The following is a 57,671-nucleotide window of genomic DNA, read 5'->3' on the forward strand; positions in this document are numbered from 1 at the left end:
TTCCTGGTCGCCGCGGGACTGCTCGCCGCGGCGACCCTCGCGGCGGCCCTGCTGCTCAAGGCGCCGGTGCGCGGCACTGGCGGCGTGGGCCGTACCGGCGGCCGGGCCGTCCAGGAAGGCCACGAAGGCCAGGACGCTCCGGAGGGCCAGGACCGGGTCAGTGACCAGGACCGGGTCAGTGCCAGCCGGGGAAGCCGCCGGGCACCGGAGCCGACGGATCGTACGGCTCACGTGTGAAGACGAAGGACCCGAGGTCGAGATGGCTGACGGAACCGTCCGCCGCCCGGACCACCCGCAGAGTCTCGCCCGCGAAGTAGCCCTCGCGGCCGGTCCAGGTGCCGTTTTGTTCCACGTGGAACCTCGTGGCGCGGCCCTGGCCGGTCAGCGGCCCGAGCCTGGGCAGGCCCTCGGCGTCGATCCGCAGCGCATAGGCGTTCGTCCCCCAGAACCACGGACCCGCCAGCTCCAGCAGGTCGGCGCCGAGCGTGTCAGCGGGGCGCCAGGCCGCCGGCAGCCCCGGCTCGGCGTCAGCGGTGATCGCCAGCAGGTCAGCGGCGATGGCGCCGACCTGCGGCCCCGAGGTCGCGTTGGCCAGCGCGATCGCACCGACACCGTCCTGCGGGCTCACCCATACTGTCGCCAGGAAGCCGGGCATCGAACCGGTGTGGCCCGCGAGCAGCCGGCCGCCGCGGCGGCTGAGCTGGAGGCCGAGGCCGTAACCGGCGTCCATGTCCGAGGCCTCCGGCGGGGCGGCGGGCTGCCGCATCTCCTCCAGCGTCGCCGCGCCCAGCACCCCGTCCCGACCTGCCATCAGGAAGGCCGCCCAGCGCGCCAGATCACCGGCCGTCGACCACAACTGCCCGGCCGGCGCCATCCGCCCGGTGTCCTGTACGGCCTCGGGCCGCATCACATCGGCCCACGGGTGGACGGCGAAGCCCCCGGCCGCGGGGGCCTGCGGAAGCAACGTCGTCCGCGCCATGCCCAGGGGTTCGAGGACCTCGGTGCGCAGCGCCTCACCCCACGGCACCCCGCGCAGCTGCTCGACCAGCGCGCCGAGCAGCGCGAAACCGGGGTTGGAGTAGTGGTAGCGGCGGCCCGCCGGGTGCTTGACCGGGTCGATGCCGAGCACATCGGCCAACTCGGGGCGCAGGTCACCCGGGGTGCGTTCCCACCAGGGTCCCGGCGTCTCGGAGGCCAGGCCCGAGGTGTGGCTGAGGAGCTGGCCCACCGTCAGCCGCCCGGCCGCCCGCAGCCCCGCCGCGTCGAGCGCCGCGGCATCCGCCCCGGCCGTGCCGATCGCCGTCCCGGCCTCGGCAAGCGCCGTCTCCGGGAGGTGGCGGCTCAACGGGTCGGCCAGGTCCAGCAGCCCTTCGTCGCGCAGCCGCATCACCAGCACCGCGACGAAGGACTTGGTGATCGAACCGATGCGGTACTGCGTGTCGGCGTCGGGCGCATGGCCCTCGATCATGCTGCGCGAGCCGCACCAGACCAGCGCGCCGTCCCGTACCACCGCGCCGACCAGCGAGGGGGTGCGCCCGTCGCGCTGGCCCACGGCCACCCGGTGCAGCAGCGAGCGCCGGGTGGCGGGCAGCAGTCCGCCGCCGCCCGCACCGCCTTCCGGTCCGCCACCCGTTCCGGTCTCCGACCCGGTCTGCACGGTCACCCGCCCTCACGCCCTTCCGCCGTCGCCCGCCGGCACGGGCGTCAGGCCCGCGCGTCGTTACGGTAGTCGGCGGGGCCGAAGCGCACCGCCACGATCGACATCCGCATCGACCGCACGCCGGGCAGCCGGTGCGAGATCGGGGCGATGGTGTAGAGGCCGCGGCCGCGCGGCAGCGGCAGGCTGCGCACCTCGGCGATCCGCGGTGAGGCGGTGGCCACCTTCGGGTACTCCTTGATGTCCATGCCCCACTGCCAGCGCGGGGCGCGGTAGCCGCCCGCGGTGTCCATGGCGCCGGCCTGGTTGCGGGCCACCATCCCGCGCGGCAGCGCGTCGAAGAGGAAGGACCCCCCGGGGAAGCGTTCCGCGCAGGCCGCGATCAGCCGCCTGACCTCGCGCGGCGGCAGGTACATCAGCAGGCCCTGCGCGGTCACCAGCACGTCCTGCGGCGGCGTACCGGCGTCGAGTTCGTCCATCCACCGCAGGTCGAGCGCCGAGCAGGCCACGGTACGGCGCCGCGGCGGGTCCTCGGGCAGCAGCCTGTCGCGCAGCGCGACCGTCTCGGGCAGGTCGACGGTCAGCCAGTGCACCAGGCCGTCGTCCACCCGCCAGAACTGGGTCTCCAGGCCCTCGCCGAGCGCCACCACGGTGCCGCCGGGGTGCGCGGCCAGGAAGCGCCGCACCTCGCCGTCGAGGCAGGCGACCCGCAGGGCGTGCCACTGCGACATGCCGTCGCCGCCGAAGCGCTCGAAGGGGTAGTCGATCCGCTCGACCAGTTCGATTGCCCGCGGGTCGTCCAGCACCCTGCGGCCGGGGCGGGCGGCCTCCACCGAGCGCTGGTAGAGATTCCACAGCAGCGTCTCGGGGACGCCCTCCAACTCGACCAGGACCTTGTCCCGCGCCCCGCCGCCCTTGTCCTCGCCCGTGGCCTCGCTCATGTCCTCGTCCATGCCCTCGTTCATGTCCTCGTCCATCCCCTCAGGCTGCCACCCGAGCGGGCCGAAGTGCGGGACGGGAGCGCTCCCAGGTCAACTGCCCGTCATGGCAGGCGGTTTCGCGGGCTGCTCCGTGTCAGAAAGGTTGACACCCCCCAGGGGCTGCCGTAGATATCACCACTGCCAGAGAGCGCTCTCAGCCCGCTGGCGGTTCCTCCTACCACGACCCCCCACACCCGCGAGTTGCATCCGACACGTAGGAGCAGACACATGAGGGTCACCCCACAAGGGCTCTCCCTGTCCCGTAAACGTTTCCGACAGTCACCGCAGACCGTCGTCCTGCTCGCCTTGGTCATGATCGCGTCGGCCTGCCTGTCGATCATGGCGACCTCGTCCCGCGCGGCCACGCCCGTCCTGCTCTCCCAGGGCAAACCCGCCACCGCCTCGTCCGTGCAGGACGCCTTCACCGCCAACGCGGCCGTCGACGGCGACACCGGCACCCGCTGGTCCAGCGCCGCGTCCGACCCGCAGTGGCTCCAGGTCGACCTCGGCTCCAGCCAGCCGATCAGCCAGGTGGTGCTCAACTGGGAGACCGCCTACGGCAAGGCCTTCCAGATCCAGGTCTCGGACAACGGCTCCACGTGGAACAGCATCTACTCCACGACCACCGGCACCGGCGGCGTCCAGACGCTGAACGTCACCGGCACCGGCCGCTATGTGCGGATGTACGGCACCGCCCGCGGCACCCAGTGGGGCTACTCGCTGTGGGAGTTCCAGATCTACGGCGGCTCCGGCGGCGGCACCCCGCCTGCCGGCTGCGCCACGACCACGGCCGCTCTCGGCAAGCCGGCGACCGCGTCCTCGACGGAGAACGCCGGCACCCCCGCCTCCGCGGCCTTCGACGGCAACGCGGGCACCCGCTGGTCCAGCGCCGCGTCCGACCCGCAGTGGGTGCAGGTCGACCTCGGCTCCTCGCAGACGCTGTGCGGTGCCCAGTTGAGCTGGGAGACCGCCTACGCGAAGGCGTACCAGATCCAGGTCTCGGACAACGGTTCCACGTGGAACACCGTCTACTCCACGGCCAGCGGCCCCGGCGGGGTGGAGAACCTCTCCTTCGACGCCACCGGCCGCTACGTGCGGATGTACGGCACGGTCCGTGCGACCCAGTACGGCTACTCGCTGTGGGAGTTCACCCTGCTGACCGCCGACGGCGGCAGCACCACCCCGCCGCCCGGCGGCGGTGACGGCAGCTGCCCGTGGGTCGGGTCCACCACCCCGGTCGCCACCCGGGTCGCCCAGGTCATGGCGCAGATGACCACGGCGCAGAAGGTCTCGATCCTGCACGGCAACAACAACTCCTCGCCGTACATCGGCAACATCACCGGCATCCCCTCGCTGTGCATCCCGGACATCGGCCTGCAGGACGGCCCGCACGGCGTCGGCGACGGGCTCGGCGGCGTCACCCAGATGCCGTCCGCCAACTCCGCGGCCGCGACCTTCGACAACGCGCTGGAGCAGCAGTACGGCGCCGCGATCGGTGCGGAGTTCGCGGGTAAGGGTGTGCAGGTGGCCCTCGGCCCGACGCTGAACATCGTCCGCGACCCGCGCTGGGGCCGCTCGTTCGAGACCTTCAGCGAGGACCCGTACCTCAACGGGCAGATGGCCGCGGCCGACATCAAGGGCATCCAGAGCCAGGGTGTGATGGCCGAGATGAAGCACGTGGCCGTCTACAACATCGAGAACCCGGCCGGCACGGTCGTCGTCGACAAGCGGACCATGCAGGAGCTGTATCTGCCGGCCTTCCAGGCGGCGGTGCAGCAGGGGTCGCCGGCTGCGGCGATGTGCGCGTACAGCATCGTCAACAGCGTGCCGGCCTGCCAGAACCCGGATCTGATGAACACCGGGCTCTACAACCAGGCGAACTTCGGCGGCTTCATCACCAGTGACTGGGGCGGCACCCACTCGACGGTGGAGTCGGCCAACGCGGGCCTGACGGTGGAGATGCCCAACGGCTACTTCTTCGCCGACTTCCTCGCCCAGGCCGTCGCCAACGGAACCGTCAGCCAGGCCACGCTGGACACCATGGTCAGCCGGCTGCTGACGCAGTTCTTCGCCTTCGGGCTGTTCGACAAGGCGCCCAGCGGTTCCCGGGACGCCACGGTGACCACGCCCGCGCATGTGCAGGTCGCGCTCCAGGGCGCGGAGGAGGGCACCGTCCTGCTGAAGAACAACGGCATCCTGCCGCTGTCCACCGCCACCACCCACTCGATCGCCGTGATCGGCTGGGACGGCGGGGCTGGGGTGCAGTCGATCGGCGGCGGCAGCGCCACCGTGACCAGCTCGGGCACGGTCTGGCCGATCACCGGCATCCAGAACCGGGTCGCCGGCACCGGGACCACCGTGCAGTACAACGACGCGACGAACCTCGACGCGGCGGTCAGCCTCGCCCGCAGCTCCGATGTCGCGATCGTCTTCGCCAGTGACAACTACGGCAACGAGGAGCACGACACCACCACGTTGGACCTGCCGAACAACGGCGGCAGCCAGGTCAAGCAGAACGACATGATCGCCCAGGTGGCGGCGGCGAACCCGCACACCATCGTGGTGCTCAACAACAACTCGGCCGTCAACATGCCGTGGCTGAACCAGGTCGCGGGCGTCTTCGAGGGCTTCTACCCGGGCCAGCAGATCGGCACGGCGATGGCGGCGCTGATCTTCGGCGACGTCAACCCGTCGGGCAAACTGCCGGTGACCTTCCCGAAGTCGCTGGCCGACGTGCCCGCCGACACCGCGGCCCAGTGGCCCGGCACCAACGGGCAGGTGCAGTACAGCGAGGGCCTCGACGTCGGCTACCGGTGGTACGACGCGAGGAACATCGAACCGCTCTTCCCGTTCGGTTTCGGCCTGTCCTACACCACCTTCGGCTACAGCAACCTGCAGGTCGGGGCGCTCAGCGGCGGCAGTGCCACGGTCCACGTCACGGTGACCAACACCGGGTCCCGGGCGGGCACCGACGTCGCACAGCTCTACGTCGGCGACCCGGCGTCCACCGGTGAGCCGGTGCACCAACTGCGCGGCTACCAGCGCGTCACCCTCAACCCGGGCCAGTCGCAGACGCTGACCTTCACGGTCAGCACCCATGACCTGGCCTACTGGAACACCGGCAGCAACAACTGGACGACGGCAGCGGGCACGTACCAGATCCTGGTCGGCGACTCCTCGCGCAGCCTGCCGCAGACCGGCACGCTCAGCGTGCCGACCACGGTCAGCGGCGCGATCGCCGCCGCTCTCGCCCCGCAGGCCACGTCCGCGGACTCCGCGCCCGCCGCCACCGCGGCCGCGCTGTCCGTGCCCAACCCGCACGGCATGAGCAGCCCGGTGCGCTCCGCCGTCGACTGGGTCCTCGACCCGGCCGGCGTCGCCGCGCACCACAGCTACAGCGCGCAGGGGCTGCCGCCCGGCGTCCGGCTCGACGCGAGCGGGCGGTTCACCGGCGCGGCCACCGCACGGGGCAGCTACACCGTCACGGTCACCGCCGAGGACCAGGCCGGGGCCACCGGCTCGGCGACCTTCGTGTGGACCACCACCTGACCCTTCCCCTCCCCGGGAAGGACGCCCCCGGAGCCGCATCCCGCGGCTCCGGGGGTGTTGCCGTCTGCGCGCGGCCCACCGGTACGGTGACCCCATGACGGAGCAGACCGCAGGATTCCCGCCGCCCGAGATCACCGCGCTGCTGGACTGCCTGACCGCCCAGCGCAGGCATGTGCTGGGAATACTCGACGGCCTCGACGAGGCGGACCTGCGCCGCCCGGTCCTGCCGTCGGGCTGGAGCTGCCTCGGGCTGGTCCGCCATCTCGCCCTCGACGTCGAGCGCTTCTGGTTCGGCGCGGTCCTGGCCGGCGACCCGGCCGTCATCGCCGCGCTGGACGAGGAGGCCGACGCCTGGCAGGTGGACCCCGCCGCCCCGGCCGCCGAGGTGCTCGACCGCTACCGCCGGGAGATCGCGCTCGCCGACGCGATCATCACCGCGACGCCCGCGGACACCGCACCGGCCTGGTGGCCGACCGACCTCTTCGGCGAGCAGGACGTGCACAGCCACCGCGAGGTCCTGCTGCACGTCATCGCGGAGACCGCCTGCCACAGCGGCCACCTGGACGCGGTCCGCGAACTCATCGACGGCCACCGCTGGCTGGTCCTGACCGACTGACCCGGCCGGGCACCGTTTCAGCCCGGCCAGGCGGCGAGTGCGACGTCGGCCGTCCGGTCCAGCTCCGCCCGGCCGACCCCGTCGCAGGCCTGCGTGCACATGCCCTGCACGACAGCCGAGTAGAAGGTGGCCAGCGCCCCGGCGTCGGTCCCCGGCGGCAGCAGGCCCGCCGCCACGTCCGCCGCGATCTTCCCCTCCAGCCCGCGCTTGGTCCCCTCGCGCCACTCCCGCAGCTCCGCCTTGACGTCCTGCGAGGCGTCCGTGCCGTTGGTCGCCCCGTTGACCACCAGGCAGCCGGGCGGCCTGCCCGGCTCTGTGTACGCCGCCGCCGCGAGCCGCAGCAGCCGTTCGACGGCTCCGCGTGCCGTGGGCTCGGCGAGGGCGCGGGCGCCGTAACTGCCGTGGGTGCGGGCGTACCGGTCGACCGCCTCGCTGAAGAGCTTCCGCTTGTTGCCGAACGCCGCGTAGAGGCTCGGCGGGTTGATGCCCATCGCCTGGGTGAGCGCGGCGATCGACGTGGCCTCGTAGCCGTGCCGCCAGAACTCGGTCATCGCGGTCTCCAGCGCCTCGTCACGGTCGAAGGCGCGGCGCGGCGCTCGTGCGGTGCTCATGCCGAACATCTTATAGCGATCGCTAAAGCTGTGCTACGGTCCCCGCTGTAGCGATCGCTAAAGGTCACCGCCGGCCTTGTCGGCACCTGTCACGCAGAGGAGAACCGCCATGCGCGCCATCACCCAGAAGTCCTTCGGCGACCCACACGTCCTCGACGTCACCGACCTGCCGCGCCCCGAGCCGCTTCCCTCGGAAGTGCTGGTCAGGGTCCATGCCGCGGGCGTCAACCCGATCGACGCCGCGGTCCGTTCCGGCGCCTTCCCGCTGATCGGGCAGCCGCCCTTCGTGCTGGGCTGGGACATATCCGGTGTGGTCGAGGAGGTCGTCCCCGGTGTCAACCGCTTCCGCCCCGGCGACGAGGTCTTCGGCATGCCCTTCTTCCCGCGGGCCGGCAGCGGGTACGCCGAGTACGTCGCGGTCCCCTCCCGCCAGCTGGCCCGCAAGCCCGCCGCGCTCGACCACCTGCAGGCCGCCGCCCTGCCGCTGGCAGGCCTGACCGCCTGGCAGAGCCTGGTCGACACCGCCCGCATCGAGCCGGGCCGGCGGGTGCTGATCCACGGGGGCGGAGGTGGCGTCGGCCACCTGGCCGTCCAGATCGCCAAGGCCCACGGCGCCCATGTCATCACGACCGCCCGGGCGGACAAGCACGACTTCGTCCGGGGCCTCGGCGCCGACGAGGCCGTCGACTACCGCAGCACCGACTTCTCCGAGGCCGTCAGGGACGTCGACGTCGTCCTCGACACCGTCGGCGGCGACTACGGGCGCCGGTCCATCCCCGTCCTGCGTCCGGGCGGCCAGCTGGTCACCGCGGTCGACCGCACCGACACCGCGCTGCGGGCGGCCGTCGAGTCAGCCGGACGCCGCTTCGCCGGCATCACCGTGGAGCCGGACCACGTCGGCCTCGAAGCCCTCGCCGACCTGGCCGCCGCGGCCCGGCTCACCCCGCACGTCGGCCACGCCCTCCCGCTCGCCGACGCCGCCGAGGCCCACGTCCTCGTCGAGTCCGGCAGGACCCGGGGCAAGATCGTCCTCACCCTGTGACGGGCGCCGCTCAGTCCAGGCAGAACTCGTTGCCCTCGACGTCCTGCATCACGATGGTCGACTCCTCGAACCCGTCGGCCACCAGCACCCGCTGGCGCACCGCGCCGAGTGCGACCAGCCGGGCGCACTCGGCCTCCAGGACGGCGAGGCGCTCCTCCCCGACCAGTCCCGTGCCGACCCGCACATCCAGGTGTACCCGGTTCTTGACGACCTTCCCCTCGGGCACCCGCTGGAAGAACAGCCGCGGCCCCTCCCCCGTGGGGTCGACGCAGGCGAAGGCCGTCCCCTGCCGGTCAGCGGGCAGCGACCGGTCGAAGTCGCCCCACGTGGCAAACCCCTCCGGCGCCGGAGGAACCACATAGCCCAGCACCTCGCACCAGAAGCGGGCCACCCGCTCGGGCTCGGCGCAGTCGAAGGTGACCTGGACTTTCCTGATCGCTCCCATCGCCCCACCGTAGCGGCGCCGCCACCCGGCTGTAGGTTCTCGCTGCTTGTGTCCTACGGCGATGCCGTGACCTGCGGCTTCTCCCGGCATCTCATACCGTGTCCAGCCGCTGATTCTCACGAGTGGTGTCCACTTCCTCAGGAACGGCACACGCCGAGTAGCGCGAAAGCCATTGCCGAGTCCGCTCATGCCTCGCCGGTGGCTCCCCTATTGCTCGGGGATGGGCCAGGGCTGATTCAAAGTGCTGGTGATCTTGCAGGGTCGCTGGTCGTGCGCACGAAGGGGGTGCGGCGGGCCGTTATGAAGACAGCGAGGCTCCGGTTGACGGGGTGACCTACCAAGTCGCCCTGCACCACCGGGCCTCGATGTGCCGCCGGTCTGCCACCGTCTGTATGACCAAGTCGCCTTCGCCGCATCAGCGTGAAATGCCGGTTTTCGCTGAGCGGTTGGCGACGTTGCCGGACCCGCGCGACCGTCGTGGTCGACAGCACTCGCTGGTGTCGGTGCTGCTGATTGCGGCCTGCGCGGTGCTGTCCGGAGCCCGCTCCTGCCTGGCCATCGGCCAGTGGGCCCACAGTGCTCCGCGACGGGATGTCGGCACGCCCCGGACGTGCCGCCACGGGGAGGTGGCGGCACATCCGGCAGGCGGGCCGCCGGCTCAGGCCGGTGTCAGCTGCCATTGCTGGTTGGTGCCGTTGTTGGCGGTCCACTGCACGACGGCGGCTCCGTCGCTGGTCGACTGGCCGGACACATCGGCAACCAGGCCGCTGTCATGGCTGACGATGGTGAAGTACCCGTCGCTGGTGGGCCGCACGAACCACTGCTGGTTGGTGCCGCCGTTGGCGGTCCACTGCTGGAGCTGGAGCCCGGCGGTGGTGGAACCGCCGTTGACGTCGAGCACTTTGCCGGTGGGGTTGTAGCGCAGGGTGTAGGCGCTGCCGGAGGCGCTGAGGGTCCAGGTTCCGCCGCCGGTCTGCTGGACGGCCTTGGCGCCGTCGGCGGTGGAGTTGCCGGCGATGGCCAGCGGCTTGCCGCTGTTGCGGTTGACGATGCGGTAGGTGCCCGGCGCGGGACCGGTGCTCCCGTTGCCCAGGGTGAAGTACTCGACCGCGTCGTTGAACACGGTCGTCCCGGCTTTGCTGGTGGACAGGACGAGGTAGACCCGTGAGCCGCTGGAGGGCGCGGTGAACGACACGTTCTGCGTCGTCTTGGAGCCGAGCGGGATGGTGAGGGTCTTGCTGCCGGAGGCGATCACCGGGCCACTGGCGCTGTCGAGGTGGGCGCTCCAGGCGAAGTCCACGGCGGTGTTGGCGAAGTCGTCGTTGAAGACGGTGATGGTGCGGTTCACAGTGCTGTTGGCGGCGTAGCCGGGGACCGCCTGCGTGAGCGGGAAGGTGCCGTTGGAGTCGGACACACCGGAGGCCGACCAGTAGGGCAGGTCGATCGCGGCGACCGGGTTGAACGCGGCCTGGACGCGCTGGAACTGCGGGTTGCTCCACGGGTCGGAGAGGTTGTCGGCGCCGTAGACGGGGTGGCCGCCCTCTTCGGGGGTGAAGTCGGTGGTGCGCACGCCCGGTATGACGCTCGCCCAGGCGGACAGCAGGGTGTAGGGGCGCAGGTCGCTGGCGTCCTTGGCGCGCTTGGCCACCATCGTGGTGGCGAACCACTCGAAGCCCTGTTTGGTGTTGCACTTGGGCCAGATGTACTCGCCCTCGCCGTCGGGCCGGCCGGCAACCGACACGACCTTCTCGCCGTATTGGCCGAATCCGTCCAAGTAGTGCGCGAAGACGTCGAAGTTGGCGTACGTCATGGTGGGGTAGGGGTTGGCCGGGGCGCCGACCCACGCGTCGACGCTGACCGGCCGGGTGCCGTCGTTGCCGTTCATCGCTGCGTACAGGTCCTTCTCGAACTGCTCCGAGTCCATACCGCTGCTGCCGGGCTCGTTGCTCTGGCTCCAGCGGATCACGGCCGGGTGGTTGCGGTCGCGCAGGGTCAGCGCGCGGGCGTGGTTGACCATGTTGTCGTGCCCGGCGATGAAGTCCTGGAGGCTGTTGGAGCCGCGGATGCCGGTCTCGTCGATGATCATCAGGCCCATCTCGTCGGCCACGTCGAGCATGTAGGGGCTGGCCGGCTCCTGATGAATGCGGACCACGTTGTAGTTCAGCCGCTGGTAGTTGTCGACCGCCTGCGGCCAGCCGCCGTTGCCCTGCGACGGCGGCAGGAACCCGGGCAGGGTGTCGTAGGCGTCACTCTTCCCGCCGTAGTTGACCCGGTCGTAGTCGGCGCCCTGGAGGTTGTCGCCGCGGAAGTTCACCCGCACGCCGTTGAGGTAGTAGTACTCGCCGTTCTGGCTGCTCTCCCGGAATCCGAAGCGGTAGGTCGCGTCGCTGGTGTGTCCGTCGTCGGTCGCCGCGTGGACGGTCAGGCGGTGCAGTTGGGCGCGATACCCCTGCTTGTAGGGGACGTTGGGCCACCAGTACGAGGAGGAGCCCAGGTTCCACGCCACCGGCCCGACTGTCACCTTGACGGTCGAGTGGGCGGCCACGGTCACCGTGCTGCTCGGCAGCGCCGGGTAGGTGAACGACGTGCCGTTGTCCGAGGCGAGCGAGCCGGTCAGGGTCACCGACCGGGCGCTGGCGGAGGTGTTGGTCACCGACGCGTCATAGGTGAGGGTCTGATTGGCCACGGACGTGCGGACGAACGTGTCGCTGACGTACACCGCCGGATACACGCGCAGGAACGCCGAACGGAAGATCCCCTGCGGTACGGCCTCGGCCCAGTCGGCCGCGTCGGGCACCAGATACCTGCCGTTCGCGGGGTTCTTCAGGGCGCCCCTGCCCTTCACGTCGACCGTGACGGTGTGCGTGCTACCCGGTGCCGCGTACGCGCTGATGTCGAAGTTCGACGGCGTGAAGGCGGTGGTCTGCGTGGCGACCACGTGCCCGTCCACCGACAGCGTCGCCTGGTGGTTCACCGCCCCGAACTCGATCCACGTCGACTGCGGCTGCCCGGAGTCCGGCACGGTGATCGTGCGGGAGTACACCGCCTCGTTCACATCGGTGAAGCCCTGCTTGTACCAGCCGCCGCCCGGCACCGTGATCGATGTCGCCGACCGGCCCACCGGGGTGAACCCCCACGTGCCGGCCAGGTCGACCGAGGCGATCGCGGCGTTGCCCGCGGTGACGCCATCGGGGGCGGAGGCCGGCGCGGTGGCAGCGGCCGGCGTGGCCCGAGGGGCGGTCGCCGTGGCCGGCTGTGTCCCCACAGCCCCGGTCAGCAGCGCCACGACGGCCACGGTCCAAAGGGTCAGGCGTCGACGGCGCGGCGGCTGTACGTGTTGTCGCTTCACACGATCCTCCTTGTAAACGGACCAGCCACGGGCTGGTGGTGAACCGGTCGGGGTGGCGCTGAAGCCGTACAGCGGTGAGCGACCCGCCGGGTTGGCCTTGTCCCACCACAACTCGCCGACAACCAGTGGGAAGGGGGCCGCCCGGACCGCCCGACCCCTCGGCGTGCCTGACAGACACCCACCATGTTAGCGCTCACATATACGGATCGGTCGGAGATATGGCGTCACTGGAGGGACAGATGTTTCGGATACAAGAACGTGCACCTGCGCCCCTCACGGTGTCAAGCCTCACGACACGAACCGATTCACCCGGTCATCGGTGAGACCTCCCGTCCCACCCCTTGCCCTGGGCACCCCTGTGCTCGCATCGGCACCAGAAGCCGAGGTCCCCGCGTGGACGGCTGGCGCGCGGGGCCGGCGCCGGAACAGGCTCGTGCCGCACACCCCTTGAGGTGGCAGCGAAGGATGTGTCAGTCTCATTTCGAGCCTCCTACCGGGGCGGTGCCCCCACTGGCCGACTGCGCACACCTGGACCTTTCCCACTGAATGTGAGCGCTCACCCATCCTGGGCGACGCGCGCTCTGGAGTTGCAGCGCCACACGCCGCTCGGCACCTTGTGCGCTTGTCTTTCCAGGAGCCGGCTGTAACCCGCGCCGCTATCTGCTGGTGAGGACGCGAAACCTGCTCGGTGCGTGTGCTGAACGTCACCGGTCTCGGCCTGGACTTCCCGCATGTCACGTCGGACCACCAATCCCACGGTTTCGAGGCGGCCCCACTGGCCACCGAATCGCTGTGGTCCTGCCCCGGCCACGCACTCAGACGACGGCCCGGGCGATCCCGTGGACGAAGAGGGGAATCACTCGATCAAGAGGCATGATTCTCACCTCCATGTCCTATTGGACATGCGGTGGACATCGCCGATGAGAAAAGGACACGGAATCTGAGAACCTACACCGCCCGAGGTCAGGTCTGGGCCATGTCCACGAAGCGGGAGTAGTGGCCCTGGAAGGCCACGGTGATCGTGGCCGTCGGGCCGTTGCGGTGCTTGGCGACGATCAGGTCGGCCTCGCCCGCGCGGGGGGACTCCTTCTCGTAGGCGTCCTCGCGGTGCAGCAGGATCACCATGTCGGCGTCCTGCTCGATCGAGCCGGACTCGCGCAGGTCGGAGACCATCGGCTTCTTGTCGGTGCGCTGCTCCGGGCCTCGGTTGAGCTGGGAGAGGGCGATGACCGGGACCTCCAGCTCCTTGGCCAGGAGCTTGAGGTTGCGGGACATGTCCGAGACCTCCTGCTGGCGGCTCTCGGGGCGGCGCGAGCCGCCGGACTGCATCAGCTGGAGGTAGTCGATGACGACCAGGCGCAGGTCGTTGCGCTGCTTGAGACGGCGGCACTTGGCGCGGATCTCCATCATCGACAGGTTGGGCGAGTCGTCGATGTACAGCGGCGCCTCGGTGACGTCGGACATCCGCCGCGCCACCTTGGTCCAGTCGTCGTCGGTCATGGTGCCTGACCGCATGTGGTGCAGCGCGACCCGGGCCTCGGCGGACAGCAGCCGCATGGCGATCTCGTTGCGGCCCATCTCCAGCGAGAAGATCACGCTGGGCATCTTGTTGGCGATGGAGCAGGTCCGGGCGAAGTCCAGTGCGAGCGTCGACTTGCCCATCGCCGGGCGGGCGGCGATGACGATCATCTGGCCGGGGTGCAGCCCGTTGGTGAGCGAGTCCAGGTCGGTGAAGCCGGTGGGGACGCCGGACATCTGGCCGCTGCGGGAGCCGATCGCCTCGATCTCGTCGAGGGCGCCCTCCATGATGTCGCCGAGCGGCAGGTAGTCCTCGGAGGTGCGCTGCTCGGTGACGGCGTAGATCTCGGCCTGGGCGTTGTTGACGATCTCGTCGACGTCGCCGTCGGCGGCGTATCCCATCTGGGTGATCCGGGTGCCGGCCTCGACCAGCCGGCGCAGCACTGCCCGTTCGTGGACGATCTCGGCGTAGTACTCGGCGTTGGCCGCGGTGGGTACGGCGTTGACCAGGGTGTGGAGGTAGGGGGCACCGCCGACCCGGGCGATCTCGCCGCGCTTGGTCAGCTCGGCGGCGGTGGTGATGGGGTCGGCGGGCTCACCGCGGGCGTAGAGGTCGAGGATCGCGGTGTAGATGGTCTCGTGGGCGGGCCGGTAGAAGTCGGCGCCCTTGAGGACCTCCACGACGTCGGCGATGGCGTCCTTGGACAGCAGCATGCCGCCCAGCACGGACTGCTCGGCGTCCAGGTCCTGCGGGGGTACGCGCTCGAAGCCGCCGCCGCCCTCGGAGTAGCGGTTGTCGTCCTGGGCGGACTTCTTGCGGAAGGGGCTGACGCCCTGCGGGGGGCCCGGGCGGTCGTCCGGCGGGAGGTCGGGCCAGTGGTCGTCGGCGGGTTCGGGCTGGGTCACCCCCGCCACCTCCTCCCGTCCGACCGGTCCGGCCGGACCCCGCGTGCGTGCCACTCTTTCACGGCACCGCTCCGATCCTCGACCCACCCGGCTGCGCCTCAGCACGACGGACGGAGGGTCCACGGTAGGGCCAGCGGCGGCCTGGACCAAGACGGTTATCCACAGGGGGTGTGGACGACGGCGGCATACCTGTGGAGAACTGCCCCCAACCTGTGTACAGCCCTTGGGACAGTGCTGTGGACAACCTCGAAGGTCATCCGAAACACCCCATCTGACCTGCGATTTCTTCATCCATAGCCTGTGCAGGAGAAAAACTTCTGCCACCGGACCAAGATCGCCACAAACGACGCGGAGGAGATCACTCTACGCAGTCAGCGGTAAGACCCCACTGAGCACTTCACCTCTTACTTGTGGACGATTAAGCTGTGCTTGTGAATCACGTGGCCGAGCCGCCGGAAATGCAGGAGCCCCAAGCCCACGGCACACGGCCCGGCCGTGACCGCCGCCCGGCCGGGCGGCGGCGCCACGACCGCGAGATCGTCGCCCTCGCCCTCCCCGCATTCGGCGCGCTCGTCGCCGAACCGCTCTTCGTGATGGTGGACAGCGCCATCGTCGGCCACCTCGGCACCGCGCAGCTCGCCGGGCTCGGCGTGGCCGCCGCACTGCTGACCACCGCCGTCAACATCTTCGTCTTCCTCGCCTACGCCACCACCGCCGCGGTCGCCCGCAGGGTCGGCGCGGGCGACCTTCCCGCCGCGCTGCGGCAGGGCGTGGACGGGATCTGGCTGGCCCTGCTGCTCGGCGGCCTGGTGATCGCGGCGGTGCTGCCCGCTGCGCCCGCGCTCGTGGACCTCTTCGGCGCCTCGCCCACCGCGGCCCCTTACGCCACCAGCTATCTGCGGATCAGCTCGCTGGGCATCCCGGCCATGCTGGTGGTGCTGGCCGCCACCGGTGTGCTGCGCGGCCTGCAGGACACCCGCACCCCGCTGGCCGTCGCGGTCGGCGGCTTCACCGCCAACGCGGGGCTGAACGCCGCCCTCGTCTACGGCGCCGGGCTCGGCATCGCCGGCTCCGCATGGGGCACCGCCATCGCGCAGAACGGCATGGCCGCGGTCTACCTGTGGGTCGTGGTCCGCGGCATCCGCCGGCAGACCGGCGGCGTCTGGCGGACGGCGCTGCGCCCCGAGGCCGCCGGGATACGCGCCTGCGCCCGCGCCGGGCTGCCGCTGCTGGTCCGTACGCTCAGCCTGCGGGCCGTCCTGCTGATCGCCACCGCGGTGGCCGCCAGGCTCGGCGACACCGACATCGCGGCGCACCAGATCACCCTCACCGTCTGGTCGCTGCTGGCCTTCGCGCTGGACGCCATCGCGATCGCCGGCCAGGCGATCATCGGCCGCTACCTGGGCGCCGACGACCCCGAGGCGGCCAGGGCCGCCTGCCGGCGGATGATCGAGTGGGGCGTGGCCTGCGGGGTCGTCCTGGGGCTGCTGGTGGCGCTGGCCCGGCCGCTGGTCGGCCCGATGTTCAGTTCCGACCCGGCCGTCCAGGACGCGCTGGCCTCCGCGCTGCTGGTGGTCGCGGTCTCGCAGCCGGTCTCCGGGGTGGTCTTCGTACTCGACGGGGTGCTGATGGGCGCCGGGGACGGACCGTATCTGGCCTGGTCGATGCTGGTGACGCTGGTGGTCTTCGCCCCGGCCGCCTTCGCGGTGCCGGCGGTGGGGGCGGGCCTGACGGCCCTGTGGTGGGCGATGACGCTGATGATGCTCACCCGGCTCGCCGCCCTGTGGCTGCGCGCCCGCTCCGGCCGCTGGATCGTCACCGGCGCCGCCCGCTGAGCCCGCCCGCCGAGCCGGGTCCGTACGCAACCCGGCCGACGGCAAGGGCCGGGCACCCCCGCGAGGGGGCACCCGGCCCTGTGTTCCACGTGGAACATGCCGAGCAAAAGGGGCCTTACGCCGCCACGACCTCCAGGTCGAGGACGGCCTCGACCTCGGCGTGCAGGCGCACGGACACCTTGTGCGCACCGAGCGTCTTGATCGGCGCACCGACCTCGACCCGGCGCTTGTCGACGACCGGACCACCGGCGGCCTTGATCGCCGCGGCGATGTCGGCCGGGGTGATGGAGCCGAAGAGGCGGCCGGTGTCACCGGCGCGGGTGCTCAGCTTGACCTTGACGGCCTGCAGCTGGGCCTTGACCACGTTCGCGTCCTCCAGCGAGTGGATCTCGCGGATGCGACGGGCGCGGCGGATCTGCTCGACGTCCTTCTCGCCACCCTTGGTCCACGCGATGGCGAAGCCCCGCGGGATCAGGTAGTTGCGGGCGTAGCCCGGCTTGACGTCGACGATGTCGCCGGCGGCACCCAGGCCGCTGACCTCGTTGGTAAGGATGATCTTGGACATTATCTGGTCACCCTTTCCTTATCGAGCGGTCGACGTGTACGGCAGCAGCGCCATCTCACGGCTGTTCTTGACGGCCGTGGCGACGTCACGCTGGTGCTGCGTGCAGTTGCCGGTGACGCGGCGGGCACGGATCTTGCCGCGGTCGGAAATGAACTTCCGCAGCATGTTCGTGTCCTTGTAGTCCACGTACACGGTCTTGTCCTTGCAGAACGCGCAGACCTTCTTCTTCGGCTTGCGCGGGGGCGGCTTCGCCATGGTGATTCTCCTATGCGATCAAGAAGTGAGTGAGGTCCGCCCTAGAAGGGCGGCTCGTCCGAGTAGCCGCCGCCGGACGAGCCGGAGCTTCCGCCCCAGCCGCCACCCTGCCCGCCGCCTGCGCCCGACTGGCCGCCGCCGGCCGGTGCGCTGGTCGCCCAGGGGTCGTCGGCGGGAGCACCGCCGCCGCCCTGCTGGCCGCCGGGACCGCCGCCCCAGCCGCCGCCACCCTGGCCGCCGCCCGAGCCGTAGCCGCCTTGCTGGCCGCCACGACCGCCACCGCCGCTGGTCTTGGTGACCTTGGCCGTGGCGCTGCGGAGGCTGGCGCCGACTTCCTCGACGTCCAGCTCGTAGACCGTGCGCTTGACGCCCTCGCGGTCTTCGTAGGACCGCTGCTTGAGCCGGCCCTGCACGATGACGCGCATGCCGCGCTGAAGCGACTCGGCGACGTTCTCCGCCGCCTGCCGCCAGACCGAGCAGGTCAGGAACAGGCTCTCGCCGTCCTTCCACTCGTTGGTCTGCCGGTCGAAGGTGCGGGGAGTGGACGCGACGCGGAACTTCGCGACCGCCGCACCGGACGGGGTGAAGCGCAGCTCGGGGTCGTCGACAAGATTGCCGACGACCGTGATGACGGTCTCGCCTGCCATGGGGTGACCTCTCGACTGACTTTGGGCAGTGCTGGCTGACTGCTACTCGAAGTCCGGAACTAGTGGAGTTCCGGACGGAGGACCTTGGTCCGCAGCACCGACTCGTTCAGGTTGAGCTGACGGTCCAGCTCCTTGACGACCTCAGGCGTGGCCTTGAGGTCGACGACCGAGTAGATGCCCTCGGGCTTCTTGTTGATCTCGTAGGCGAGACGACGGCGGCCCCAGGTGTCGACCTTCTCCACGCTGCCGCCGCCGTTGCGGACGACGGACAGGAAGGACTCGATCAGCGGGGAGACAGCGCGCTCCTCAAGATCGGGGTCGAGAATGAGCATGAGCTCGTAGTGACGCATAGTGGAACCCACCTCCTTTGGACTCAGCGGCCACGGCATTTCCGTGGCAGGAGGGTTTGTATCTGCGTCGCAACGGTAACGCGGGCCACTGACAGTCGAGGGAGATCCCGTGGACTGCCCGGTTGGGCCCAGCGCAGACACCGGTGCAGACCGTACAGACTACCCGGCTCGGTCCCCCGGGTTGAAATCCGCCCCCTTATGCCCGCAATCTGTACACATCGGGTGTGCGGGCGCTACAGCCCGCCACTTCTCCGTCACGGAGGTGCCCCATGGCACAGCACGCGGAACGCACCCACCACCTCACATTCAACACCGACGGCCGGCCGCATCCCCTCGTCAACAGCCTCGCGGTCATCACCTTCGTCCTCGGCGCGATCGCGATCATCTCGTCGGCCTTCAACAGCCTGCACCTGCTCAGCTCCTGGACGGGCCTGGTGGGCATCTTCACCGGCGGCTACGGCCAGTTCATCTCGGCCACCACCGCCGAGCGCTTCGTCCTGATCATCGGCCTCGGCATGTCCGCGGTCGGCTTCTACATCGGGGTGGCCCACGGCGGCCTGACCGGCGGGCTCTGGTAGCGGAGCAGCGCCTTCACCCCGTTTCCCCGCCGCCCTGTGGAAAGCCGCGCCGTTGTCCACAGGGCTGGTGGGACGGCTCGCCCTGCACAGTAGGCTTCGGGCCAGATAAGCCCGCAGTCGTGAGCATGGGGAGCGCCCCGCATGAGCCTGACCCTGAGGACCATCAGCCGAGAGCAGCACCTGGCCTACATCCAGAGCCTGCCCGCGGCGAGCCACTGCCAGGTCCCGGCATGGGCCGACGTGAAGTCCGAGTGGCGGTCGGAGAGCCTGGGCTGGTTCGACGAGCAGCCGGGACAGCTGACCAAGGGCGGGCAGCTGGTCGGCGTCGGCCTGGTCCTCTACCGGCAGCTGCCCAAGGTGAAGCGGTATCTGGCGTACCTGCCGGAGGGGCCGGTCATCAACTGGTACGCGCCGAACCTGGACGAGTGGCTGCAGCCGATGCTGCGGCACCTCAAGCAGCAGGGCGCCTTCACCGTCAAGATGGGTCCGCCGGTGATAATCCGCCGGTGGGACGCCAACACGATCAAGGCGGGCATCGCCGACCCCGACATCAAGCGGCTGCGGGACGTCGAGGCGAACTTCATCGAGCCGCGCGCCTTCGAGGTGGCCGAGCGGCTGCGCCGGATGGGCTGGCAGCAGGGCGAGGACGGCGGCGCCGGCTTCGGTGACGTGCAGCCGCGCTACGTCTACCAGGTGCCGCTGGAGAACCGCTCGCTCGACGACATCCTGAAGAACTTCAACCAGCTGTGGCGCCGCAACATCAAGAAGGCCGAGAAGGCCGGCGTCCAGGTCGTCCAGGGCGGCTACGACGACCTGCCCGCCTGGCAGCAGCTGTACGAGATCACCGCGGTGCGCGACCAGTTCCGCCCGCGCCCGCTGTCGTACTTCCAGCGCATGTGGACCAAGCTCAACGCCGAGGACGCCAACCGCATGCGGCTGTACCTGGCGGTGCACGAGGGCGAGCCGGTCGCCGCGGCCACCATGCTCACCGTCGGCCGGCACGTCTGGTACTCGTACGGCGCCTCCGCGAACCACAAGCGCGAGGTCCGGCCGTCGAACGCCATGCAGTGGCGGATGCTGCGCGACGCGTACGCCATGGGCGCCAGCGTCTACGATCTGCGCGGCATCAGCGACTCGCTCGACGAGACCGACCACCTGTTCGGTCTCATTCAGTTCAAGGTAGGCACGGGCGGGCAGGCTGCCGAATACTTGGGCGAGTGGGATTTCCCGCTCAACAAGCTGCTCCACAAGGCACTCGACATCTACATGTCGCGCCGCTGACCGGCCGACGCTCACCAGGAAGGTCCCCCAGGCCATGGCGCTCACCCTGTATGTCGACACCGCACGCTGGCGTGCCCACCAGCAGCAGGTGGCCGACCAGTTCCCCGGACTCGTACCGGTCTGCAAGGGGAACGGCTACGGCTTCGGCCATGAGCGGCTGGCCGACGAGGCCACCCGGCTGCGCTCCGACATGCTCGCCGTGGGCACCACGTACGAAGCCGCCAGGATCAAGGACTTCTTCGGCGGCGACATCCTCGTGCTGACCCCCTACCGGCTCGGTGAGGAGCCGGTGCCGCTGCCGGACCGGGCGATCCGCTCGGTGTCCTCGGTGGAGGGGGTGCGCGGGCTGGTCGGCGCCCGGGTCGTCATCGAGGTGATGAGCTCGATGCGGCGGCACGGCGTGGCCGAGGAGGACCTGGGCAAGCTGCACACCGCGATCGACGACGTACGCCTGGAGGGCTTCGCGATCCACCTGCCGCTGGACCGCACCGACGGCAGCGACGCGGTGGAGGAGGTCTTCGCCTGGATGGAGCGGCTGCGCGCGGCCAGGCTGCCGCTGCACACGATGTTCGTCAGCCATCTGAAGGCCACCGAGCAGGCGGCGCTCCAGCAGCAGTTCCCGCAGACCAGGTTCCGGGCCAGGATCGGCACCCGGATGTGGCTCGGCGACCACGACGCGACCGAGTACCGCGGCGCCGTCCTGGACGTGACGCGGATCGCGAAGGGCGAGCGGTACGGCTACCGGCAGGAGAAGGCCGCCGACAACGGCCACCTGGTGGTGGTGGCCGGCGGCACCTCGCACGGCGTGGGCCTGGAGGCCCCCAAGGCGCTGCACGGCCTGATGCCGCGCGCCAAGGGCGTTGCCAGGGCGGGCCTGGCGACCGTCAACCGCAACCTGTCGCCGTTCGTGTGGGCGGGCAAGCAGCGGTGGTTCGCCGAGCCGCCGCACATGCAGGTCTCGATCCTCTTCCTGCCCGGCGACGTGGCGCCGCCGGCGGTCGGTGACGAGCTGGTGGCGCACCTGCGGCACACCACCACCCAGTTCGACCGGATCGTGGACCGTCAGGCCTCGTAGGGCGGCTCGGGCTCCGCGGGAGCCGCGTCGGCCGCAGGTCCGGCCGGGTACGGCTGCCCGGCCGGGTAGGGCTGCTCCGCCGGATAGGGCTGCCCCGGCTCCTCCTCGGCCAGGAAGCCGAGGACGAAGGCGTCCTCCGCCCCGTCCAGCACACCGCCCGCCGGGTCGTCCTCGCCGCCCTGCCGCAGCACGTCGTGCTCGGGGCGCAGCACGTCCCTGACCACCACCGCGCACAGGTAGAGCACACCGGCCAGGTGCAGCGCGATCGCCAGGTGGTAGCCGTCGGCGGACAGGCCGTGGTGCTTGGTGCCGCCGTTGACGTAGGCCAGCTGCATCCAGATCGCGATGAAGTAGAGCACCTCGGCGCCCTGCCAGACCAGCAGGTCGCGCCAGCGGGGCCGGGCCAGCACGGCAAGCGGCAGCAGCCACAGGACGTACTGCGGCGAGTAGACCTTGTTGCTGACGATGAGCGCGGCGACCACCAGGAAGGCGATCTGGCCCAGCCGCGGCCGGCGGGGCGCGTAGAAGGTCAGGGCGGCGATGCCCGCGCACAGCAGGATCAGCAGGGCGGCGGCGTACGCGCTGACACCGGTGAGCGGGTTGCCGGTGCGCTGCATGATGATCAGCCACACCGAGCCGTAGTCGACGCCCCGGGTGCGGCTGTAGGTGTAGAACTCCTCCCAGCCGGACCTGGCCAGCAGGATCACCGGCAGGTTGACCACCAGCCAGGCGCCGACCGCCGCGGCCAGCGTCGTACCGAAGGCCCGCATCCTGCCCGCCCGCAGGCACAGCAGGCCCAGCGCCAGCAGCAGCAGAACGGGGTAGAGCTTGGCGGCAGCGGCCAGGCCGATCAGCGCACCGGCGGCCGCCGGCCGGCTGCGGGACCACATCAGCAGGCCCGCGGCGGCCAGCGCGACGGCGAAGAGGTCCCAGTTGACCGTCGCGGACAGCGCGAGCGCGGGGGACAGGGCGATGAACAGCCCGTCCCAGGGCCGCCGCCGGTTGGTGCGCGAGACGAGCACCACCAGGGCGATCGCGCAGAGCAGCAGCATGCCCGAGTTCACGACCCAGTAGATCTGCGACCGGTGCTGCATGCTGCCGCCGTGCGGGGTCAGCCAGGAGGCGACCTCCATGAAGAGCCCGGTGAGGACCGGGTACTCCAGGTGGTGGAAGCCGCTGCCGGACAGCGATCCGGGGATGCTGTCGAAGTACGGCACCACGTCCGAGGCGAAACCGCGGTCGTGGTAGAGGTGCGGGATGTCGGAGTAGCAGGCGTGGATGTACTGCGGGTCGCCGCCCTGGAACCAGGCGCCGTTGTAGCAGGGCACCTTCTGCACCATGCCGAGCGCGAACATCCCGATGACGACGAGAACCATCACCCGCAGGGCGTTCCACCAGCGGTGTCCGCCGGCCTCGGCGTGTTTGCCGGCCGGGCCGCCGATGAGTTCGCTGGCCGTGGCGGCCATGGGGTCCTCGTCGGTGGGGCGCACCGGCCGCGCCGGAAGCTCCGGGAGCTCCTGCCTGCCGTCCTCTTCGCGATCGCGCACGCTCGTCATGCCGACATCCTGCCGTACGGGACTGTGGGTGCAGCAGACCCCGTGGCGGTCGTATGTGTCCCGACCGCCACGGGGTCCTGTGCGGCTCAGCCGCCGCTGCCCGGTCCTCCGTTGCCTCCGCCGTTGGTACGGCCCGGTGGGCCGGTGGTCGGGGTCGACGTCGGAGTCGTCGGCGGGGTCGTGTTGTTGCAGTTCGGGTTGAGCCACCCGCACTGCGGTGGTGTGGGTGTGTCGGTCGGAGCCGTGGGCGGCTCGGTCGTCGGGGTGTTCGTCGGCGGGGTGAAGGTGGGCGTGTCGGTGGGCGTCGGTGCCCCCGTGGTCGGCGGCGGCGCGGTCATCGACGGCGTCGGCGTGGGTGCGCCGGCCTCGTTGATCGGCTTGCCGTCGCCGATCTTGCCCGGGGTCGGGAAGCCGGGGTCGGGCAGGTTGCCCAGGGCCAGCTTCATGTAGTCGGTCCACATGGTCGCCGGGATGTCACCACCGTGGGTGGTCGACGAGGGACCGCCGGTACCGGCCATCGGCAGCAGCTTGGACGCCTTGCTGTCCTGCCGGAACATCACGACCGAGGTCGACAGCTGCTGGGTGTAGCCGACGAACCACGCCGACCGCGTACCGCCCGGGGTGTCGGTGGTGCCGGTCTTGCCCGCCGCGGTGCGGCCCAGCTCCAGCGCCTTGGTACCCGTACCCTTCTTGACCACGTTCTCCAGCACCTTGGTGACGGTGTTCGCCACGTCGGGGTCCATCGCCCGGGCCTTGGTGCGCTTGGGCTTCTGGAAGTGCGAGTCGTCGTCGCCGTCGTGGACGACCTTGGTCACCGAGTAGGGCTCCACCGCCTCGCCGGAGTCGGCGAAGGTGCCGTAGGCGTTCGCCATCCGGATCGCGCTGGGTGTCGCGGTGCCGATGGAGTACGAGGCGACCAGGTCGCCCATGTGGGCGTAGTCGGGAAGCAGCCCGGCATTGGTGGCCATCTTCTTGACGTTCTGCAGGCCGACGTCCTCGCCGAGCTGGACGAAGGGGGAGTTGATGGACTGCTCCATCGCCTTGTTCAGCGTGACGTAGCCCCACTTGGTGCCGGACTCGTTCTTCTGCTTGAAGATGCTGTGGTCCTTGGTCTCGACCCAGTTGCCGTTGTGGTCCTTGATCGGGATCAGGTCGTTGGCGTTGTACTTGCTGTCCGGTGTCAGCGGTTTGCCGTCGCTGTAGTTGGTGCCGTAGGTCATGGCCGCGGCGAGCACGAACGGCTTGAAGGTAGAGCCGACCGGGACACCCTGGGTGTCGGCGTTGTTGTTGAACTCGCCCTTGTCCATGCCCGCGCCACCGTAGATCGCGACGATCTTGCCGTCGCCGGGGACGACGGAGGCGGCACCGAACTGGACGTTGGTGTCGGCGTCGCCGCCGAACTCCTTCTTCTGGTCACCGGTGTACATGTGACCCTTGCCCGGCTGGATGCGCTGCGCCCGGACCTTCTCCACCGAGGTCTTCAGATAGTTGACCTTGTCCTTCTCGAAGGTCGTGTAGATCTGGTAGCCGCCGCGCTCCAGGTCCTCCTTGGTGATCTTGGGATTGGAGTGCTGCTCGACGTAGAGGTTCGCGGTGTCGACCAGGTAGCCGATCTGGCCGCTCATCCCGGCCTGCGCCTTGAGGCCCTGGGGCATGGGGAACTTCTTGTACGTCGCCCGCTCGGCGGCCGACATGTGGCCGAACCTGACCTCGTTGTCCAGGATCGAGGCCCAGCGGGACGTGGCCCGCGCGGTGTTGGCCTCGGGTGTCGCGGACGAGTCGATGCTCTTGTTGCCGTTGGGGTCGTAGTACGTCGGCCCCTTGAGCAGAGCGGCGAGGAAGGCGCACTGGCTGGGGTTCAGCTTCTCCGCGTCGACGCCGTAGTACGTCTGCGCGGCCGCCTGGATGCCGTAGGCGCTGCGGCCGAAGTATGAGGTGTTGAGGTAGCCGGTGATGATGTCGTTCTTGCTGACCTTGGCACCGACCTTTATGGAGATGAACAGCTCCTTGAACTTGCGGCTGATCGTCTGCGACTGGTCGAGCATGGTGTTCTTGACGTACTGCTGGGTGATCGTCGAGCCGCCCTGCGTCTCGCCGCCCTTGGCCATGTTGAACAGCGCCCGGGCGATACCCATCGGGTCGACGCCCGAGTCGGTCTCGAAGGTCTTGTTCTCCGCGGAGATCACCGCGTAGCGCATGGCCTTGGGGATCTTCTCGTACGGGATGTTCTGCCGGTTGACACTGCCGCCGCCGGTGACCATGCGGGTGCCGTCGGCCCAGTAGTAGACGTTGTTCTGGGCTATGGCCGCCTTGTTCTCGTCCGGGATGTCGACCATCGCGTAGGCGATGCCGACGATGCCGACGAGCGTGCCCACGAAGCCCACGAAGATCGCGGTGACCTGCCGCCAGGAGGGCATCCAGTGGCGCCAGCCCTCCTTGCCGTAGCGCGGGTAGTCGATGAAGCGCTTCTTGGCCGGTCGCCGCCCGGGACCGCGGCCGCTACGGCCCGCGGGGCCGTCGCCACCGGGACCGCCGGGACCACCGCCGCCTCTGCGCCTGCCGCCGCCGCCCCGCCCCTGGGCCGCGCGGCGGGCCGCCGCTCTGCCCTGGTACGGCTCGCCGCCGCCGGAACTGCCGGCCGCGGAGGACGAGCCGCCGTGGCCCCCGCTGGGGGAGCCGGTCGGTGTATCGCGTCCGCTACGTGCGCCGGCAGGGGGGCCGCCTGCGGCCCGGCGGCCGCCGGACGGCGGGGGCGTCGGCTGCTGTCCCCCGCGCCGGGCGGCAGCACGGCCGCCGGCAGGCGACTGCGGCGGCGGCTTGCGACGGTGCTCGCTCATGAACAGCTACTCCTCGACAGGCGGGATCGCCTGAAGGCATCGGTGACAATCCGGTCGGTCCCCCTGCATGCGGCTGTGTCAGGCCGCACCGCACCCAGGATCAAGACGCGCGCCGACGGCGCGGGGTTCCCGGTGCTCTGCATGGCGAACAGAGTACGCACGGCCAAAAGACACATGATGCGAACGTTCATCACATAACGGACGGTTGACGGCTCACAGGTTTGAGGATGTGACGCCGGTCACCACCAGTCGTCTTGCATGATGTCTCAGGCCGTTCTATCGTCGCGATGTATCGACTCGATACATCGGATCGAAAGAAGCGTGAACGAGGGGACGAGGGGACGAGGGATTGAGCAAGCGCTCCGGAATCCTCGAATTCGCGGTTCTCGGTCTGCTGCGCGAGTCACCTATGCACGGGTACGAGCTGCGCAAGCGGCTCAACACCTCGCTCGGGGTCTTCCGCGCCTTCAGCTACGGGAGTCTGTATCCCTGCCTGAAGACGCTGGTCGGCCTCGGGTGGCTGGTCGAGGAACCGGCGGTGGACCTCGGTCCGCCGGCCGCGCCCCTGGCCGGCCGCCGGGCGAAGATCGTCTACCGGCTGACTGCCGCGGGCAAGGAGCACTTTGAGGAGCTGCTGGCGCACTCGGGTCCCGACGCCTGGGAGGACGAGCACTTCGCCGCCCGCTTCGCCTTCTTCGGCCAGACGTCCAAGGACGTCAGGATGCGGGTGCTCGAGGGGCGGCGCAGCCGCCTGGAAGAGCGCCTGGAGAAGATGCGCGCCTCACTGGCCCGCACCCGCGAGCGCCTCGACGACTACACGCTGGAGCTGCAACGGCACGGCATGGAGTCGGTCGAGCGTGAGGTCCGATGGCTCAACGAGCTGATCGAGACCGAGCGGGCCGGACGGGCGGAGCGCCCGGCCGACGGGCCGGACGACAACGACAACACCAACCAAGAGAACGGCGGCCGACCCGAAGCCCGGGGAACCGCGTGACGATTACACAGGGAGCAACGGGTATGGGTTCGGTTCGCGTAGCCATCGTGGGCGTGGGCAACTGCGCCACGTCGCTGGTGCAGGGTGTCGAGTACTACAAGGACGCCGACCCGGACAGCAAGGTGCCTGGTCTCATGCACGTGCAGTTCGGCGACTACCACGTGCGTGACGTCGAGTTCGTGGCAGCCTTCGATGTCGACGCGAAGAAGGTCGGCCTCGACATCGCGGACGCCATCGGCGCCAGCGAGAACAACACCATCAAGATCTGCGACGTCCCGCAGACCGGCGTGACCGTGCAGCGCGGCCACACCCTCGACGGCCTCGGCAAGTACTACCGGGAGACCATCGAGGAGTCCGACGAGGCCCCGGTCGACGTCGTCCAGGTGCTCAAGGACCGCAAGGTCGACGTGCTGGTCTGCTACCTGCCCGTCGGCTCCGAGGACGCGGCGAAGTTCTACGCCCAGTGCGCAATCGACGCCAAGGTCGCCTTCGTCAACGCCCTCCCGGTCTTCATCGCCGGCACCAAGGAGTGGGCGGACAAGTTCACCGAGGCCGGTGTGCCGATCGTCGGTGACGACATCAAGTCCCAGGTGGGCGCCACCATCACGCACCGCGTGATGGCCAAGCTCTTCGAGGACCGCGGTGTCGTCCTCGAGCGCACCATGCAGCTGAACGTCGGCGGCAACATGGACTTCAAGAACATGCTGGAGCGCGAGCGCCTGGAGTCCAAGAAGATCTCCAAGACGCAGGCCGTCACCTCGCAGATCCCGGACCGCGACCTGGGCTCGAAGAACGTCCACATCGGCCCGTCCGACTACGTCCAGTGGCTCGACGACCGCAAGTGGGCCTACGTCCGCCTCGAGGGCCGCGCCTTCGGTGACGTCCCGCTGAACCTGGAGTACAAGCTGGAGGTCTGGGACTCCCCGAACTCCGCCGGCGTCATCATCGACGCGGTGCGTGCCGCGAAGATCGCCAAGGACCGCGGCATCGGCGGCCCGATCCTGTCGGCGTCCTCGTACTTCATGAAGTCCCCGCCGGTGCAGTACTTCGACGACGAGGCCCGCGAGAACGTGGAGAAGTTCATCCGCGGCGAGGTCGAGCGCTGAAGCGCCGACCGGCTGAGCGGTACTGAGGCGCGAAGGCGCCGGTGGACGGAATAACGCGGAAGGCCCCGGGTCGCATGCCCGGGGCCTTCCGCGTCGTGTGAGGCTGTGCGCATGGGCCTTCCGCGCGATCTTCGCGTCCTGTTGCGGCTGCCGGACTTCCGGCGGCTGCTGGGCGTACGCCTGCTCTCCCAACTGTCCGACGGCGTCTTCCAGGTCGCGCTGGCCGCCTATGTCGTCTTCTCACCCGAGAAGCAGGCCTCGCCGGAAGCGGTGGCGTCCGCCATGGCCGTGCTGCTGCTGCCCTATTCACTGGTCGGCCCCTTCACCGGGGTGCTGCTCGACCGCTGGCGGCGCCGCCAGGTGCTGCTCTACTGCAACCTGCTGCGTGCCGTGCTGTCCTGCGGCACCGCGGCACTGATCCTGCTGCGGGTGCCGGACTGGCTGTTCTATCTGTCCGCCCTGTCGGTGACCGCCGTCAACCGCTTCGTGCTGGCCGGGCTGTCCGCCGCGCTGCCGCGGGTGGTCGACCAGGACCGGCTGGTGACCGCCAACGCCCTCTCGCCGACCGCGGGCACCCTGGCCGCGACCGTGGGCGGCGGAGCCGCCTTCGTGGTGCACCTCTTCGCCGCCGAGGGGGACGCGGCCAACGCCGCCACCGTGCTGCTCGGCGCCCTGCTCTATCTGTGCGCGGGACTGGCCGCGCTGACGCTGGGCCGCGACCTGCTCGGCCCCGACCCCGCCCGGGTACGCCCGCGCTTCGCCGCCGCACTGGCCGGCACCGCCCAGGGGCTGCACGCCGGACTGCGGCACCTGCGCCGCCGGCCCGCCGCCGCCCGGGCGATGACCGCGATGACGGCGATGCGCTTCTGCTTCGGCGCCCTGACGGTGACGCTGCTGATGCTGTGCCGCTATGCGTGGTCCGACCCGGCCGACGCCGATGCCGGGCTCGGGCTGCTGGGTCTCGCGGTGGGCCTGTCGGCGGGCGGCTTCTTCGTGGCGGCGCTCGTCACGCCCTGGGCCACCGCCCGGGTCGGCACCGCCGGCTGGATCACGGTGTGCTCGGCCGCCTCGGCGGTGCTGCTGCCGCCGCTGGCCCTGACCTTCAGCGTCGGCCCGATGATGTTCGCCGCCTTCGCACTGGGGATCACCACCCAGGGCGCCAAGATCGCCACCGACACGGTCGTGCAGTCCCACGTGGACGACGCCTACCGGGGGCGGGTCTTCTCGCTCTACGACGTCGTCTTCAACGTGGCCTTCGTCGGCGCCGCGGCCGTCGCGGCACTGGTCCTGCCTGCCGACGGGCGCTCGGCCGGGCTGGTCGTGGCGCTGGCCCTGATCTACGCGGCCACCGCGGTCGGGATACTGCGGGAGCGCGATGTTTCACGTGGAACATCGCACGCCGGCACCCCGACCGGGTGACGTCGGCAGGCGCGCCCCGGGTGATGTTCCACGTGAAACATCACCCGGCGGACTGCGCCGCCCACCACTGCGTCAGGGCCTCGGTCGCGGCCTCCTCGCCCAGCGGGCCGTTCTCCAGCCGCAGCTCCAGCAGGTGCTGGTAGGCCTTGCCCACCACCGGCCCCGGCCCGATCCCCAGCACCGTCATGATCTGGTTGCCGTCCAGGTCGGGCCGGATCGCGTCCAGCTCCTCCTGCTCCTGCAGCTCGGCGATCCGCCGCTCCAGGCCGTCGTAGGTCCGCGACAGCGCCGCCGCCTTGCGCTTGTTGCGGGTCGTGCAGTCCGACCGGGTCAGCTTGTGCAGCCGCTCCAGCAGCGGGCCGGCGTCCCGCACGTAGCGGCGCACCGCCGAGTCGGTCCACTCGCCGCTGCCGTAGCCGTGGAAGCGCAGATGCAGCTCGACCAGCCGGGAGACGTCCTTGACCAGCTCGCCCGGGTACTTCAGCTGCAGCATCCGCGCCTTGGTCTGCTTGGCGCCGACGATCTCGTGGTGGTGGAAGGAGACCCGGCCGTCCGCCTCGAAGCGCCGGGTCCTGGGCTTGCCGATGTCGTGCAGCAGCGCGGCCAGCCGCAGCACCAGGTCGGGACCCTCGGTCTCCAGGTCGATGGCCTGCTCCAGCACCGTCAGGGTGTGCTCGTAGACGTCCTTGTGCCGGAAGTGCTCGTCACGCTCCAGCCGCAGCGCCGACAGCTCGGGCAGTACCCGGTCGGCGAGCCCGGTCTCGACCAGCAGCCGCAGCCCCTTGCGCGGGTGGTCGGACAGGACCAGCTTGTTCAGCTCGTCCCGCACCCGCTCGGCCGAGACGATGTCGATCCGGTCGGCCATCGCAGTCATCGCCTGGACCACCTCGGGGGCGACCTCGAAGTCCAGCTGCGCGGCAAAGCGGGCCGCCCGCAGCATCCGCAGCGGGTCGTCGGAGAAGGACGACTCGGGGGAGCCGGGGGTACGCAGCAGCCGGGCCGCGAGGTCGTCCAGGCCGCCGTAGGGGTCGATGAAGTCGTTGCCCGGCAGGCCCACCGCCATCGAGTTCACCGTGAAGTCCCGGCGGACCAGGTCCTCCTCGATGGTGTCGCCGTAGGACACCTCCGGCTTGCGCGAGGTCCGGTCGTAGGCCTCACTGCGGTAGGTGGTCACCTCGATCTGGAAGCTGCGCACCCGGCCCTCGGTGTCCTGGGCCTTCTTCATGCCGCCGACGGTGCCGAAGGCGATACCGACCTCCCACACCGAGTCCGCCCACGGCCGCAGGATCTTCAGGACCTGCTCGGGGTGCGCGTCGGTGGTGAAGTCCAGATCATTGCCGAGCCGGCCCAGCAGGGTGTCGCGGACGGACCCGCCGACCAGGGCGAGGGCGAACCCCGCAGACCGGAAGCGGTGGCCCAGCTCCTCGGCGACGGGCTCGACCCGGTGATGGGCCGCCCCTCCGGCTGGCGAGGGCTGCGGGGTCTGAGCGGCATCGTTGGCATTCGGCACAACGTAAAAGGGTACGGGTCCGCGGCCACCGCCCGCGCACGCGTTTCACGGCCTTGTACCAAGGAGCAGTCCGCAGCACTCCGACACAGCGCCGATCGTTAACATGCGAGCACGCACATCCGATGGACCACCGGCGACAGACGATCAGCTACACACACGACGAGGACGGGCGAACGCGTGGGCGAGGCGGCACAGTCACCCGGGAAACCCCCGTCCCCGGCCCGACGCCGGGCTGTACGGGCCGTCGCACTGGTGACGGGGGCCACGCTGCTCACCGGACTCCTGCAGGCGACGGGGGCGGCACCCTCCCAGGCCGCGGCCGGCAGCGGCTCGCGTACGGCCGCGGTCTCGGTGAATTCGCTCACCCCGCGCATCCCCGCCAAGGGCGACACCCTCACGATCTCCGGCCAGGTGGAGAACGACGGCAAGTCCGCCATCACCGGGGCCCACGTGGGCCTGCGGATGCCCTGGGGCGGCGCGATGAGCACCCGCAGCTCCATCAAGAGCGCCGCCTCGCGCACCGGCTACACCAACGCCGACGACGGCGACGAGATCCCCGGCCACACCGCCGCGGTCGCCGACATCCCGGCCGGCGGGCACGTGTCGTACACCCTCACCGTCCCGGTGTCCGCGCTGGACCTGACCGACGACGGCGTCTACCAGCTGGGCGTGACGCTGGACGGCAGGACGAAGGCCGACCCGACCACGCATGTGCTCGGCATCAAGCGGACCTTCCTGCCCTGGTACGGCGACGCGGTCACCAGCAGCACCAAGCCGACCAGGATCAACTACCTGTGGCCGCTCACCGACCGGTCGCACATCGCCCCGCGCGGCGACACCGACTCCCAGGTCAGCCCGATCTTCATGGACGACGAGCTGGCCACGGAGCTGGCTCCCGGCGGCCGGCTGCGGCAGATGATCGACCTGGCCAGGAATCTGCCGGTGACCTGGGTCATCGACCCCGACCTGCTTGCCACCGTGGAGTTCATGACCAAGGGCTACCGGGTCGCGGGACCGGGCGGCGACGTCTCCAAGACCACACCGGGCACCGGCGGCGCCGTGGCCAAGCAGTGGCTGAACGACCTCAAGACCGCCGTGGCCGGCGAGCAGATCATCGCGCTGCCCTTCGGCGACACCGACATCGCCTCCCTCGCGCACCACGGCAAGAGCGTCCCCGGTGCCCTCAGCCACCTCAAGACCGGTGTCGCCCTCGGGCTGACCACCACCCAGACCATCTTCGGCGGCACCCAGACCGGCGACGTGGCCTGGCCGGTCGACGGCGCCATCGACCCGTCCGTCGTCTCTGTGGCGCGCTCCGGCGGCGCCAAGCGGATCATCGCCCGCAGCGACACCTTCCGCGAGGGCGACGGCCTCAACTACACCCCGAACGCGGCCCGGCCGATCGGCGGCGGCACCACCGCCGTGGTCGCCGACGCGACGCTGTCCACCGCCTTCAGCGGCACCCTGGGCAACCAGGAGCAGACCAATCTCGCCGTGCAGAGCTTCATCGCGCAGACCCTCATGATCACCATGGAGGCGCCGGAGAAGCAGCGCACCGTGGTGGTCGCCCCGCAGCGGATGCCCACCGCCGCACAGGCACAGGCGATGGCAGAGGCCATCCACGACACCACGGACGCCACCAAGGCGCCCTGGATCACCCCGGTGACCTTCGACGAGGCCGCCAAGACCCACCCCGACCCGCGCGCCAACCGCAAGGTGCCGTCGGCCAAGAGCTATCCCAACAGCCTGCGCAAGCAGGAGCTGCCCGCCGACGCCTTCGAGCAGATCGAGCAGACCCAGAACGGCCTGAACAAGTTCGTGGTGATCCTCACCCAGCAGAACCGGGTGACCGTTCCGTTCAGGAACGCGGTGCTGCGCTCGATGTCCAACGGCTGGCGCGGCAACCCCGGCGGCCAGAAGGTCTACCGGGACGCGATCGGGCTCTATCTGACCGACCTGATCGACTCGGTGTACATCATCCAGAAGAGCGCGCTGACCCTGTCCGGGCGCAGCGGCACGATTCCGGTCACCGTGAAGAACGAGCTGGGCCAGCCGGTGAAGGGCCTGGTGCTGCACCTGGAGTCGGGCGCGAACATCCGGCTGGAGATCAAGGACGCCGACCAGCCGATCGCGATCGAGGGCGGCCACACCCGTACCCTGAAGTTCCAGACCACCGCCAGCGCCAACGGCACGGTCCAGGTGACCGCCCAGCTCTACACCGAGAACAAGGGGCCGTACGGCGGCGCCCAGGTCTTCGACGTCCACATCAACAAGGTCACCGACCTGGTGATGCTCATCATCGGGGCCGGCCTGCTGCTGCTGGTGCTGGCGGGCGTGCGGATCTACCGGCAGCGCAAGCGGCGGGGCAGCGGGGGCGACGGCGGGGACGAGGGGGACGACGAGACGGACGGTACGGACTCCGGGCAGCCGGGTGACCCTGCCGCTGACACCGGGCAGGAAAGCCAGGAGCAGTCCCCGACAGGTGAGAAAGTGGACGGGTAGCCGGCAAACAATAAGGTGGGGCACTGATGAACGCGCCGTATGACGGTGATCGCGACTCTGCGGGCCAGATGCCTCCCTCGCCCGAGCAGCGTCCGGCTCCCGACCCCTATCTGCAGAACACCTATGCCTACGATCCTTACCAGCAGCAGGATCCGGCACAGGCCCAGTGGCAGCAGCAACAGCAGCAGTCGCCGCAGCCCGGCTACCAGGAACAGCAGGGCCAGGAGTACGACGCCTTCGACCACCTCTTCCGCGACCAGCAGCCGCAGGGCGGCTACCAGCAGCCCTACCAGCAGCCGCAGCAGCCGGGCGGCTACGACCCGCGGCAGGGCTACCAGCAGCCCTATCAGCAGCAGGGCTACCCGCAGCAAGGTCATCCGCAGCAGGGCGGCTACCAGCAGCAGTACCAGCAACCGCAGCAGCCCTACCAGCAGCCCCAGCAGCACGGCGGCTACCCGGCGCAGAGCGGCTACCCGGCGGCATATCCGCACATGCCGTCGGCGAACGAGACGACCGGCTTCTCGATCCCGATATACCAGGACCCCGGCTACGGCCAGGACTTCTACCAGGGCGAGCCGTACGCGGACCCGCAGTACGCCGACTCGACGTACGTGGACCCGCGCTATGCGGACCCGCGCTACGGCTATCCGTACCAGCAGCCCTACCAGGAGCCGTACCAGCAACCGCAGCAGCAGCCCTACCAGGAGCCGTACCCGGCCCAGGGCTACCAGCAGCCGGGGCAGCCGCCGCAGGGCGCCCAGCGGCCCGGTACGCCCGTCGCGGGGCCGCCAAGGGGGGCGGGCGCCGCCACCGGCACCACCGCCGCAGTACCGGCCGCGGCAGGTGCCGCGGCGGCCGCCAAGTCCGGCGGCATCCTGAAGTCCAGCGCACTGATGGCGGCCGGCACCCTGGTGTCCCGCGTCACCGGCTTCGTCCGCACCCTGGTGATCGCCGCGGCGATCGGCGTCGCCACCCTCGGCGACTCCTACCAGGTCGCGAACGTGCTGCCGACGATGATCTACATCCTCACCATCGGCGGCGGCCTCAACTCGGTGTTCGTGCCGCAGCTGGTCCGGGCGATGAAGGACGACGACGACGGCGGCAGCGCGTACGCCAACCGGCTGCTGACCGTGGTGATGGTGGCGCTCGGCGGCATCGTGACCGTGACCGTGCTCGCGGCGCCGCTGCTGGTGAAGCTGATGTCGGCCAAGATCGCCGACAACCCCGACACCTACAACGTCGCCATCGCCTTCGCCCGCTACTGCATGCCCACCATCTTCTTCATGGGCGTCCACGTGGTCATGGGCCAGGTGCTCAACGCGCGCGGCCGCTTCGGCGCCATGATGTGGACGCCGGTGCTGAACAACATCGTGGTGATCTTCACCTTCGGGATGTTCATCTGGGTCTACGGCTCCTACGGCTCGACCCGGATGGACGCCACCACGATCACCCCCGAGGGCGTCAGGCTGCTCGGCATCGGCACCCTGCTCGGCCTGGTCGTGCAGTCGCTGGCGATGCTGCCCTACCTGCGGGACGCCGGCTTCAAGTTCCGGCCGCGCTTCGACTGGCGCGGCCACGGCCTGGGCAAGGCCGCCAAGCTGGCCAAGTGGACCTTCCTGTTCGTCCTGGCCAACCAGGCCGGCCTGATCGTGGTCACCCAGCTCGCCACCTGGGCGGGCGCCAACGCCGACAAGAGCGGCTACCAGGGCACGGGCATCACCGGCTACAACTACGCGCTGCTGCTCTGGCAGATGCCGCAGGCGATCATCACCGTCTCGGTGATGGCCGCGGTGCTGCCGCGGATCTCCCGGTCCGCCGCCGACGGGGACATCGCCGCCGTCCGCGACGACATCTCCTACGGCCTGCGCACCTCCGCGGTCGCGATCGTGCCCGCCGCCTTCGCCTTCCTCGCCCTGGGCGTGCCGATGTGCGGGCTGCTCTACGCGGGCACCAACGAGGGCTCCGCCCGCAACATCGGCTTCATCCTGATGGCCTTCGGCGGCGGCCTGATCCCCTACTCGGTGCAGTACGTCGTCCTGCGCGGCTTCTACGCCTTCGAGGACACCCGCACCCCGTTCTACAACACCGTGATCGTCGCCACCGTCAACGCGGCGGCCTCCGCCCTCTGCTTCGTGGCGCTGCCCGCCCGCTGGGCCGTGGTCGGCATGGCCTTCTCCTACGGCCTGGCCTACGCGGTCGGCGTCGGGGTGGCCGTCAAGCGGCTGGGCGCCCGGCTGGGCGGCGACCTGGACGGCCGCCGGGTGGTGCGCACCTACGCCCGGCTGATCGGCGCCTGCATCCCCGCTGCCGCGATCGCCGGTATCGCGGCCTACGTCATCAGCGGGAAGCTGGGCGGCGGTCCTGCCGGCTCGCTGGCCTCGCTGGTCGTCGGCGGCTTCCTGCTGGGCGGCATCTTCCTGGTGATCGCCAAGCGGATGCGGATCCAGGAGCTGAACGGCATGATCGGGATGGTCAGGGGCAGGCTCGGCCGCTGATCCGGCGCCCGATCACGGGTGTTGCCCCGCCCGCGCAACCATCACGGCCTGCCGTGTGTCGTGCATAGAGCCGGACTGCGGGCACAATTGTCATCGGCTCGACGTGGGATCGCGCAATGGATGGGGAGGCAGGAACGACGGTGGCGGATCGGAGCACGGCGGCCGTCGGAGTGGCTGACGAGGGCGGCGAGGCACCGCCCGCAGCCCAACAGGACGCCACACCCGACGGTACGACGACGGACGACCAGGACAGCGGCACCGCCGGCGACGGCACCCCACCCAAGGACGCAGCGGACGGCACCGAGAAGACCCAGGACGACCCGGCCGAGACACCTACGGCCCCCCTGCCCGCCACCGAGCCGGAGCCGGAAGCGCAGGCCGCGCCGACCGGTCCCGGGCCGGAAGCGGACCCCACGGCCGATCCGCAGCCGGACCCGGAGGCCGCCGCCGATCCCAAGCCCGAGCCGGAGGCCGCACCCAGGCCCGCTCCCCGGGCCAAGCCCAAGGCCACCGCACCCGAACTGCACAGCGGCCACCGGCTCGCCCGGCGCTACCAACTCGCCGAGTGCGTCACCCGGGTCGACGGCTTCAGCAGCTGGCGTGCCGTGGACGAGAAGCTGCGCCGGGCCGTCGGCATCCACCTGCTGCCCGCCGGCCACCCCCGCTCACGCCAGGTGCTGGCCGCCGCTCGCTCTGCGGCGCTCCTCGGCGACCCCCGGTTCGTCCAGGTCCTCGACGCGGTCGAGGAGGACGAGCTGGTCTATGTGATCCACGAATGGCTCCCGGACGCCGTCTCGCTCGCCGACCTGCTGTCCTCAGGCCCCCTGGAGCCGCACGAGGCCTACCAGATGGCCAGCCAGGTCTCCCAGGGCATGGCCGCCGCCCACCGCGAGGGACTGGCCCATCTGCGGCTCGACCCGGGTGCGGTGCTGCGGACCAGCTCGGGGCAGTACCGCATCCGCGGTCTCGCCGTCGCCGCCGCATTGCGCGGGCTCAGCTCGGACCGGCCGCAGCGGCAGGACACCGAGGCGATCGGCGCACTGCTCTACTGCGCCCTCACCCAGCGCTGGCCTTACGAGGAGGACGCGCACGGCCTGGCGGGACTGCCCAAGGGCGTCGGCCTGGTCGCGCCCGACCAGCTGCGCGCCGGCGTCCACCGCGGCATGTCGGACGTGGCGATGCGTGCCCTGGTCAACGACGGGGCCACGGCCTCCCGCGAGGAACCGCCCTGCACCACCCCGGAGGAGCTGGCCAAGGCCATCGCGGGCATCCCGCGGATCCGGCCCCCGGAGCACCCGGCTCCCGTGTACCAGCCGCCCGCCTTCCAGCAGCCCCCGCAGCCGCCGACCGGGTCGACGCGCTACACCGTCGCGGGACCTGCCGCCGCTCCCGCCGCCCCGCCGCCCGCACTGCCGGGACGCACCGGCAGCGCGCTGAAGTGGGCCGTCTCGGCGCTGCTGATCGTGGCGATCGGGCTCGGCAGCTGGCAGCTCGCCGACGCCATGAAGTCCCGGGAGAACCACACCCCGAACCGGCCGAGCACCTCGCCGACGGCCGAGCACAATCCCGCACCACCGCCGGCCGCACCGCTGACGATCGCCGGCGTCAAGGACTTCGACCCGCCGCCGGAGGGCAACGGCAGCGAGACGCCGTCCCAGATCAAGAACCTGGACGACCACGACCCGAACACCACCTGGGAGACCAGCTGGTACGCCAGGCCCGACCTCGGCGGCCTCAAGGACGGCGTCGGCGTGATCCTGGACCTCGGCAGCGACCACCAGGTGAGCAGCGTCGCGGTCAACGTCGTCGGTGACACCGACCTGGAGCTGTGGGCGGCACCCGCGGGCACCACGGACCGGCCGACCCGGCTCGACGGCTTCCAGAAGGTGTCCGGCGGCTCAGGCGACGGCCAGGTGACGCTCAAGCCGGGCAGCAGGACGACCAGCCGCTATCTGCTGGTGTGGCTGACCAAGCTCCCTGAGGACTCGGACGGCCGATTCCGTGGCAGGATCTCGGAGATCAGCGTGACGGGCTGACCAGCCCGGCGGAAGCGGACGGGGGAGCCTGGCCTTGGAGCGAATACCGCTCGGCGAAGCCGACGACGCCGATCTGCTCGCCCGCCACGTGGCGGGCGAGTCCGACGCCTTCGGCGAAATCGTCCGCAGGCACCGCGACCGGCTCTGGGCGGTCGCCCTGCGAACGCTGGGCGACCGCGAGGAAGCCGCTGACGCCGTCCAGGACGCGCTGGTGTCAGCCTTCAGGGCCGCCCATACCTTCCGCGGCCAGTCGGCCGTCACGACCTGGCTGCACCGCATCACGGTGAACGCCTGCCTGGACCGGGCACGGCGGGCCGCCTCCCGGCGCACCGCTCCGGTCGCGGAGGAGGAGAGCTTCGAATCCCTCCTCGAACCGCACGAGTCCGCCGCCGCACCCGCCGAGCGCGACGAGCTGCACCGCGAGCTGATCGCCGCGCTGGCCACACTGCCCGCGGAGCAGCGGGCGGCGCTGGTGCTGGTCGACATGCAGGGCTACCCGGTCGCGGAGGCGGCGGCGGTGCTGGACGTACCGGAAGGCACGGTCAAGAGCAGATGCGCGAGGGGCCGCGCCCGGCTGCTGCCGCTGCTCACCCATCTGCGGGCCGGCGGCGTCGGCCGGGCCGGTCCCGGCGGCGGAAGGAACCGGGCGGAGGGGACATCCGTCCCACCGGCAGGAACGGAACAGGGCGGAGGTGACCACCGATGACATCGACCACGGGACACGGCCCGCATCCCGACGTCATGGAGATCGCCGACCTCGCCGAGGGCATCCTGCCGTCCGAGCGGGCCGCCGAGATCCGGGCCCATGTGGAGTCCTGCGGGGAGTGCGGTGAGGTGCTCGCGTCGCTCCAGGAGATCCGCGGCCTGCTCGGCGAGCTGCCGGATCCCGAGCCGATGCCCGCGGACGTGGCCGCTCGGATCGACGCGGCACTGGCCGCAGAGACCGCAGGCGCCGCCGCTTCGCCGCATGTTCCACGTGAAACATCGCTCCCGGCGCCCCGCGGAGGGGCAGCGGCCGATGTTTCACGTGGAACATCGGCGCCCGCAGGCCCGCCTTCCGCGCCCGCCGGCCGTCCCTCCGCGCCCACCGGTCCCGGCCGCGGTCGCGGGCGGCGCCGCGCCCTGCTGTTCGTCGCCGCCTCCGCGGCCACCGCCCTCGCACTGACCGGTACGGTGTACGAGTTGGCGTCCCACAGCGGATCCCACCGGATGAACTCCGACAGCAGCGCCGAGCGCAAGGCCAGCGCCCAGGGAGGCGACAGCTCCCCCTCGGTGGGCGACGAGGTGGCGCAGCTCCTGGAAGGGGCGAGCGGGAAGACCGGCAACGGCGGGGTCACCTCGCCGATGCTGAGCCCTCATGGCGACACCAGGGTCACCGGACCCGGCGGCACCGTCATCACCGTGCCCGGCTGCGTGCTCCAGGCCACCCAGCGGACCCAGCGGCCGCTGGCCGCCGGCCGGGAGCCGTATCAGGGCCTCGACTCCTACCTTGTGGTGCTGCCCGACCCCGCCGACCCCGCCCGGGTCGACGCCTTCGTGGTGAGCGCCGCATGTACCGCCGACACCCCCGGCAGAGTGCTCTTCCAGGACAGCTATCCCCGGAGCTGACCTGGGGCGCCGGGACCTCACCGGGGTGGGCGTGGGGCGGTGCGTCACCGGGGGAATGCCAGCCCCGTAGGATCCGTTACGCACGACGAGAGTCCAGCCAGGGCCGGACCCCACAGCAGTCCGCAGAGACGAGGAAGACACCCGTGAGCGACGTCCGTAACGTGATCATCATCGGCTCGGGGCCTGCGGGCTACACCGCGGCGCTGTACACGGCACGCGCATCCCTCAACCCGCTGGTCTTCGAGGGCTCGGTCACCGCCGGCGGTGCGCTGATGAACACCACCGAGGTGGAGAACTTCCCCGGGTTCCGGGACGGCATCATCGGCCCGGACCTGATGGACAACATGCGCGCCCAGGCGGAGCGCTTCGGCGCCGAGCTGATCCCGGACGACGTCGTCGCGGTCGACCTGAGCGGTGACATCAAGACCGTCACCGACTCCGCGGGCACCGTCCACCGTGCGAAGGCCGTCATCGTCGCCACGGGCTCCCAGCACCGCAAGCTCAACCTGCCCAACGAGGACCAGCTGTCCGGCCGTGGCGTCTCCTGGTGCGCCACCTGTGACGGCTTCTTCTTCCGCGAGCACGACATCGCTGTGATCGGCGGCGGGGACACCGCGATGGAGGAGGCGACCTTCCTCTCCCGCTTCGCCAAGTCCGTGAAGATCGTGCACCGCCGGGACAGCCTCCGGGCGTCCAAGGCGATGCAGGACCGCGCTTTCGCCGACCCGAAGATCTCCTTCGTCTGGGACAGCGAGGTCGCCGAGATCCACGGCGACGGCAAGCTGTCCGGGCTGACGCTGCGCAACACCAAGACCGGCGAGACCTCTGAGCTGCCCGTCACGGGGCTGTTCATCGCCATCGGCCACGACCCGAGGACCGAGCTCTTCAAGGGCGTTCTCGACCTCGACGCTGAGGGCTACCTCACCGTCCAGGCCCCGAGCACCCGCACCAGCATCCCCGGTGTCTTCGCTGCCGGAGACGTCGTGGACCACACCTACCGCCAGGCGATCACCGCGGCCGGCACCGGCTGTTCCGCCGCTCTGGACGCCGAGCGCTACCTGGCGTCGCTCGGCGACGCCGGGAAGGCCGCCTGATCCCCATCCCCACCCGCTCTATCGAACCTGAGGAGACTGCCGTGGCCGGCACGCCCAAGCACGTAACGGATGCCACCTTCGCCGAGGAGGTCCTCGCCAGCGACAAGCCCGTCCTGGTCGACTTCTGGGCCGAGTGGTGCGGCCCCTGCCGTCAGATCGCCCCCTCGCTGGAGGCCATCGCGGCGGAGCACCCGGACGACATCACCATCGTCAAGCTCAACATCGACGAGAACCCCGTCACCGCCGCGAAGTACGGCGTGATGTCCATCCCGACCCTCAACGTCTACAAGGGCGGCGAGGTCGTGAAGACCATCGTGGGCGCCAAGCCGAAGGCCGCGCTCGTCCGCGACCTGTCGGACTTCATCGGCTGACCGTCCCACTGTTCCACGTGGAACATCGAAAGGGCCGGCTCCCCCGAGGGGGAGCCGGCCCTTTCGTCTGCCGGGGAGCAGGGCAGGGGCGACGTCACAGCGGACGCAGCACCGGCTCCTTCTGGACGGCGCCCAGCAGCCGGTCGATGGCCATCTCGACGTCCTCCTTCCAGGAGATCGTGGAGCGCAGCTCCAGCCGCAGCCGGGGGAACCGCGGGTGCGGCCGGACCGTCTTGAAGCCGACCGCCAGCAGATGGTCGGCCGGCAGCACGCAGGACGGCGCCTCCCACTTCGCGTCGCCGAACGCCTCGATCGCCTTGACGTTCCGCCGCACGAGATCCTTCGCCACGGTCTGCACCAGGACCCGGCCGATGCCCTGGCCCTGGTAGCCCGGCAGCACCCGGGCCGTCATCAGCTGGACGGCGTCCGACGACACCGGACTGGTCGGGAAGGCCAGCGACCGCGGCACATAGGCGGCCGGGGCGTAGAGCACAAAGCCCGCCGGGACCTCGTCCACATAGACCACCCGGCCGCAGGAGCCCCACTCCAGCAGCACCGCGGAGATCCAGGCCTCCTTCTCCAGCTCGGGTCTGCCCGCCTGGGCGGCGGCCTCGCCGCTCACCGGGTCCAGCTCCCAGAAGACACAACGGCGGCAAGGCCGGGGGAGGTCGGGAAGATTGTCGAGCGTGAGAGGTACCAGTCGACGGCCCATGTGCCAGGGACCCCATTCCTGTCGCTGACCGATCCGGTCACTGACCGGACTGCGCCGGCACCCCGGTACTCAGGACCGGGGTGCCTCGGTGTCACTCGTCGTCGTCCTCGGCCTCGTCGTCGAGGCGGTTCTCCAGCACCTTGCCCTCGCCCGGTGCCATCGCGCCGAGGATGCGCTCCAGATCCTCTATCGAGGCGAACTCCACCACGATCTTGCCCCGTTTCTGGCCCAGGTCCACCTTCACCCGGGTGTCGAAGCGGTCGGAGAGCCGGGTGGCCAGATGGGTGAGCGCCGGGGACACCCGGCGGCCCGCCCGCGGCGCCGCCGTCTTCTTGGCGGCCTTCGGCTCGCTGTTCATCAGCTTCACGATCTCCTCGACCGTGCGGACGGACAGCTCCTCCGCGACGATCCGGAGAGCCAGCTTGTCCTGCGCCTCGGAGTCGTCCAGCGCCAGCAGTGCGCGGGCGTGCCCGAAGGAGATCACCCCGGCCGCTACCCGGCGCTGCACCGGGGCCGGCAGCTTGAGCAGCCGCAGAGTGTTGGAGACCTGCGAACGGGACCGCCCGATCCGGTCGGCCAGCTGCTCGTGGGTGCACGAGAAGTCCCGCAGCAGCTGGTCGTAGGCCGCGGCCTCTTCCAGCGGGTTCAGCTGTGCCCGGTGCAGGTTCTCCAGCAGGGCGTCCAGGAGCAGCTTCTCGTCGTCGGTCGCCCGGACGATCGCCGGAATGCGCTCCAGGCCCGCTTCGCGGCAGGCCCGCCAGCGGCGCTCACCCATGATCAGCTCGAAGCGGTCCGTGCTGATCTGCCGGACGACGACCGGCTGGAGGAGACCGACCTCCTTGATGGAGGTGATCAGCTCGTTCAGCGCGTCCTCGTCGAACACCTCTCGCGGCTGGCGCGGGTTGGGGGTGATCGCGTCGAGTTCCAGCTCTGCGAAGTAGGCGCCCGCGACCGGGACCCGCACCGCGGACAGATCCGGCTCTGTTTCACGTGAAACAGGGATCTCCACCACCGGCGGAGCGGAGTCCGCCGGGCGGCGGTCGACCAGACCTGCCACCTTGGCCGCCGCGACCCCGCGGTCCGGCACCAGGGATGGTGCGGTCCCCGATGCGGGGTTGGTCGCCTGCGGCGCGGCAGGGATCAGCGCGCCGAGACCACGGCCGAGCCCTCTGCGTCGATCACTCACTGGATCCCCTCCGACATGCTGTGCGGGTGCTGCTCGTTGTGCTGTTCGCCCTGCGGCTGTGGGTCGTACTCGACGGCCATCCCACCCGGCAGGCCGCGCAGCGCCATCTCCCGGGCGGCCTCCAGATACGACAGGGCGCCGCTGGAGCCAGGATCGTAGGTGAGGACGGTCTGACCGTAGCTGGGGGCCTCGGAGATGCGTACCGACCGCGGGATGCTGGTGCGCAGCACCTCTTTGCCGAAGTGGGTGCGGACCTCCTCCGCGACCTGGGAGGCCAGACGGGTCCTGCCGTCGTACATCGTCAGCAGGATGGTGGAGACATGGAGCTTCGGGTTGAGGTGGGCGCGGACCAGGTCCACGTTCTTCAACAGCTGCCCCAGGCCTTCCAGCGCGTAGTACTCGCACTGGATCGGGATGACCACCTCGGCGCCGGCCACCAGGGCGTTGACAGTGAGCAGACCGAGCGAGGGCGGGCAGTCGATCAGGACATAGTCCAGCGGCTGCTCGTAGGACTCGATCGCCCGCTGCAGCCGGCTCTCCCGGGCCACCAGCGAGACCAGTTCGATCTCGGCGCCGGCCAGGTCGATCGTTGCGGGGGCGCAGAAGAGGCCCTCCACATCGGTCACCGGCAGCACCACGTCGGACAGCGGCTTGCTCTCCACCAGGACGTCGTAGATCGACGGCACCTCGGCGTGGTGGTCGATCCCCAGCGCCGTGGAGGCGTTGCCCTGCGGGTCGAGGTCGATCACCAGCACCCGGGCGCCGTGCAGCGCCAGGGAGGCCGCCAGGTTCACCGTGGTCGTGGTCTTGCCGACACCGCCCTTCTGGTTGGCAACGACCATCACCCGGGTCTGCGCCGGTCTGGGCAGCCCCTCACCGGTGCGGTTCAGCGCCTCGACGGCCATCTGGGCAGCGCGGCCGATCGGGGTGTCATCCATAGGAGGCAATGTTTCACGTGAAACATCGCTCCCGAACCCCGGGGGCACGGAAAGCGGTCCCCCGGCTGATTCAGCTGAGCGGGGACCGGGGACCGGGTCGGCCATCGGCCCCGCGATGTTGGCGTCGGACCGCAAGGACTCACTCTCCTCGACTTCAGGCTCGCTATGAGAAGAGCCTGCCATGCCCGAGGGGTGCTGAACCAGCGAGCCCCGGCCGGCTGTGGATAAATCCCGGTTATCCACAGCCGAATTGGTCTTGGTCGGCTTGTTGGCGCGCGCCTCAGCCGCGGCACGGCCGCGACTGAGGACTCCTGGAAGCAGTGAGCGACGTTTCACGTGGAACACGATGCGCCGCACCGCGGTGGTATCCTGACAGGACACTCCGGATTATGCCGTTTTGGCCGTTTCCGACCAGTCGCTCAGCGGCGTCGGCGCCCCGGGCTGCCGCCGCCCCGCGGTGCCCGGCTGGCCCGGGCCGCCTTGGCCCGCCGGGTCGCCGCACGGACCCCGCCGGGACTTTCCCCCACCAGGACCCGGACGACTGTGGACAACGGATCCACCACGCCCTCGCCGACCTGGGTCACCGACGCGCTCACCGCACCGAGCTTGCCGAGCGCGGCCCTGGCCGCCTTCAGCTCCTCCTCGGCGGTGTCGCCCTTGAGTACCGCCATCTCACCGTGCGGGCGCAGCAGGGGCAGCCCCCAGCCCGCCAGCCGCTCCAGCGGCGCCACGGCACGAGCGGTCACCACGTCCACCGGCGGCAGCTTGCCGACCATCTCCTCGGCCCGGCCCCGGACGACGGTCACATTGGCCAGCCCCAGCAGCCGTACGACCTCCTCCAGGAAGGTGGTGCGACGCAGCAGCGGCTCCAGCAGGGTGATCTCCAGGTCGGGCCGGGCCAGCGCCAGCGGGATGCCGGGCAGACCCGCGCCCGAGCCCACGTCGCACACCGACACCGACTCGTCGATCACCTCGGAGAGCACCGCACAGTTCAGCAGATGCCGCTCCCACAGCCTGGGCACCTCGCGCGGACCGATCAGACCGCGTTGCACCCCGGCATCCGCCAGCAGCTCGGCATAGCGCAGCGCATCGGCGAACCGGTCGCCGAACACCGCCCCGGCCTGCTCGGGCGGCGCGGGAAGCTCCGCTGCTGCCTCCGTCACGGGACTGTCCTTTCCTCGGTTCTCGCACGCGTTCTCTCGGGTCCAGGCTGACAAGCTTCGGCCCCGCCTGCGAGCAGACGGGGCCGAACGATCGGGGCGGGCAGCCGGTCAGGCCGGCAGCACGACCACCCTGCGTTGGGGCTCCTCGCCCTCGGACTCGCTGCGCAGCCCCGCAGCGGCGACCGCGTCATGCACGACCTTGCGCTCGAACGGCGTCATCGGGTCCAGCTTGACCGGCTGCCCGGTCTCCTTGGCCTCCGCGGCCGCCTCAGCGCCCAGCTGCGCCAGCTCGGCGCGCTTGCGGGCGCGGAAGCCGGCGATGTCCAGCATCAGCCGGCTGCGCTCACCGGTCTCCCGGTGCACCGCGAGCCGGGTCAGCTCCTGCAGCGCCTCCAGCACCTCGCCGTCCCGCCCGACGAGCTTGGTCAGCTCCCGGGTGGAGGTGTCGCCGATGATCGACACCGACGCCCGCTCGCCCTCGACATCCATGTCGATGTCACCGTCGAGGTCGGCGATGTCCAGCAGCCCCTCCAGGTAGTCCGCCGCGATCTCACCCTCCTGCTCCAGCCGGGTCAGAGTCGCGGACGAACCGCTGTCGGATGCCGTGGTGGTGTTGACGTCGCTCACGCCTGGACTCTCCTCTTACTTCTTCTTCGACGAGACGTTGGACGGCTTGCCCTTGCCACCACCGGGCTGCTTGCCCGCTGTGCCGCCGCCCTGCTTCTGACCGCCCGCCCTGGGAGCACCCGCCCGTGGAGCGCCGGCCCGCGGTGCACCACCGCTGCCCTTGCCGCCCCCGGACCGGGGAGCGCCGCCCTTGGGGGTGCCGCTCTTGGCAGAGCCGTTCTTCGCGGCGTCGGCAGCCGGCGCGGTGTCCGCCTTGCCGCCGTCCGCGGAGGCGGCGGACCCGCCGGAACCACCGGCCCGCGGGGCACCGGGACCGCCCGGGGCGCCGCCGGTGTGGCGCTTGGCCTTCGGCTGCCGCTTGGGCTGGGTGCGGTTGGCCCGGGCGACCTCGACGGCCTCCTTGGCGGCGATCTCCTCGGGCTGCTCGACCAGCTTGCCCTTGGCCCGCAGCCGCTCCTGGCGCTGCTGGAAGGCCAGGCTGCCCGGGGTGGGGTTGCGGTAGATCACGAACATCTGCTGGCCCATGGTCCACACGTTGGTGGTCAGCCAGTAGATGAGGACACCGACGGGGAAGTTGATACCCATCACGGCGAAGATGACCGGGAAGACGTACATCAGCATCTTCTGCTGCTGCATGAACGGGGTCTTGACCGTCATGTCGACGTTCTTCGTCATCAGCTGGCGCTGGGTGTAGAACTGCGACGCCGACATCAGCAGGATCATCACGATGGTGACGACCCGCACATCGGTGAGGGTCGCGCCGAGCGCCTCGACCTTCCCGGCACCGTCGGTGAACTTCGCCGCCAGCGGCGCACCGAAGATGTGCGCGTGCTGCGCACTGTCGACCAGGTTGTTGTGGATGACGCCGACCTCGTTGCCCTTGGCGATGTTGCTGAGCACGTGGTACAGCGCGAAGAAGAACGGTGACTGCGCCAGAATCGGCAGGCACGAGGAGAGCGGGTTGGTACCCGTCTCCTTGTACAGCTTCATCATCTCTTCGGACTGCTTCTGGCGGTCGTTCTTGTAGCGCTCCTGGATCGCCTTCATCTTGGGCTGGAGCGCCTGCATGTTGCGGGTGGACTTGATCTGCTTCACGAAGAGCGGGATCAGGCAGATCCGGATCAGGACCACCAGCGAGACGATGGACAGACCCCACGCCCAGCCGCTGTCCTTGTCGAAGATCAGGCTGTAGAACGAGTGGAACTGGACGATGATCCACGACACTGCGTCGTATAGGGGGTTCAGGATCCCCACGGTCAGGCTCCTTGGGCGTGAGAGGGTCCGGTGGGCTCGGGCGTGACGGGCCCGTCGGAGCCGCCCCGCAGTGCGCGGCGCAGCAGTTCGTGCCATGGCGGCCGCTTACGCGGCGGGACATGGTCCACTCCGCCGGGCGACCAGGGGTTGCACCGGAGGATGCGCCACGCGGTAAGGGCGGTGCCCTTGATCGCGCCATGCCGGTCGATGGCGGTGTACCCGTAGTGGGAGCACGACGGGTAATACCGGCAGACCGGGCCGAGCAGTGGACTGATCGTCCACTGGTACAGCTTGATCAGTGCCAGCAGTGGGTATTTCATTGAGCCACCCTCCCCTCGGCGTCGCCATGGGTGTCACGGCCCAGAAGCCGCTGCAGTGCGGCGTCCAGGTCGAGGGCCAGCTGTGCGTGGTCCGCGTTTCCCGCGTCGGGGAGCGCGCGTACCACTACCAGGCTACCGGGGGGCAGCAGTGACAGACGCGCCCGGACGAGATGCCGCAGTTTGCGCTTCACCCGATTCCGCTGTACAGCCCCGCCGACCGCCTTGCTCACGACGAAACCCGCACGTGCCGGGGGAGTGCTCCCCCCAGGCACGTGCGGGTCGGTGGCGTCTCGGCGCAGATGGACGACCAGCAGCGGGCGGCCCGCCCGGCGTCCACGGCGAACCGCCGTCGCGAAGTCCTGCCGCCGCCTCAGCCGATTCTCGGTGGGCAGCACGACATCAGACCTGAGGCAATCAGGCGGACAGGCGCGCGCGGCCCTTGCCGCGACGGGTCGCGAGGATCGCGCGACCCGCACGGGTACGCATCCGCAGACGGAAGCCGTGGGTCTTGGCGCGGCGGCGGTTGTTCGGCTGGAAGGTGCGCTTGCTCACTCTGGGGCTCCAGGAGAAATCGGGTCCGGCGGGGCGTCGCCTGGCTGTCACCGTGCGCCCACGAAAAGCTCGCGGACCAAACGGGTGCACCGCTTGAACGACCGCCCGGCAGCGTTAACGCTCCGGAAGATCCTCGCCCATCGGTAGGCAGGCGGCAGCAGCCATCGACAACTCGACCTCGATACGGTACGTGCGGCTAGGCCATCCGGTCAAACCCGGCGGCGCGGCCCCGCCATTTGTACACAGCCTGTGGACAACGACTTGAACCACGCCCGCCGCGCTGATTACCGTGGCTGAACTCCGTACTCTTCCCGCCCCTGCCGAGGTCCACACGTCCGCGGGAGTTCGCTGCACCACCTACGCAACTAAGCAACCGAGAGAGCGTGCCCTGTGGCTGACGTATCCGCCGATCTTGCCGCAGTGTGGCGCCAAGTGCTCAACAAACTGCTGGTGGACAGCGAGGACCTGAAACCCACCCACGCGGAGTGGCTGCGGCGTATCAAGCCGGTGGTCCTGGTGGCCGGCACCGCGGTGCTGTCGGCACCGAACGAGTACGCCAAGAAGATCCTCGAGGGCCAGCAGCTCAAGCAGCTGATCACCGACGCCCTCAGCCATGAGTTCGGTCACACCGTCGCGATCGCCATCGCGGTCGCCTCCGACGGTGAGCAGGACCAGCCGGACGGCGGTACGGAGGAGTGGCCGGCGCGCACCCCCGACGACGAATGGCAGCAGCCGCCCGCCCGCGGCGACTGGGGCGTACCGTCCGCGGGCGGCTTCCCCGAGCACCGCCAGGACCCGTACCCGGACGCGCGGGACCCCCGCGCGGACCTGGACCGGGACCGCTACCGGGAGCTGGACAGGTCCAGGGACCTGGAGCGGACCAGGGATCTCGACCGGCCGCGAGACCTGGACAGGACCCGGGATCCGGACCGCGGTCGTGACATTGATCGCACACGTGACATTGATCGCAATCGGGACATCGCCCGCTACCGCCCCGACCGGCTCGACAGCGGCTACCCGGCCGTACCGCACCAGGCGCACCCCGGCGACCGGCCGTACGGGTCACCGTCCGCCGGCGGCTATCCCCAGCAGGGCGGGCAGCCGCCCGCCGGCCGGGCGGAGCGGCCCTCGGCGGTCCCCCCGCCCCCCGGCGGCACGCAGGGCACGGGCGGCAGCGGGACGGGCGGCAGCGGCGGGGCCGTGGAGCCCACCGCCCGGCTGAACCCGAAATACCTCTTCGACACCTTCGTCATCGGCGCCTCCAACCGCTTCGCGCACGCCGCGGCGGTCGCGGTGGCCGAGGCACCGGCCAAGGCGTACAACCCGCTGTTCGTCTACGGCGAGTCCGGCCTGGGCAAGACGCACCTGCTGCACGCGATCGGGCACTACGCGCGGAGCCTCTACCCGGGCACCCGGGTCAGGTACGTCAGCTCCGAGGAGTTCACGAACGAGTTCATCAACTCCATCAGGGACGGCAAGGCCGACGCCTTCCGCAAGCGGTACCGCGACATGGACATCCTGCTGGTCGACGACATCCAGTTCCTGGCGAGCAAGGAGTCGACGCAGGAGGAGTTCTTCCACACCTTCAACACCCTGCACAACGCGAACAAGCAGATCGTGCTGTCCTCGGACCGGCCGCCCAAGCAGCTGGTCACCCTGGAGGACCGGCTGCGCAACCGCTTCGAGTGGGGACTGATCACCGACGTCCAGCCGCCCGAGCTGGAGACCCGTATCGCGATCCTGCGCAAGAAGGCGGTGCAGGAGCAGCTGAACGCGCCGCCGGAGGTGCTGGAATTCATCGCGTCGCGGATCTCCCGCAACATCCGGGAACTGGAGGGCGCGCTGATCCGGGTGACCGCCTTCGCGAGCCTGAACCGGCAGCCGGTGGACCTGCAGCTCACCGAGATCGTGCTGAAGGACCTGATCCCGGGCGGCGAGGACTCGGTGCCGGAGATCAGCGGCAACGCGATCATGGCGGAGACCGCCGCCTACTTCGGGCTCGCGGTGGACGACCTGTCCGGCTCCTCGCGCAGCCGGGTGCTGGTCACCGCGCGGCAGATCGCCATGTACCTGTGCCGAGAGCTGACCGACCTCTCGTTGCCCAAGATCGGCGCCCTCTTCGGCGGCCGCGACCACACCACGGTGATGCACGCCGACCGCAAGATCCGCTCCCTGATGGCCGAGCGGCGGTCCATCTACAACCAGGTGACCGAGCTGACCAACCGCATCAAGAGCTGACGCGCGCCGCTCGCTGTTCGATTACCCGTCGCCGCGGTCCTGTTGTCCACAGGATCGCGGCGATTTGTCTGTCCACAGCCTGGGGACACCGGAGTTGTCCAGATATTCTCCACAGGCGTACCGGCTGCCAGGGCGTCCTGGCTGCTCAGTAGGGTGTGGATATGTGGGTAACCGTGATCCACAGACTGTGGACAGATCAGCCGTCCACAGCACGCCCCGATCGGTTGTCCACCGCTCGCCCACAGGTTGGGGCCGGTTGTGCACAGCTCGGGGCCACTTCTCCACACCTTTGTCCACTGTTCGGCAACGAAATGCCCTCTGTCCCACGGGAGAGTGAAAGCCGTCACACCAACGTGGTGGGTTGGCCTGGGGAGAACCTGGGTATTTCTGGGGACAGACCTGGGGACAACCCGGGGTCGCCTGTGTACGGGGTGTGCACAACTTTCCGCCGTCCACAGGACGCCCTGGTTGTCCACCGGCTCCACCCACAGGCCCTGGGGATAAAAAATGCGGCCTGACCTGCGCAGCAAGGGGTTATCCACGGTATCCACAACCCCTACTACTACGACTACACGTAGAGAACGGGGAAGCTGCTTCGAAGCGGGTCCTGTGCACAACTCGGCTCTCGCCGCCCGGCCGCCCGTGTCGCCGCTTGACGCCAAGCAGCTCCGAGTGACAGTCCTGTGCGTCAGACTGTTCCCCGACAGCTGGCAACAAGCAGGAGGCGGTTCCGGTGAAGATCCGGGTGGAGCGCGACGTACTCGCCGAGGCAGTGGCTTGGGCAGCCCGCAGCCTCCCGGCCCGCCCTCCGGTGCCGGTGCTCGCGGGACTGCTGCTCAAGGCCGAGGACGGCCAGCTGAGCCTGTCCGGCTTCGACTACGAGGTCTCGGCCCGGGTCGCCGTCGAGGCCGAGGTGGACGAGGAGGGCACCGTCCTGGTCTCCGGCCGGCTGCTCGCCGACATCTCCCGCGCCCTCCCCAACCGTCCGGTGGAGATCTCCACCGACGGCGTGCGGGTCAGCGTCGTCTGCGGCAGCTCCCGCTTCACGCTGCACACGCTGCCGGTCGAGGAGTACCCGGCGCTGCCCGCGATGCCGGTGGCGTCCGGCACCGTCCCCGGTGAGGTCTTCGCCGCCGCCGCCAGCCAGGTCGCCATCGCCGCAGGCCGCGACGACACGCTGCCGGTGCTGACCGGTGTGCGCATCGAGATCGAGGGCGACACGGTCACGCTGGCGGCCACCGACCGCTACCGCTTCGCGGTCCGCGAGTTCCTGTGGAAGCCCGAGCAGGCCGACATCTCCGCCGTCGCCCTGGTGCCCGCCAAGACGCTGCAGGACACGGCCAAGTCGCTCACCAGCGGCGACACCGTGTCCATCGCGCTGGCCGGCTCCGGCGCCGGCGAGGGCCTGATCGGCTTCGAGGGCGCGGGCCGCCGCACCACGACCCGGCTGCTCGAAGGCGACCTGCCCAAGTACCGCACGCTCTTCCCCACCGAGTTCGCCTCGGTCGCGGTGATCGAGACGGCGCCCTTCGTGGAGGCCGTCAAGCGCGTCGCCCTGGTCGCCGAGCGCAACACGCCGGTGCGGCTGAGCTTCGAGCAGGGGGTGCTCACCCTGGAGGCCGGCTCCAGCGACGATGCACAGGCTGTGGAAAGGGTCGACGCCAAGCTGGAGGGCGACGACATCTCGATCGCCTTCAACCCCACCTTCCTGCTGGACGGGCTCAGCGCGATCGACTCCCCCGCCGCCCAGCTGTCGTTCACCACGTCGACCAAGCCGGCGCTGCTCAGCGGCCGGGCGGCCGTCGACGCCGAGGCGGACGAGGCGTACAAGTACCTGATCATGCCGGTGCGGCTGTCCGGCTGAGCCGCGCGGCACGGGCCGTCGTAGGCTCGCCTCAGGTCAGGCACGCTTCGAACGAAGGATCTGTGATGCAGCTCGGTCTCATCGGTCTCGGCAAGATGGGCGGCAACATGCGCGAGCGCATCCGCCGCGCAGGCCACACCGTCATCGGCTACGACCGCAACCCCGATCTCGCCGATGTCCACAGCCTCAAGGAGCTTGTGGACAGCCTCCAGGGACCGCGGGTGGTGTGGGTGATGGTGCCGGCCGGCGCCGCGACCCAGTCCACCATCGACGAGCTGGGCGAGCTGCTCTCCCCCGGCGACCTGGTGGTCGACGGCGGCAACTCGCGCTGGACGGACGACGAGAAGCACGCGGAGGAGCTGGCGGCCAAGGGCATCGGCTTCGTCGACTGCGGTGTCTCCGGCGGTGTCTGGGGCCTGGCCAACGGCTATGCGCTGATGTACGGCGGCAAGGACGAGGACGTCGCCAAGGCGCAGCCGATCTTCGACGCGCTCAAGCCCGAGGGCGACTCCGGCGCGGTCCACGCGGGCCGGGTCGGCGCGGGCCACTTCGCGAAGATGGTCCACAACGGCATCGAGTACGCGATGATGCAGGCCTACGCCGAGGGCTGGGAGCTGCTGGAGGCGGTGGACTCGGTCACCGACGTCCGCGAGGTCTTCCGCTCCTGGAAGTCGGGCACGGTCATCCGCTCCTGGCTGCTGGACCTGGCCGTCGACGCGCTGGACAAGGACGAGCACCTGGGCGGCCTGCGCGGTTACGCCGACGACTCGGGTGAGGGACGCTGGACGGTGGAGGCCGCGATCGACAACGCGGTGCCGCTGCCGGCGATCACCGCCTCGCTCTTCGCGCGCTTCTCGTCCCGCCAGGAGGACTCGCCGCAGATGAAGATGATCGCCGCGCTCCGCAACGAGTTCGGCGGCCACGCGGTCACCGCCGCCGAGTAGGCGGCCCGCACCACACCGCACAGCAGGGAGGTCGGCGCGGCGACGCGCCAAGCACGCGATGCACGTAGCGCACCTGTCGCTCGCCGACTTCCGCTCCTACGCCCGGGCCGAGGTCCCGCTCGACCCGGGCGTGACCGCTTTCGTGGGTCCCAACGGGCAGGGCAAGACCAACCTGGTCGAGGCCGTCGGCTACCTGGCGACGCTGGGCAGCCACCGGGTCTCCTCCGACGCCCCGCTGGTCCGCATCGGTGCCGAGCGGGCGGTGGTACGCGCCCAGGTCGTGCAGGGTCCCGAAGGCGACACCGAGCGCCGCCGGCTGCTCGAACTGGAGATCAACCCGGGCCGCGCCAACCGGGCCAGGATCAACCGCTCCTCCCAGGTGCGCCCGCGCGATCTGCTCGGCATCGTCCGCAGCGTGCTGTTCGCGCCCGAGGACCTGGCGCTGGTCAAGGGCGACCCGGGGGAGCGCCGCCGCTTCCTCGACGAGCTGATCACCGCACGGGCGCCGCGGCTGGCCGGGGTGCGCAGCGACTTCGAAAGGGTGCTCAAGCAGCGCAACACGCTGCTCAAGACCGCAGCGATGGCCCGCAGGCACGGCGGCAAGGGCGCCGACCTCTCCACCCTGGACGTGTGGGACCAGCACCTGGCCACGGCCGGCGCCGAGCTGCTGGCCCACCGCCTGGACCTGGTGGCGGCGCTGCAGCCGCTGGCCGACAAGGCCTACGAGCAGCTGGCGCCGGGTGGCGGCCCGGTGGGCCTGGACTACCGCAGCTCGATCGGCGACGACGCACTGGCGGGCGCGGCCGGCCGCGAGGAGCTGTACGGCCGGCTGCTGGAGGCGCTGACCGCGGCACGGCGCCAGGAGATCGAACGCGGGGTGACCCTGGTCGGCCCGCACCGCGACGACCTGGTGCTGCGGCTCGGCCCGATGCCCGCCAAGGGCTACGCCAGCCACGGCGAGTCCTGGTCGTACGCGCTGGCGCTGCGGTTGGCCTCCTACGAGCTGCTGTGCGCGGACGGCGGCGAACCGGTGCTGGTCCTCGACGACGTCTTCGCCGAGCTGGACGCCAGGCGCCGGGAGCGGCTGGCCGAGCTGGTGGCGCCGGGCGAGCAGGTGCTGGTCACCGCGGCTGTGGACGACGACGTGCCGGGACTGCTGCGCGGTGCGCGCTTCTCGGTGGAGAACGGGACGGTGGTTCGGCAGTGAGCGAGACGGGCAGCGGCGACGTACCCCAGCAGAGCGCGCCCCCCGAGGCGTCGGGTGTGGACCTGGCGCGGGTGGCGCTGCGGGCGGCGAAGGAGCAGGCCAGGGCCAGGGGCGCCGCGGCCGTACAGAAGAAGCAGGCCAGGCGGGGGGGCCTGCGCAGCGGTGCCAGGGCGGACGGCAGGGACCCGCTGCCGCTGGGTGCGGCCATCAACCGGCTGATCACCGAGCGCGGCTGGGAGGCGCCGGCCGCGGTCGGCGGGGTGATGGGCCGCTGGCCGCAGCTGGTCGGCCCCGAGGTGGCCCAGCACTGCTCGCCCGACCGCTACGACGAGGAGGCCCGGGTCCTGACGGTGGCCTGCGACTCCACCGCGTGGGCGACGCAGCTGCGGCTGCTGGCCCCGACCCTGGTGGCGCGGCTGAATGCCGACCTCGGCCACGGCACCGTGAAGCTGCTCAAGGTGCTCGGCCCCGCGGCGCCCGCCCGTACGTACGGCAGGCTGCGGGCGCCCGGCAGCCGCGGCCCCGGCGACACGTACGGCTGAGCGGGCCCACGGGCGCGCACTTACCCGCCCCGCCGGTAGCTCGTTCGTGGGTGTTCGCGCAGGTGAGCGACCCTGTCGTGGGGCTGCGGCACAGGTCGGCGGGACCGCGGGGCGGCGCCCCTGCTCAGCGTAGCCGGGCCTTGACAGCCGGAAGCCCTGGACGCCCGTGTGAGCCGTTTTGGCACCGGGGCTGCGTGTAGGGAGTCGGGCGGCGGCGGTTTTGGGCGGCACATGGGAAGGGAGGTACCGGCAAAGCCCCATTCATGTCGGCGCTACCGGTAGACTGGTCGACACACCGCCCTCCCCCGGCCTCGCGGCAGGGGTCCCCAGCGGAACATGTCGAAGACGCAGCCGATACCGCTCCGCGGGACCCGGCTCGTGCTGTGCCAGAAAGGGCGCTTCGTGGCCGATTCCGGCAACCCCAACGAGAACTCCAGCAAGTCCTACGACGCCAGTGCGATCACCGTGCTGGAAGGCCTTGAGGCGGTGCGCAAGCGCCCCGGTATGTACATCGGTTCCACCGGTGAGCGGGGCCTGCACCACCTGGTCCAGGAGGTCGTGGACAACTCCGTCGACGAGGCGATGGCCGGCCATGCCGACACCATCGACGTCACGATCCTCGCGGACGGCGGTGTGCGCGTCGTCGACAACGGCCGCGGCATCCCGGTCGGCATCGTCCCCTCCGAGGGCAAGCCCGCCGTCGAGGTGGTGCTGACCGTGCTGCACGCGGGCGGCAAGTTCGGCGGCGGCGGCTACGCGGTCTCCGGCGGTCTGCACGGCGTCGGCGTCTCCGTGGTGAACGCGCTGTCCTCGCGCGTCGCCGTCGAGGTCCGCACCGAGGGCCACCGCTGGACGCAGGACTACAAGCTGGGTGTGCCGACCGCGGAGCTGGCAAAGAACGAGGCGGTCGAGGAGACCGGCACCTCGGTCACCTTCTGGGCCGACCCGGACATCTTCGAGACCACCGAGTACTCCTTCGAGACGCTCTCGCGGCGCTTCCAGGAGATGGCCTTCCTCAACAAGGGCCTGCGGATCTCGCTGACCGACGAGCGCGCCGACCACGTGGACGAGGAGGGCAAGCCGCTCGCCGTCACGTACCACTACGAGGGCGGCCTCGTGGACTACGTGAAGTACCTGAACTCGCGCAAGGGCGAGCTGATCCACCCCACCGTCATCGACATCGAGGCGGAGGACAAGGAGCGGCTGCTGTCCGTCGAGGTCGCGATGCAGTGGAACACGCAGTACAGCGAGGGTGTCTACAGCTTCGCCAACACCATCCACACCCACGAGGGCGGCACCCACGAGGAGGGCTTCCGCGCGGCGCTGACCGGCCTGGTCAACCGCTACGCGCGGGACAAGAAGCTGCTCCGCGAGAAGGACGACAACCTCACGGGCGAGGACATCCGCGAGGGCCTGACCGCGATCATCTCGGTCAAGCTCGGCGAGCCGCAGTTCGAGGGCCAGACGAAGACCAAGCTGGGCAACACGGAGGCCAAGACCTTCGTGCAGAAGGTCGTGCACGAGCACCTGACCGACTGGCTGGACCGCAACCCCAACGAGGCCTCGGACATCATCCGCAAGTCGATCCAGGCGGCCACCGCCCGGGTCGCGGCCCGCAAGGCGCGCGACCTGACCCGTCGCAAGGGCCTGCTGGAGTCGGCGTCGCTGCCCGGCAAGCTCAGCGACTGCCAGTCCAACGACCCGACGAAGTGCGAGATCTTCATCGTCGAGGGCGACTCGGCCGGCGGCTCCGCGAAGTCCGGCCGCAACCCGCAGTACCAGGCGATCCTGCCGATCCGCGGCAAGATCCTCAACGTGGAGAAGGCCAGGATCGACAAGATCCTGCAGAACACCGAGATCCAGGCGCTGATCTCGGCCTTCGGCACCGGGGTCCACGAGGACTTCGACATCGCCAAGCTGCGGTATCACAAGATCATCCTGATGGCGGACGCCGACGTCGACGGCCAGCACATCAACACCCTGCTGCTGACCTTCCTCTTCCGCTTCATGCGCCCGCTGGTCGAGGCCGGGCACGTCTACCTGTCCCGGCCGCCGCTGTACAAGATCAAGTGGGGCCGCGACGACTTCGAGTACGCCTACTCCGACCGCGAGCGCGACGCGCTGGTGGAGCTGGGCAAGCAGGGCGGCAAGCGGATCCGCGAGGACTCGATCCAGCGCTTCAAGGGCCTGGGCGAGATGAACGCGGAGGAGCTGCGGGTCACCACGATGGACATCGACCACCGGGTGCTCGGCCAGGTCACGCTGGACGACGCGGCACAGGCCGACGACCTGTTCTCGGTGCTGATGGGCGAGGACGTGGAAGCCCGTCGGTCGTTCATCCAGCGCAATGCCAAGGACGTCCGGTTCCTGGACATCTGAGTCGGCCCCCCACCTGGCCGTGTGAAAGGACTTTCTGACAGCGATGGCCGACGAGAACCCCAACATCCCACCCGTGCCCGACGTCCCCGAGTCCGAGCGGGAAGTGCGCAACGAGGCCGGCGGACTGCGTGTCGAGCCCGTCGGGCTCGAGACCGAGATGCAGCGCAGCTACCTCGACTACGCGATGTCCGTCATCGTGTCGCGAGCGCTGCCCGACGTGCGCGACGGCCTCAAGCCGGTGCACCGCCGGGTGCTGTACGCCATGTACGACGGCGGCTACCGGCCCGAGAAGGGCTTCTACAAGTGCGCGCGCGTCGTCGGCGACGTCATGGGCACCTACCACCCGCACGGCGACTCCTCGATCTACGACGCGCTGGTCCGCCTGGCGCAGCCGTGGTCGATGCGGATGCCGCTGGTGGACTCCAACGGCAACTTCGGTTCACCGGGCAACGACCCGGCCGCCGCCATGCGGTACACCGAGTGCAAGATGATGCCGCTGTCCATGGAGATGGTCAGGGACATCGACGAGGAGACCGTCGACCTCCAGGACAACTACGACGGCCGCAACCAGGAGCCGACGGTCCTGCCGTCGCGCTTCCCGAACCTGCTGATCAACGGCTCGGCCGGTATCGCGGTCGGCATGGCCACCAACATCCCGCCGCACAACCTGCGCGAGGTCGCCGACGGCGCCCAGTGGTGCCTGGCCAACCCCGACGCGACCCCCGAGGAGCTGCTCGACGCGCTCATGGAGCGCATCAAGGGCCCCGACTTCCCCACCGGCGCGCTGGTCGTGGGCCGCAAGGGCATCGAGGACGCGTACCGCACCGGGCGCGGCTCGATCACCATGCGGGCGATCGTCGCGGTCGAGGAGATCCAGAACCGGCAGTGCCTGGTCGTCACCGAGCTGCCGTACCAGACCAACCCCGACAACCTGGCGCAGAAGATCGCCGACCTGGTC

At 70.3% G+C, this 57,671-nt stretch carries 47 protein-coding genes and 1 pseudogene (2 of these 48 only partly in view); 26 read left to right on the forward strand and 22 right to left on the reverse strand.

Translation table 11 applies throughout. The features are described 5' to 3' along the window. Positions 1 to 237, forward strand: the 3' end of a protein-coding gene (locus JT723_RS15705; protein WP_265749679.1) for a DHA2 family efflux MFS transporter permease subunit. 1,344 nt of this gene lie to the left of the window's left edge; the window shows 237 of its 1,581 coding nt (coding positions 1,345-1,581); the start codon falls outside the window, past its left edge; it ends in the stop codon at positions 235 to 237. Here the strand turns inward: JT723_RS15705 and JT723_RS15710 are convergent. Together JT723_RS15710 and JT723_RS15715 are read right to left on the reverse strand one after the other, a co-directional pair. After that, the gene (locus tag JT723_RS15710) at positions 176 to 1,594 is read right to left on the reverse strand and encodes a serine hydrolase domain-containing protein (RefSeq protein WP_205045394.1); all 1,419 of its coding nucleotides are present in this window, start codon (positions 1,592 to 1,594) and stop codon (positions 176 to 178) included. The two genes, JT723_RS15705 and JT723_RS15710, sit on opposite strands and share 62 nt — an antisense overlap. 110 nt (positions 1,595 to 1,704) lie before the next feature. Continuing rightward, the gene (locus tag JT723_RS15715; protein WP_240165674.1) at positions 1,705 to 2,634 is read right to left on the reverse strand and encodes a class I SAM-dependent methyltransferase; all 930 of its coding nucleotides are present in this window, start codon (positions 2,632 to 2,634) and stop codon (positions 1,705 to 1,707) included. A gap of 342 nt (positions 2,635 to 2,976) precedes the next feature. Here JT723_RS15715 and JT723_RS15720 point away from each other — a divergent pair, with 342 nt between their 5' ends. Further along, complete coding sequence (locus JT723_RS15720; protein ID WP_443608060.1) at positions 2,977 to 6,186, forward strand: discoidin domain-containing protein; 3,210 nt, start codon at positions 2,977 to 2,979, stop codon at positions 6,184 to 6,186. Positions 6,187 to 6,280: 94 nt separating this feature from the next. Next, positions 6,281 to 6,802: a DinB family protein gene (locus JT723_RS15725; RefSeq protein WP_205045246.1), complete on the forward strand. Its 522-nt coding sequence runs from the start codon at positions 6,281 to 6,283 to the stop codon at positions 6,800 to 6,802. 17 nt (positions 6,803 to 6,819) lie between these two features. Here JT723_RS15725 and JT723_RS15730 read toward each other — a convergent pair whose 3' ends face one another. Then, positions 6,820 to 7,413 (reverse strand): TetR/AcrR family transcriptional regulator, encoded by a 594-nt coding sequence (locus JT723_RS15730; RefSeq protein WP_205045247.1) that lies wholly within the window; start codon positions 7,411 to 7,413, stop codon positions 6,820 to 6,822. A 109-nt stretch (positions 7,414 to 7,522) separates the two neighbouring features. On the opposite strand from JT723_RS15730, the gene JT723_RS15735 reads away from it, so the two are divergent. Next, the gene (locus JT723_RS15735) at positions 7,523 to 8,455 is read left to right on the forward strand and encodes an NADP-dependent oxidoreductase (RefSeq protein WP_205045248.1); all 933 of its coding nucleotides are present in this window, start codon (positions 7,523 to 7,525) and stop codon (positions 8,453 to 8,455) included. Between the two features lie 10 nt (positions 8,456 to 8,465). Here the strand turns inward: JT723_RS15735 and JT723_RS15740 are convergent, their stop codons facing one another. Next, a complete protein-coding gene (locus JT723_RS15740; protein ID WP_205045249.1) occupies positions 8,466 to 8,900 on the reverse strand; it encodes a VOC family protein in 435 nt (144 codons plus the stop codon). Positions 8,901 to 9,325: 425 nt separating this feature from the next. Here JT723_RS15740 and JT723_RS35145 point away from each other — a divergent pair. Beyond that, positions 9,326 to 9,475, forward strand: a pseudogene (locus tag JT723_RS35145) (transposase family protein); the annotation flags it as partial. An 83-nt stretch (positions 9,476 to 9,558) separates the two neighbouring features. Here the strand turns inward: JT723_RS35145 and JT723_RS15745 are convergent. Together JT723_RS15745 and dnaB are read right to left on the reverse strand one after the other, a co-directional pair. After that, positions 9,559 to 12,195: an RICIN domain-containing protein gene (locus tag JT723_RS15745; protein ID WP_205045250.1), complete on the reverse strand. Its 2,637-nt coding sequence runs from the start codon at positions 12,193 to 12,195 to the stop codon at positions 9,559 to 9,561. A 1,017-nt stretch (positions 12,196 to 13,212) separates the two neighbouring features. Next, positions 13,213 to 14,673: a replicative DNA helicase gene (dnaB, locus tag JT723_RS15750; RefSeq protein WP_205045251.1), complete on the reverse strand. Its 1,461-nt coding sequence runs from the start codon at positions 14,671 to 14,673 to the stop codon at positions 13,213 to 13,215. A gap of 458 nt (positions 14,674 to 15,131) precedes the next feature. Here dnaB and JT723_RS15755 point away from each other — a divergent pair, with 458 nt between their 5' ends. After that, positions 15,132 to 16,508, forward strand: coding sequence for an MATE family efflux transporter (locus tag JT723_RS15755; protein ID WP_205045396.1), 1,377 nt, complete (start codon positions 15,132 to 15,134; stop codon positions 16,506 to 16,508). A gap of 115 nt (positions 16,509 to 16,623) precedes the next feature. On the opposite strand, the gene rplI is transcribed toward JT723_RS15755, so the two are convergent. Genes rplI through rpsF form a run of 4 tightly spaced genes read right to left on the reverse strand, consistent with a single transcriptional unit; the run spans position 16,624 to position 18,325 of the window. Further along, positions 16,624 to 17,073, reverse strand: coding sequence for a 50S ribosomal protein L9 (gene rplI / locus JT723_RS15760; RefSeq protein ID WP_205045252.1), 450 nt, complete (start codon positions 17,071 to 17,073; stop codon positions 16,624 to 16,626). An 18-nt stretch (positions 17,074 to 17,091) separates the two neighbouring features. Then, positions 17,092 to 17,328: a 30S ribosomal protein S18 gene (gene rpsR, locus JT723_RS15765; protein ID WP_031512678.1), complete on the reverse strand. Its 237-nt coding sequence runs from the start codon at positions 17,326 to 17,328 to the stop codon at positions 17,092 to 17,094. 41 nt (positions 17,329 to 17,369) lie between these two features. Further along, on the reverse strand, positions 17,370 to 17,975 hold the full coding sequence (locus JT723_RS15770; protein WP_205045253.1) for a single-stranded DNA-binding protein: 606 nt from the start codon (positions 17,973 to 17,975) through the stop codon (positions 17,370 to 17,372). Between the two features lie 59 nt (positions 17,976 to 18,034). Further along, positions 18,035 to 18,325, reverse strand: coding sequence for a 30S ribosomal protein S6 (gene rpsF, locus JT723_RS15775; protein ID WP_205045254.1), 291 nt, complete (start codon positions 18,323 to 18,325; stop codon positions 18,035 to 18,037). A gap of 269 nt (positions 18,326 to 18,594) precedes the next feature. On the opposite strand from rpsF, the gene JT723_RS15780 reads away from it, so the two are divergent. From JT723_RS15780 to JT723_RS15790, 3 genes are all read left to right on the forward strand, one after another. Next, a complete protein-coding gene (locus tag JT723_RS15780; protein ID WP_205045255.1) occupies positions 18,595 to 18,903 on the forward strand; it encodes a hypothetical protein in 309 nt (102 codons plus the stop codon). 141 nt (positions 18,904 to 19,044) lie between these two features. Continuing rightward, entirely contained in the window at positions 19,045 to 20,184 is a 1,140-nt protein-coding gene (locus tag JT723_RS15785; protein WP_205045256.1) for a lipid II:glycine glycyltransferase FemX, read from the forward strand. A gap of 34 nt (positions 20,185 to 20,218) precedes the next feature. Then, entirely contained in the window at positions 20,219 to 21,259 is a 1,041-nt protein-coding gene (locus JT723_RS15790; RefSeq protein WP_205045257.1) for an alanine racemase, read from the forward strand. Here JT723_RS15790 and JT723_RS15795 read toward each other — a convergent pair. Further along, positions 21,247 to 22,815 carry a glycosyltransferase family 87 protein gene (locus JT723_RS15795; protein ID WP_372441317.1) on the reverse strand — a complete coding sequence of 523 codons (1,569 nt, stop codon included), beginning with the start codon at positions 22,813 to 22,815 and terminating at the stop codon, positions 21,247 to 21,249. The genes JT723_RS15790 and JT723_RS15795 overlap by 13 nt on opposite strands. 86 nt (positions 22,816 to 22,901) lie before the next feature. Further along, positions 22,902 to 25,652 (reverse strand): transglycosylase domain-containing protein, encoded by a 2,751-nt coding sequence (locus JT723_RS15800; protein ID WP_205045258.1) that lies wholly within the window; start codon positions 25,650 to 25,652, stop codon positions 22,902 to 22,904. Positions 25,653 to 26,001: 349 nt separating this feature from the next. On the opposite strand from JT723_RS15800, the gene JT723_RS15805 reads away from it, so the two are divergent. From JT723_RS15805 to JT723_RS15815, 3 genes are all read left to right on the forward strand, one after another. Next, positions 26,002 to 26,646, forward strand: coding sequence for a PadR family transcriptional regulator (locus tag JT723_RS15805; RefSeq protein WP_205045259.1), 645 nt, complete (start codon positions 26,002 to 26,004; stop codon positions 26,644 to 26,646). A gap of 23 nt (positions 26,647 to 26,669) precedes the next feature. Beyond that, positions 26,670 to 27,752, forward strand: a complete 1,083-nt coding sequence (locus JT723_RS15810; RefSeq protein WP_205045260.1) for an inositol-3-phosphate synthase — start codon at positions 26,670 to 26,672, stop codon at positions 27,750 to 27,752. Between the two features lie 111 nt (positions 27,753 to 27,863). Continuing rightward, entirely contained in the window at positions 27,864 to 29,171 is a 1,308-nt protein-coding gene (locus JT723_RS15815; protein WP_205045261.1) for an MFS transporter, read from the forward strand. Positions 29,172 to 29,211: 40 nt separating this feature from the next. Here JT723_RS15815 and JT723_RS15820 read toward each other — a convergent pair whose 3' ends face one another. Continuing rightward, a complete protein-coding gene (locus tag JT723_RS15820) occupies positions 29,212 to 30,681 on the reverse strand; it encodes a CCA tRNA nucleotidyltransferase (RefSeq protein WP_205045262.1) in 1,470 nt (489 codons plus the stop codon). A gap of 177 nt (positions 30,682 to 30,858) precedes the next feature. Between JT723_RS15820 and JT723_RS15825 the strand changes: the two genes are divergently transcribed. From JT723_RS15825 to trxA, 7 genes are all read left to right on the forward strand, one after another. Next, on the forward strand, positions 30,859 to 33,183 hold the full coding sequence (locus JT723_RS15825; RefSeq protein ID WP_205045263.1) for a DUF6049 family protein: 2,325 nt from the start codon (positions 30,859 to 30,861) through the stop codon (positions 33,181 to 33,183). A gap of 26 nt (positions 33,184 to 33,209) precedes the next feature. Then, positions 33,210 to 35,678, forward strand: coding sequence for a murein biosynthesis integral membrane protein MurJ (murJ, locus tag JT723_RS15830; RefSeq protein ID WP_205045264.1), 2,469 nt, complete (start codon positions 33,210 to 33,212; stop codon positions 35,676 to 35,678). Between the two features lie 140 nt (positions 35,679 to 35,818). Beyond that, positions 35,819 to 37,714 carry a hypothetical protein gene (locus tag JT723_RS15835; RefSeq protein ID WP_205045265.1) on the forward strand — a complete coding sequence of 632 codons (1,896 nt, stop codon included), beginning with the start codon at positions 35,819 to 35,821 and terminating at the stop codon, positions 37,712 to 37,714. 34 nt (positions 37,715 to 37,748) lie between these two features. After that, a complete protein-coding gene (gene sigM, locus JT723_RS15840; protein ID WP_205045266.1) occupies positions 37,749 to 38,420 on the forward strand; it encodes an RNA polymerase sigma factor SigM in 672 nt (223 codons plus the stop codon). Beyond that, entirely contained in the window at positions 38,417 to 39,322 is a 906-nt protein-coding gene (locus JT723_RS15845; RefSeq protein WP_205045267.1) for an anti-sigma factor family protein, read from the forward strand. The genes sigM and JT723_RS15845 overlap by 4 nt, the downstream gene beginning before the upstream one ends. A gap of 143 nt (positions 39,323 to 39,465) precedes the next feature. Next, complete coding sequence (trxB, locus tag JT723_RS15850; protein ID WP_205045268.1) at positions 39,466 to 40,416, forward strand: thioredoxin-disulfide reductase; 951 nt, start codon at positions 39,466 to 39,468, stop codon at positions 40,414 to 40,416. 41 nt (positions 40,417 to 40,457) lie between these two features. Beyond that, a complete protein-coding gene (trxA, locus tag JT723_RS15855; RefSeq protein WP_205045269.1) occupies positions 40,458 to 40,787 on the forward strand; it encodes a thioredoxin in 330 nt (109 codons plus the stop codon). Positions 40,788 to 40,881: 94 nt separating this feature from the next. Here the strand turns inward: trxA and JT723_RS15860 are convergent, their stop codons facing one another. The 9 genes from JT723_RS15860 to rpmH all read right to left on the reverse strand — a co-directional run bounded on the left by JT723_RS15860 (position 40,882) and on the right by rpmH (position 47,539). After that, entirely contained in the window at positions 40,882 to 41,499 is a 618-nt protein-coding gene (locus JT723_RS15860) for a GNAT family N-acetyltransferase (protein ID WP_205045270.1), read from the reverse strand. Positions 41,500 to 41,590: 91 nt separating this feature from the next. After that, positions 41,591 to 42,685, reverse strand: a complete 1,095-nt coding sequence (locus JT723_RS15865) for a ParB/RepB/Spo0J family partition protein (RefSeq protein WP_205045271.1) — start codon at positions 42,683 to 42,685, stop codon at positions 41,591 to 41,593. After that, entirely contained in the window at positions 42,682 to 43,806 is a 1,125-nt protein-coding gene (locus JT723_RS15870; protein ID WP_205045398.1) for an AAA family ATPase, read from the reverse strand. The genes JT723_RS15865 and JT723_RS15870 overlap by 4 nt, the downstream gene beginning before the upstream one ends. Before the next feature lie 236 nt (positions 43,807 to 44,042). Continuing rightward, positions 44,043 to 44,786: a 16S rRNA (guanine(527)-N(7))-methyltransferase RsmG gene (rsmG, locus tag JT723_RS15875; RefSeq protein ID WP_205045272.1), complete on the reverse strand. Its 744-nt coding sequence runs from the start codon at positions 44,784 to 44,786 to the stop codon at positions 44,043 to 44,045. A gap of 108 nt (positions 44,787 to 44,894) precedes the next feature. After that, positions 44,895 to 45,413: a Jag family protein gene (locus JT723_RS15880; RefSeq protein ID WP_205045273.1), complete on the reverse strand. Its 519-nt coding sequence runs from the start codon at positions 45,411 to 45,413 to the stop codon at positions 44,895 to 44,897. A gap of 15 nt (positions 45,414 to 45,428) precedes the next feature. Beyond that, positions 45,429 to 46,667: a membrane protein insertase YidC gene (gene yidC / locus JT723_RS15885; protein WP_372441318.1), complete on the reverse strand. Its 1,239-nt coding sequence runs from the start codon at positions 46,665 to 46,667 to the stop codon at positions 45,429 to 45,431. A gap of 2 nt (positions 46,668 to 46,669) precedes the next feature. Next, a complete protein-coding gene (yidD, locus tag JT723_RS15890) occupies positions 46,670 to 46,987 on the reverse strand; it encodes a membrane protein insertion efficiency factor YidD (RefSeq protein ID WP_167981854.1) in 318 nt (105 codons plus the stop codon). Then, entirely contained in the window at positions 46,984 to 47,382 is a 399-nt protein-coding gene (gene rnpA / locus JT723_RS15895) for a ribonuclease P protein component (RefSeq protein ID WP_205045275.1), read from the reverse strand. The genes yidD and rnpA overlap by 4 nt, the downstream gene beginning before the upstream one ends. A gap of 19 nt (positions 47,383 to 47,401) precedes the next feature. Then, positions 47,402 to 47,539 (reverse strand): 50S ribosomal protein L34, encoded by a 138-nt coding sequence (gene rpmH, locus JT723_RS15900; protein WP_030354375.1) that lies wholly within the window; start codon positions 47,537 to 47,539, stop codon positions 47,402 to 47,404. 390 nt (positions 47,540 to 47,929) lie between these two features. Between rpmH and dnaA the strand changes: the two genes are divergently transcribed. The 7 genes from dnaA to gyrA form a co-directional block, all read left to right on the forward strand. Continuing rightward, a complete protein-coding gene (gene dnaA, locus JT723_RS15905) occupies positions 47,930 to 49,777 on the forward strand; it encodes a chromosomal replication initiator protein DnaA (protein WP_205045276.1) in 1,848 nt (615 codons plus the stop codon). Between the two features lie 733 nt (positions 49,778 to 50,510). Then, complete coding sequence (gene dnaN, locus JT723_RS15910; RefSeq protein WP_205045277.1) at positions 50,511 to 51,641, forward strand: DNA polymerase III subunit beta; 1,131 nt, start codon at positions 50,511 to 50,513, stop codon at positions 51,639 to 51,641. After that, the gene (gene gnd, locus JT723_RS15915; RefSeq protein WP_372441322.1) at positions 51,638 to 52,585 is read left to right on the forward strand and encodes a phosphogluconate dehydrogenase (NAD(+)-dependent, decarboxylating); all 948 of its coding nucleotides are present in this window, start codon (positions 51,638 to 51,640) and stop codon (positions 52,583 to 52,585) included. Before dnaN ends, gnd begins: the two co-directional genes overlap by 4 nt. Before the next feature lie 58 nt (positions 52,586 to 52,643). Then, on the forward strand, positions 52,644 to 53,792 hold the full coding sequence (recF, locus tag JT723_RS15920; RefSeq protein WP_205045279.1) for a DNA replication/repair protein RecF: 1,149 nt from the start codon (positions 52,644 to 52,646) through the stop codon (positions 53,790 to 53,792). Then, the gene (locus JT723_RS15925) at positions 53,789 to 54,334 is read left to right on the forward strand and encodes a DciA family protein (RefSeq protein WP_205045280.1); all 546 of its coding nucleotides are present in this window, start codon (positions 53,789 to 53,791) and stop codon (positions 54,332 to 54,334) included. The genes recF and JT723_RS15925 overlap by 4 nt, the downstream gene beginning before the upstream one ends. Positions 54,335 to 54,712: 378 nt before the next feature. Next, positions 54,713 to 56,713 (forward strand): DNA topoisomerase (ATP-hydrolyzing) subunit B, encoded by a 2,001-nt coding sequence (gene gyrB, locus JT723_RS15930; protein WP_251513374.1) that lies wholly within the window; start codon positions 54,713 to 54,715, stop codon positions 56,711 to 56,713. Positions 56,714 to 56,756: 43 nt separating this feature from the next. Beyond that, on the forward strand, positions 56,757 to 57,671 hold the start of the coding sequence (gene gyrA / locus JT723_RS15935) for a DNA gyrase subunit A (RefSeq protein ID WP_307794023.1). It continues 1,752 nt past the right edge of the window; the window shows 915 of its 2,667 coding nt (coding positions 1-915); its start codon is at positions 56,757 to 56,759; its stop codon lies off the right edge, out of view.

It is taken from the genome of Actinacidiphila bryophytorum (assembly GCF_016916835.1).
In the GTDB taxonomy this organism is placed as follows: Bacteria; Actinomycetota; Actinomycetes; order Streptomycetales; family Streptomycetaceae; genus Actinacidiphila; species Actinacidiphila bryophytorum.

Coding starts and splice junctions, on each gene's coding strand:
- JT723_RS15715 (WP_240165674.1), bottom strand. CDS start 2,634: ATGGACGAGGACATGAACGAGGGCATGGACGAGGACATGAGCGAGGCC.
- JT723_RS15720 (WP_443608060.1), top strand. CDS start 2,977: ATGGCGACCTCGTCCCGCGCGGCCACGCCCGTCCTGCTCTCCCAGGGC.
- JT723_RS15725 (WP_205045246.1), top strand. CDS start 6,281: ATGACGGAGCAGACCGCAGGATTCCCGCCGCCCGAGATCACCGCGCTG.
- JT723_RS15730 (WP_205045247.1), bottom strand. CDS start 7,413: ATGAGCACCGCACGAGCGCCGCGCCGCGCCTTCGACCGTGACGAGGCG.
- JT723_RS15735 (WP_205045248.1), top strand. CDS start 7,523: ATGCGCGCCATCACCCAGAAGTCCTTCGGCGACCCACACGTCCTCGAC.
- JT723_RS15740 (WP_205045249.1), bottom strand. CDS start 8,900: ATGGGAGCGATCAGGAAAGTCCAGGTCACCTTCGACTGCGCCGAGCCC.
- JT723_RS15755 (WP_205045396.1), top strand. CDS start 15,132: ATGCAGGAGCCCCAAGCCCACGGCACACGGCCCGGCCGTGACCGCCGC.
- rplI (WP_205045252.1), bottom strand. CDS start 17,073: ATGTCCAAGATCATCCTTACCAACGAGGTCAGCGGCCTGGGTGCCGCC.
- rpsR (WP_031512678.1), bottom strand. CDS start 17,328: ATGGCGAAGCCGCCCCCGCGCAAGCCGAAGAAGAAGGTCTGCGCGTTC.
- JT723_RS15770 (WP_205045253.1), bottom strand. CDS start 17,975: ATGGCAGGCGAGACCGTCATCACGGTCGTCGGCAATCTTGTCGACGAC.
- rpsF (WP_205045254.1), bottom strand. CDS start 18,325: ATGCGTCACTACGAGCTCATGCTCATTCTCGACCCCGATCTTGAGGAG.
- JT723_RS15780 (WP_205045255.1), top strand. CDS start 18,595: ATGGCACAGCACGCGGAACGCACCCACCACCTCACATTCAACACCGAC.
- JT723_RS15785 (WP_205045256.1), top strand. CDS start 19,045: ATGAGCCTGACCCTGAGGACCATCAGCCGAGAGCAGCACCTGGCCTAC.
- JT723_RS15790 (WP_205045257.1), top strand. CDS start 20,219: ATGGCGCTCACCCTGTATGTCGACACCGCACGCTGGCGTGCCCACCAG.
- JT723_RS15795 (WP_372441317.1), bottom strand. CDS start 22,815: ATGACGAGCGTGCGCGATCGCGAAGAGGACGGCAGGCAGGAGCTCCCG.
- JT723_RS15800 (WP_205045258.1), bottom strand. CDS start 25,652: ATGAGCGAGCACCGTCGCAAGCCGCCGCCGCAGTCGCCTGCCGGCGGC.
- JT723_RS15810 (WP_205045260.1), top strand. CDS start 26,670: ATGGGTTCGGTTCGCGTAGCCATCGTGGGCGTGGGCAACTGCGCCACG.
- JT723_RS15815 (WP_205045261.1), top strand. CDS start 27,864: ATGGGCCTTCCGCGCGATCTTCGCGTCCTGTTGCGGCTGCCGGACTTC.
- murJ (WP_205045264.1), top strand. CDS start 33,210: ATGAACGCGCCGTATGACGGTGATCGCGACTCTGCGGGCCAGATGCCT.
- JT723_RS15845 (WP_205045267.1), top strand. CDS start 38,417: ATGACATCGACCACGGGACACGGCCCGCATCCCGACGTCATGGAGATC.
- JT723_RS15860 (WP_205045270.1), bottom strand. CDS start 41,499: ATGGGCCGTCGACTGGTACCTCTCACGCTCGACAATCTTCCCGACCTC.
- JT723_RS15870 (WP_205045398.1), bottom strand. CDS start 43,806: ATGGCAGGCTCTTCTCATAGCGAGCCTGAAGTCGAGGAGAGTGAGTCC.
- yidD (WP_167981854.1), bottom strand. CDS start 46,987: ATGAAATACCCACTGCTGGCACTGATCAAGCTGTACCAGTGGACGATC.
- recF (WP_205045279.1), top strand. CDS start 52,644: ATGCACGTAGCGCACCTGTCGCTCGCCGACTTCCGCTCCTACGCCCGG.